Annotated in this window: 45 protein-coding genes and 1 pseudogene (2 of these 46 running past the window's edge); 23 read left to right on the top strand and 23 right to left on the bottom strand. The window is 55.8% G+C overall.

The window, feature by feature from the left end:
• From KKH3_RS12575 to KKH3_RS12585, 3 genes are all read left to right on the top strand, one after another.
• Window positions 1-3,315: the final stretch of a putative Ig domain-containing protein gene (locus KKH3_RS12575; RefSeq protein ID WP_080756541.1), read on the top strand. The gene continues 6,348 nt to the left of window position 1, outside the view; 3,315 of the gene's 9,663 nt are visible here — the last part of the coding sequence; its start codon lies beyond the left edge, outside the window; its stop codon occupies window positions 3,313-3,315.
• A gap of 94 nt (window positions 3,316-3,409) precedes the next feature.
• Window positions 3,410-4,918 carry a TolC family protein gene (locus KKH3_RS12580; RefSeq protein ID WP_039360064.1) on the top strand — a complete coding sequence of 503 codons (1,509 nt, stop codon included), beginning with the start codon at window positions 3,410-3,412 and terminating at the stop codon, window positions 4,916-4,918.
• A 300-nt stretch (window positions 4,919-5,218) separates the two neighbouring features.
• Window positions 5,219-5,701 (top strand): YjjA family protein, encoded by a 483-nt coding sequence (locus KKH3_RS12585; protein ID WP_039360066.1) that lies wholly within the window; start codon window positions 5,219-5,221, stop codon window positions 5,699-5,701.
• Window positions 5,702-5,831: 130 nt separating this feature from the next.
• On the opposite strand, the gene KKH3_RS22305 is transcribed toward KKH3_RS12585, so the two are convergent.
• Window positions 5,832-5,987: a hypothetical protein gene (locus KKH3_RS22305; RefSeq protein WP_159440273.1), complete on the bottom strand. Its 156-nt coding sequence runs from the start codon at window positions 5,985-5,987 to the stop codon at window positions 5,832-5,834.
• A gap of 513 nt (window positions 5,988-6,500) precedes the next feature.
• On the opposite strand from KKH3_RS22305, the gene lepA reads away from it, so the two are divergent.
• The gene (gene lepA, locus KKH3_RS12595) at window positions 6,501-8,300 is read left to right on the top strand and encodes a translation elongation factor 4 (RefSeq protein ID WP_039360070.1); all 1,800 of its coding nucleotides are present in this window, start codon (window positions 6,501-6,503) and stop codon (window positions 8,298-8,300) included.
• Between the two features lie 204 nt (window positions 8,301-8,504).
• Window positions 8,505-10,004 (top strand): SulP family inorganic anion transporter, encoded by a 1,500-nt coding sequence (locus KKH3_RS12600; protein ID WP_039360074.1) that lies wholly within the window; start codon window positions 8,505-8,507, stop codon window positions 10,002-10,004.
• Here KKH3_RS12600 and KKH3_RS12605 read toward each other — a convergent pair.
• Genes KKH3_RS12605 through KKH3_RS12630 form a run of 6 tightly spaced genes read right to left on the bottom strand, consistent with a single transcriptional unit; the run spans window position 9,990 to window position 16,603 of the window.
• A complete protein-coding gene (locus KKH3_RS12605; RefSeq protein WP_039360077.1) occupies window positions 9,990-10,940 on the bottom strand; it encodes an ABC transporter ATP-binding protein in 951 nt (316 codons plus the stop codon). The genes KKH3_RS12600 and KKH3_RS12605 overlap by 15 nt on opposite strands.
• The gene (locus tag KKH3_RS12610; RefSeq protein WP_039360080.1) at window positions 10,937-11,932 is read right to left on the bottom strand and encodes an ABC transporter ATP-binding protein; all 996 of its coding nucleotides are present in this window, start codon (window positions 11,930-11,932) and stop codon (window positions 10,937-10,939) included. Before KKH3_RS12610 ends, KKH3_RS12605 begins: the two co-directional genes overlap by 4 nt.
• Before the next feature lie 2 nt (window positions 11,933-11,934).
• Window positions 11,935-12,798 carry an ABC transporter permease gene (locus tag KKH3_RS12615; RefSeq protein WP_039360082.1) on the bottom strand — a complete coding sequence of 288 codons (864 nt, stop codon included), beginning with the start codon at window positions 12,796-12,798 and terminating at the stop codon, window positions 11,935-11,937.
• A 1-nt stretch (window position 12,799) separates the two neighbouring features.
• Window positions 12,800-13,756: an ABC transporter permease gene (locus tag KKH3_RS12620; protein ID WP_039360084.1), complete on the bottom strand. Its 957-nt coding sequence runs from the start codon at window positions 13,754-13,756 to the stop codon at window positions 12,800-12,802.
• A 12-nt stretch (window positions 13,757-13,768) separates the two neighbouring features.
• Window positions 13,769-15,334: an ABC transporter substrate-binding protein gene (locus tag KKH3_RS12625; RefSeq protein ID WP_039360087.1), complete on the bottom strand. Its 1,566-nt coding sequence runs from the start codon at window positions 15,332-15,334 to the stop codon at window positions 13,769-13,771.
• 51 nt (window positions 15,335-15,385) lie between these two features.
• Window positions 15,386-16,603 (bottom strand): M20 family metallopeptidase, encoded by a 1,218-nt coding sequence (locus KKH3_RS12630; RefSeq protein ID WP_039360091.1) that lies wholly within the window; start codon window positions 16,601-16,603, stop codon window positions 15,386-15,388.
• 502 nt (window positions 16,604-17,105) lie between these two features.
• Between KKH3_RS12630 and KKH3_RS12635 the strand changes: the two genes are divergently transcribed.
• The 4 genes from KKH3_RS12635 (at window position 17,106) to KKH3_RS12650 (ending at window position 21,776) form a co-directional block, all read left to right on the top strand.
• The gene (locus KKH3_RS12635; RefSeq protein ID WP_039360094.1) at window positions 17,106-18,599 is read left to right on the top strand and encodes a Sapep family Mn(2+)-dependent dipeptidase; all 1,494 of its coding nucleotides are present in this window, start codon (window positions 17,106-17,108) and stop codon (window positions 18,597-18,599) included.
• On the top strand, window positions 18,589-19,323 hold the full coding sequence (locus KKH3_RS12640; RefSeq protein ID WP_039360097.1) for an alpha/beta fold hydrolase: 735 nt from the start codon (window positions 18,589-18,591) through the stop codon (window positions 19,321-19,323). Before KKH3_RS12635 ends, KKH3_RS12640 begins: the two co-directional genes overlap by 11 nt.
• Window positions 19,324-19,364: 41 nt before the next feature.
• Window positions 19,365-20,546: a galactonate dehydratase gene (dgoD, locus tag KKH3_RS12645; protein ID WP_039360102.1), complete on the top strand. Its 1,182-nt coding sequence runs from the start codon at window positions 19,365-19,367 to the stop codon at window positions 20,544-20,546.
• A 396-nt stretch (window positions 20,547-20,942) separates the two neighbouring features.
• Complete coding sequence (locus KKH3_RS12650; protein WP_039360106.1) at window positions 20,943-21,776, top strand: transporter substrate-binding domain-containing protein; 834 nt, start codon at window positions 20,943-20,945, stop codon at window positions 21,774-21,776.
• 34 nt (window positions 21,777-21,810) lie between these two features.
• Here KKH3_RS12650 and KKH3_RS12655 read toward each other — a convergent pair whose 3' ends face one another.
• The gene (locus KKH3_RS12655; RefSeq protein WP_039360109.1) at window positions 21,811-23,220 is read right to left on the bottom strand and encodes an MmgE/PrpD family protein; all 1,410 of its coding nucleotides are present in this window, start codon (window positions 23,218-23,220) and stop codon (window positions 21,811-21,813) included.
• Window positions 23,221-23,494: 274 nt separating this feature from the next.
• Between KKH3_RS12655 and KKH3_RS12660 the strand changes: the two genes are divergently transcribed.
• From KKH3_RS12660 to KKH3_RS12680, 5 genes are all read left to right on the top strand, one after another.
• Window positions 23,495-24,172, top strand: coding sequence for an amino acid ABC transporter permease (locus KKH3_RS12660; protein ID WP_039360114.1), 678 nt, complete (start codon window positions 23,495-23,497; stop codon window positions 24,170-24,172).
• 8 nt (window positions 24,173-24,180) lie between these two features.
• The gene (locus tag KKH3_RS12665) at window positions 24,181-24,846 is read left to right on the top strand and encodes an amino acid ABC transporter permease (RefSeq protein WP_039360119.1); all 666 of its coding nucleotides are present in this window, start codon (window positions 24,181-24,183) and stop codon (window positions 24,844-24,846) included.
• 23 nt (window positions 24,847-24,869) lie between these two features.
• Window positions 24,870-25,682: an amino acid ABC transporter ATP-binding protein gene (locus KKH3_RS12670; RefSeq protein ID WP_052201338.1), complete on the top strand. Its 813-nt coding sequence runs from the start codon at window positions 24,870-24,872 to the stop codon at window positions 25,680-25,682.
• 28 nt (window positions 25,683-25,710) lie between these two features.
• The gene (locus KKH3_RS12675; RefSeq protein ID WP_039360122.1) at window positions 25,711-26,628 is read left to right on the top strand and encodes an aminotransferase class IV; all 918 of its coding nucleotides are present in this window, start codon (window positions 25,711-25,713) and stop codon (window positions 26,626-26,628) included.
• 88 nt (window positions 26,629-26,716) lie between these two features.
• Window positions 26,717-27,535, top strand: a complete 819-nt coding sequence (locus KKH3_RS12680; protein ID WP_039360125.1) for an isocitrate lyase/PEP mutase family protein — start codon at window positions 26,717-26,719, stop codon at window positions 27,533-27,535.
• A gap of 11 nt (window positions 27,536-27,546) precedes the next feature.
• On the opposite strand, the gene KKH3_RS21820 is transcribed toward KKH3_RS12680, so the two are convergent.
• Window positions 27,547-27,789: a hypothetical protein gene (locus KKH3_RS21820; RefSeq protein ID WP_234991505.1), complete on the bottom strand. Its 243-nt coding sequence runs from the start codon at window positions 27,787-27,789 to the stop codon at window positions 27,547-27,549.
• A gap of 309 nt (window positions 27,790-28,098) precedes the next feature.
• Between KKH3_RS21820 and KKH3_RS12685 the strand changes: the two genes are divergently transcribed.
• Window positions 28,099-29,466: a pyridoxal-phosphate dependent enzyme gene (locus KKH3_RS12685; protein WP_039360127.1), complete on the top strand. Its 1,368-nt coding sequence runs from the start codon at window positions 28,099-28,101 to the stop codon at window positions 29,464-29,466.
• Window positions 29,467-29,511: 45 nt separating this feature from the next.
• Window positions 29,512-30,672 carry a trans-sulfuration enzyme family protein gene (locus KKH3_RS12690; protein WP_039360130.1) on the top strand — a complete coding sequence of 387 codons (1,161 nt, stop codon included), beginning with the start codon at window positions 29,512-29,514 and terminating at the stop codon, window positions 30,670-30,672.
• A gap of 375 nt (window positions 30,673-31,047) precedes the next feature.
• Here the strand turns inward: KKH3_RS12690 and KKH3_RS12695 are convergent, their stop codons facing one another.
• Window positions 31,048-32,136 carry an NADH:flavin oxidoreductase/NADH oxidase gene (locus tag KKH3_RS12695; RefSeq protein WP_039360133.1) on the bottom strand — a complete coding sequence of 363 codons (1,089 nt, stop codon included), beginning with the start codon at window positions 32,134-32,136 and terminating at the stop codon, window positions 31,048-31,050.
• An 85-nt stretch (window positions 32,137-32,221) separates the two neighbouring features.
• On the opposite strand from KKH3_RS12695, the gene KKH3_RS21825 reads away from it, so the two are divergent.
• The 3 genes from KKH3_RS21825 (at window position 32,222) to KKH3_RS12710 (ending at window position 35,261) form a co-directional block, all read left to right on the top strand.
• The gene (locus KKH3_RS21825; protein ID WP_029368079.1) at window positions 32,222-32,527 is read left to right on the top strand and encodes an ArsR/SmtB family transcription factor; all 306 of its coding nucleotides are present in this window, start codon (window positions 32,222-32,224) and stop codon (window positions 32,525-32,527) included.
• A gap of 161 nt (window positions 32,528-32,688) precedes the next feature.
• Window positions 32,689-34,236: an FGGY-family carbohydrate kinase gene (locus KKH3_RS12705; RefSeq protein WP_039360140.1), complete on the top strand. Its 1,548-nt coding sequence runs from the start codon at window positions 32,689-32,691 to the stop codon at window positions 34,234-34,236.
• Entirely contained in the window at window positions 34,233-35,261 is a 1,029-nt protein-coding gene (locus KKH3_RS12710) for a 2-hydroxyacid dehydrogenase (RefSeq protein WP_039360144.1), read from the top strand. The genes KKH3_RS12705 and KKH3_RS12710 overlap by 4 nt, the downstream gene beginning before the upstream one ends.
• Before the next feature lie 49 nt (window positions 35,262-35,310).
• Here the strand turns inward: KKH3_RS12710 and KKH3_RS12715 are convergent, their stop codons facing one another.
• The 5 genes from KKH3_RS12715 to KKH3_RS12735 are packed head-to-tail and all read right to left on the bottom strand — an operon-like array spanning window position 35,311 to window position 40,812.
• Window positions 35,311-36,252, bottom strand: a complete 942-nt coding sequence (locus KKH3_RS12715; protein ID WP_039360147.1) for a carbohydrate kinase family protein — start codon at window positions 36,250-36,252, stop codon at window positions 35,311-35,313.
• Window positions 36,253-36,295: 43 nt separating this feature from the next.
• Window positions 36,296-37,294, bottom strand: coding sequence for an ABC transporter permease (locus KKH3_RS12720; protein WP_039360150.1), 999 nt, complete (start codon window positions 37,292-37,294; stop codon window positions 36,296-36,298).
• Window positions 37,291-38,283 (bottom strand): ABC transporter permease, encoded by a 993-nt coding sequence (locus KKH3_RS12725; protein WP_039360153.1) that lies wholly within the window; start codon window positions 38,281-38,283, stop codon window positions 37,291-37,293. Before KKH3_RS12725 ends, KKH3_RS12720 begins: the two co-directional genes overlap by 4 nt.
• Window positions 38,280-39,827, bottom strand: a complete 1,548-nt coding sequence (locus KKH3_RS12730) for a sugar ABC transporter ATP-binding protein (RefSeq protein ID WP_039360155.1) — start codon at window positions 39,825-39,827, stop codon at window positions 38,280-38,282. The genes KKH3_RS12725 and KKH3_RS12730 overlap by 4 nt, the downstream gene beginning before the upstream one ends.
• 4 nt (window positions 39,828-39,831) lie before the next feature.
• Complete coding sequence (locus KKH3_RS12735) at window positions 39,832-40,812, bottom strand: sugar ABC transporter substrate-binding protein (RefSeq protein ID WP_039360158.1); 981 nt, start codon at window positions 40,810-40,812, stop codon at window positions 39,832-39,834.
• Window positions 40,813-41,050: 238 nt separating this feature from the next.
• Here KKH3_RS12735 and KKH3_RS12740 point away from each other — a divergent pair, with 238 nt between their 5' ends.
• Window positions 41,051-41,572 (top strand): 1,2-dihydroxy-3-keto-5-methylthiopentene dioxygenase, encoded by a 522-nt coding sequence (locus KKH3_RS12740; protein WP_039360162.1) that lies wholly within the window; start codon window positions 41,051-41,053, stop codon window positions 41,570-41,572.
• A 92-nt stretch (window positions 41,573-41,664) separates the two neighbouring features.
• Window positions 41,665-42,129, top strand: coding sequence for a YehS family protein (locus tag KKH3_RS12745; RefSeq protein ID WP_039360165.1), 465 nt, complete (start codon window positions 41,665-41,667; stop codon window positions 42,127-42,129).
• Window positions 42,130-42,231: 102 nt separating this feature from the next.
• Here the strand turns inward: KKH3_RS12745 and KKH3_RS12750 are convergent, their stop codons facing one another.
• The 8 genes from KKH3_RS12750 to KKH3_RS12785 form a co-directional block, all read right to left on the bottom strand.
• Window positions 42,232-43,224 carry an Rpn family recombination-promoting nuclease/putative transposase gene (locus KKH3_RS12750; RefSeq protein WP_412458866.1) on the bottom strand — a complete coding sequence of 331 codons (993 nt, stop codon included), beginning with the start codon at window positions 43,222-43,224 and terminating at the stop codon, window positions 42,232-42,234.
• A gap of 131 nt (window positions 43,225-43,355) precedes the next feature.
• Complete coding sequence (gene cobA / locus KKH3_RS12755) at window positions 43,356-44,189, bottom strand: uroporphyrinogen-III C-methyltransferase (protein WP_039360171.1); 834 nt, start codon at window positions 44,187-44,189, stop codon at window positions 43,356-43,358.
• A 25-nt stretch (window positions 44,190-44,214) separates the two neighbouring features.
• Entirely contained in the window at window positions 44,215-46,923 is a 2,709-nt protein-coding gene (locus tag KKH3_RS12760) for a nitrate reductase (RefSeq protein ID WP_039360174.1), read from the bottom strand.
• Window positions 46,920-51,107 (bottom strand): nitrite reductase large subunit NirB, encoded by a 4,188-nt coding sequence (nirB, locus tag KKH3_RS12765; protein WP_076995013.1) that lies wholly within the window; start codon window positions 51,105-51,107, stop codon window positions 46,920-46,922. The genes KKH3_RS12760 and nirB overlap by 4 nt, the downstream gene beginning before the upstream one ends.
• A gap of 19 nt (window positions 51,108-51,126) precedes the next feature.
• Entirely contained in the window at window positions 51,127-51,921 is a 795-nt protein-coding gene (locus KKH3_RS12770; protein WP_039360177.1) for an ABC transporter ATP-binding protein, read from the bottom strand.
• Window positions 51,922-51,931: 10 nt separating this feature from the next.
• Window positions 51,932-52,846 carry a nitrate ABC transporter permease gene (gene ntrB, locus KKH3_RS12775; protein WP_039362414.1) on the bottom strand — a complete coding sequence of 305 codons (915 nt, stop codon included), beginning with the start codon at window positions 52,844-52,846 and terminating at the stop codon, window positions 51,932-51,934.
• A 12-nt stretch (window positions 52,847-52,858) separates the two neighbouring features.
• Window positions 52,859-54,118: a CmpA/NrtA family ABC transporter substrate-binding protein gene (locus tag KKH3_RS12780; protein ID WP_039360179.1), complete on the bottom strand. Its 1,260-nt coding sequence runs from the start codon at window positions 54,116-54,118 to the stop codon at window positions 52,859-52,861.
• A 903-nt stretch (window positions 54,119-55,021) separates the two neighbouring features.
• Window positions 55,022-56,311, bottom strand: a complete 1,290-nt coding sequence (locus KKH3_RS12785; protein WP_039360181.1) for a nitrate regulatory protein — start codon at window positions 56,309-56,311, stop codon at window positions 55,022-55,024.
• 84 nt (window positions 56,312-56,395) lie between these two features.
• Between KKH3_RS12785 and KKH3_RS12790 the strand changes: the two are divergent.
• Together KKH3_RS12790 and cydA are read left to right on the top strand one after the other, a co-directional pair.
• Window positions 56,396-56,959 (top strand): annotated as a pseudogene (locus KKH3_RS12790) (methyl-accepting chemotaxis protein); the annotation flags it as partial.
• A gap of 524 nt (window positions 56,960-57,483) precedes the next feature.
• Window positions 57,484-57,671, top strand: partial view of a cytochrome ubiquinol oxidase subunit I gene (gene cydA / locus KKH3_RS12795; RefSeq protein WP_039360184.1) — the beginning only. It continues 1,390 nt past the right edge of the window; 188 of the gene's 1,578 nt are visible here — the first part of the coding sequence; it begins with the start codon at window positions 57,484-57,486; the stop codon falls past the right edge of the window.

Raw genomic sequence — 57,671 nt, forward strand, 5'->3', positions numbered from 1 at the left:
GTCACCAATGTTAACGATGCACCCGTGCTGGCTACGCCCATTCCGCCGCAGAGCGTGGCGCAGGATGGCGGCTTCAGTTTCACGGTACCGGCAGGCACCTTTACCGATCCGGATGGCGATACCCTGACGCTCAGCGCCACGCTGGCTAACGGTTCACCGCTCCCCGCCTGGCTGAGTTTTAACCCTGCTACCGGTACCTTCTCCGGCACGCCGGGCAATGCTGACGTGGGTAGCCTCAGTATCAAGATCACTGCCACCGATCCCAGCAGCGCCGCGATCAGCACCACCTTTGGCCTGACCGTCAGCAACGTTAACGATGCACCGATAGTGGCTACGCCCATCCCGGCACAAAGTGTGGCGCAGGATGGCGGTTTCAGTTTCACCGTACCCGCTGGCACCTTTACCGATCCGGATGGCGATACCCTGACGCTCAATGCCACGCTGGCGGACGGTTCACCGCTCCCCGCCTGGCTGAGCTTTAACCCTGCCACCGGCACCTTCTCCGGCACGCCGGGCAATGACGATGTGGGCAGCCTCAGTATCAAGCTCACTGCCACCGATCCCAGCAGTACCGCGATCAGCACCACCTTTGCCTTGACGGTGACTAACACTAACGACGCACCCGTGGTATCCGGTGCCATTCCGCCGCAGAGCGTGACACAGGATGGCGGTTTCAGTTTCACCGTACCCGCCGGCACCTTTACCGATCCGGATGGCGATACCCTGACGCTCAGCGCCACGCTGGCGGACGGTTCACCGCTCCCCGCCTGGCTGAGCTTTAACCCTGCCACCGGCACCTTCTCCGGCACGCCGGGCAATGGCGATGTGGGCAGCCTGAGTATCAAGCTCACTGCCAACGATGGTGATACGTCAGTCAGCACCACCTTTGCCTTGACGGTGACTAACACTAACGACGCACCCGTGGTGTCCGGTACCCTTCCGCCGCAGAGCGTGACACAGGATGGCGGTTTCAGTTTCACGGTACCGGCAGGCACCTTTACCGATCCGGATGGTGATACCCTGACCCTCAGTGCCACACTGGCGAACGGTTCACCGCTTCCCACCTGGCTGAGTTTTAACCCTGCCACCGGTACCTTCTCCGGTACGCCGGGCAATGCTGACGTGGGCAGCCTGAGTATCAAGCTCACTGCCAACGATGGTGATACGTCAGTCAGCACCACCTTTGCCTTGACGGTGACTAACACTAACGACGCGCCCGTGGTATCCGGTACCCTTCCGCCGCAGAGCGTGGCGCAGGATGGTGGTTTCAGTTTCACCGTTCCCGCTGGCACCTTTAGCGATCCGGATGGCGATACCCTGACGCTCAGCGCCACGCTGGCTAACGGTTCACCGTTGCCTGCCTGGCTGAGTTTTAACCCCGCCACGAGCACCTTCTCCGGCACGCCGGGCAATGCTGACGTGGGTAGCCTGAGTATCAAGGTTACCGCCACGGATACTACCAATGCCTCAGTCAGCACCACCTTTGGCCTGACCGTCACCAATGTTAACGATGCACCCGTGGTGTCCGGTACCCTTCCGCCGCAGAGCGTGACACAGGATGGCGGTTTCAGTTTCACCGTACCGGCAGGCACCTTTACCGATCCGGATGGCGATACCCTGACGCTCAGTGCCACGCAGGCGAACGGCTCACCGTTGCCCGCCTGGCTGAGTTTTAACCCTGCCACCGGTACCTTCTCCGGCATGCCGGGCAATGGCGATGTGGGCAGCCTGAGTATCAAGATCACTGCCACCGATCCTAACAACGCCGCGATCAGCACCACCTTTGGCCTGACCGTCACCAACGTTAACGATGCACCGGTGGTGGCTACGCCCATCCCGGCACAAAGTGTGTCGCAGGACGGAAGCCTGAACTTCACGGTACCGGCAGGCACCTTTACCGATCCGGATGGCGATACCCTGACGCTCAGCGCCACGCTGGCGAACGGTTCACCGCTCCCCGCCTGGCTGAGCTTTAACCCTGCCACCGGCACCTTCTCCGGTACGCCGGGCAATGGCGATGTGGGCAGCCTGAGTATCAAGATCACTGCCACCGATCCCAACAACGCCGCGGTCAGCACCACCTTTGGCCTGACCGTCACCAACGTTAACGATGCACCCGTGGTGTCCGGTACCCTTCCGCCGCAGAGCGTGGCGCAGGATGGCGGTTTCAGTTTCACCGTACCGGCCGGCACCTTTACCGATCCGGATGGCGATACCCTGACGCTCAGTGCCACGCTGGCGGACGGTTCACCGCTCCCCGCCTGGCTGAGCTTTAACCCTGCCACCGGCACCTTCTCCGGCACGCCGGGCAATGCTGACGTGGGCAGCCTGAGTATCAAGATCACTGCCACGGATACTACCAATGCCTCGGTCAGCACCACCTTTGGCCTGACCGTCACCAATGTTAACGATGCACCCGTGGTGTCCGGTACCCTTCCGCCGCAGAGCGTGACACAAGATGGCGGTTTCAGTTTCACCGTACCGGCAGGCACCTTTACCGACCCAGATGGCGATACCCTGACGCTCAGTGCCACGCAGGCGAACGGCTCACCGCTCCCCGCCTGGCTGAGCTTTAATCCCGCCACCGGCACCTTCTCCGGTACGCCGGGCAATGCTGATGTGGGGAGCCTGAGTATCAAGATCACTGCCACCGATCCCAACAACGCCGCGATCAGCACCACCTTTGCCTTAACAGTGACCCGCACAGAGATTGCTGGCGGCGATCCTCAGTTCCGCGTGTCTGACGGAGCCACCTCACAACAGCCTGGCCGCAACGCCAGCACATTCTTCCCGACAGAAGGCGGCCCGCAACAGACGCTGAACTTACTGATCTCCCAAAATTCACTTGGTGGATTTAATGCCGGACGTGCAGCGGGAGAAAGTTCATTAATGTCCGCAATCTTCGCCGCCTCACATCAAGATAGTGCCAAGAGCGCGACACCAGGCAGTCAGCTAGCCACCACATTCGCGCAAAGTCTGGCTCAAGTTACCGGCACTCGGCTTGATAGCTCGCTAGGTTCTTTCCCTAGCTTTAGCAAAGACCCGGTACTGGGCGGCACCACCTCGCTGGCCAGCGTTTTTTCTGGAATTTATCTCCCCTCACTGACCCCAATGGAGGTGTTTGCCGGCGGCAGTTGGAAAGGCGTCGATATTCAATCGGGCTCGGTGCAAAGCGCAGATCGGGTGCTAACACCAGCCAGCGCAGCATTCACCCCATCGCTGCATCGGCAATTACAACAGATCGGAGAGGCTGAAGGACAACGTCTGGCAACGATTGAACAGGCGCTGCACGATCGGGGTCAGCAGCAGGGATAACAATAAGACTACAGCAGAAGGCGCGCATTCTATGACAATAATGTTAATGGCAAACCGGTTATCGGCAATAACAACCGGCAGTAGCAATGGAATAGTGGTAAGGGGTCGCAAACTTTTCAGCCTAAGTGCATTGGTGCTGGCGCTCAGCGGTTGCGCCGTCACCAGTGACCCCATCACCAAGGCTGAAAGTGTGCAACGCAGCCAGCAGGATCGGATAACGATGTTCAGTCAGCAGGAGCCGGTCACCGCGCCTATTGGCCTGTATGATGCGATGGCTCGGGCGCTGAAATATAATCTCGAATCACGCTTAAAGGTGATGGAAAATGCCCTGGCCCAACAACAGTTGGAACTGGCTCGTTATGACATGCTGCCAAAACTCGCAGCATCCGCTGGCTACGTCGGGCGTAATAACATCAGCGCCTCCAGTAGCCGTAGCGTCGAAACAGGACGGACTTCCCTTGAACCATCCACCTCACAAGACCGCGATCGTGATGTGGCTGATTTGACCATGGTGTGGAATGTGCTCGACTTTGGTGTCAGCTATGTCACAGCGAAACAGAAATCAGATCAACGTTGGATTGCCGAAGAGCGCAAACGCAAAGTGGTTCACACCATTCTGCAAGATGTCCGTTCAGCGTACTGGCGTGCAGTAGCTGCCGAACGATTGCTAGGTCAGATCGACGGATTGATCGCACGGGTGAACCAGGCGCGTGACGCCAGCGAGCGTATGACAATGCAGCAGGTCGGCGATCCTATTGAGGCACTGAGCTATCGACGAGCGCTAATCGATGCCACCCGTCAGTTGGAAGAACAACGTCGGGCGCTCTCCCTGGCCAAGACTGAGCTTGCCACCTTAATGAACCTGCCACTGGATACGCCGTACAAATTGGCACTGCCCAGCAGCAGCGAACAGATCGTGCCACAGTTGAACGTGGATGAAAAAACGCTGGAAGAAGCCGCGTTGGTGAGCCGTCCCGAACTGCGTGAGCAGGATTATCAGGTGCGCATTCATGCCGCTGAAACCCGTAAGGCGCTACTGCGTATGTTACCGGGTATTGAATTGAGTGCTGGCGGTCATTACGACAGTAACTCCTTTTTGGTCAACAACAGTTGGGCAGATGTCGGGGTCAAAGCCACCTGGAACCTGTTTAACCTGATATCAGGCCCTGCGGCACGTAAGGCGGCAGAGGCCAACGAACAGGTCGCGGAAGTGCAGCGCCAGGCTATGTCGTTAGCCATTATGGCGCAGCTATATGTGGCTCGCGCCAACTACAACGAGGCGCTACGCCAGTATAAAACCAGCGCAGAGCTGCATGATTTGGATGGACAAATCGCCCAACAGTTGAGAAATCGCTATCAGGCCAACAGCATTGGCGAGTTACAACTGATTCAAGGAGAGCTGAATGCGCTGAACGCCGACCTGCGTCAGGATCTGGCCTATGCGGAACTGCGTAACAGCTATGGACAGATTATTTCTAGCGTTGGGTTGGACTTGTTACCTAAGACCCTGCCATCCGACAAGCTGGTCGATATCAGTCAGGCATTGCGTCAGTCCGAAAGTGACTGGCAGCAAGGTAAGATCAGTACCCTGCAATCGTTCTAACACCGCCGCCCTGATGCCTGCCATCAGGGCTATTTCCCCCTGTAGCTTCACACCTGGATAGCCTGAAATACCATTTTTCTCGGCTCGCCATGCTCTTCCCTTCCCTCTCGTGATTATGACTATCGTGCAGTCCAAAAATAACGCGATGTTATCTCACGGTTCGTAGCGATGCAGTGCGAAATAAACGGTAATAAATTCAAATGAAAGAATATAAAAAATGCAGAGATTTCTGCTTTTTAAGTAATATACTTCGCGATATTTTCCACCATATATAGAAGCGATACAGAGAGTAAGAGTGTCATGAAATCAATCAGAAACGTAGTGAGTGCCGTTGGTTTGTCTGCTTTTATGGTGACTGGCTACGTGCAAGCCTCAAGTTTACAGGATTCCCTTTCCAGCGCGGTGAGCCAATTAGGTCAGAACAATTCTTCATCTGGAGGATTGAGCGGATTGACGGGGTTGCTCAATGGTGGCAATCAGACGCTGAGTGCCGGCAATATGAACAACGCCGCAGGGATTCTGCAATATTGCGTGAAGCAGAAGCTGGTTTCCGCAACCAATACAGAAAATATCAAGAATCAGTTATTGGATAAGCTGGGGCTGACTTCCCAGCAAGAAAAACAGCAGCAGCCTGACTATACCCAAGGATTAGCCGGTCTCCTGAATACCCGCGATGGACAACAGTTGAACCTGAATAATATTGGTAATACCCCATTGGCTGAAAAGGTGAAAACCAAAGCTTGCGATATCGTCTTGAAACAAGGTGTGAAATTTATTTCCTGATATTCTTAGGGGCTAATTAATTAGCCCTTATTGTTTATTTGTATTACTCGCAACCCTATCTGATACCTCCGATTTACCACAACAATTGAAATTACAACCAGCCTGAAATATGCAATCTAATATCAAACCATTAGCGGACGATCCCAGCCAGTGTGGTTTCCCCAACTAAGCGGTGCCAGGCAGCGTCAACGTCGTCAGGAATATCAACATGTCCAATGAATCCTGCGCCTTTCGCACCATAGCCATTGGTATCATTTCTTAGCCGCCTCACTTCTCCCAGAATCATCGAAATATAACGTTCCCGTTCCCAAATGCCACAAAGTTGCTCACCGGTTATGATGGGCCCGTTACCCGATATGACGATTCGAGGTTTGAAAACAGGCCAGTTAATAAAGCGGCAGTTAATTCTTTTTGCTTCCCGCTTTGCACGAAAGATTCAAAGGTTCTGCGCTGCATAAGAGGATCCTGAATCAGGATGGCCGTTTGCACAGATAATGAATGATTCATCAGTAAATCACGAGAAAACGTGGCGTTCTGGCCACAATTACCTAAGTGAGCGGCTCCCTGAATTCAATACCGCTTATCACCCGCCGGGGATGTCGTTCTCGGGAAGCGGGCCATAATGCCCAGTATCATCAGTTGCGGCGCGAAAAGAAAACGCGCTATCATGGCCGCGGCTATTCACTTTTACATCTTTTGATTTTCATCTTCGCTGAATTTTTTCAGCGCGAATTTCTCTGTCTGCTCTCAACGCCGCACGCGATACCGAGCAGACATCATGATGTGAAAGGCCCTTTCTATGTGTACACCTCAGATTCGTAATTTCTGCATTATTGCCCATGTCGATCATGGCAAATCCACCCTCGCCGACCGCTTTATCGAACTGACCGCAACCGTCGCCCAACGAGACATGCGCGAACTGCTGCTGGATTCGATGGAGATAGAACGGGAACGCGGCATCACCATCAAGTTGCAAACCGTGCGCATGCGCTATCAGGATGAGAACGGTCAGCCATATCAGTTCAATCTGGTCGATACGCCGGGGCACGTCGATTTTTCAGCGGAAGTCTCCCGCAGTCTCGCCGCCTGCGACGGCGCTATTCTACTGATTGACGCCACGCAGGGCGTTCAGGCACAGACGATCGCCAATCTCAATCTTGCCCAACAACAGGGGCTGACCATCCTGCCGGTTCTGAATAAAATCGACAGCCCACAGGCTAACGTGGCGCAGGTGATGCAGCAGTTAGCGGGTATTGCCGCTCTGGATATCAGCACCGTGCTGGTTGTTTCTGCTAAAACCGGTGAGGGCGTGGCCGAGGTACTAAACGCGATTGCCCACCATTTCCCCGCCCCCCGAGGGCTCGCCGATGCCCCGGTGCGTGCGCTGGTTTTTGATTCACATTACGATCCCTATCAGGGTGTCATCATGCATGTGCGCGTAGTGGATGGCCGTATCCAAGCAGGTTCAACGTTGCGTTTCATGTCATCAGACACGCACGTTGAGGTCACCGAAACCGGTGCTTTTTTCCCGCATCGGCAACCTTGCGCGGCCTTGGAAAACGGTGAGGTCGGTTACCTTGCTGCTGGCCTGAAAGATGCCGCCGCGATCCGGGTCGGTGATACGCTGACGTTAGCCGCTCGCCCCGCGACAGAACCAGTTGCACGCTATCAGGACATGAAGCCGATGGTGTTTTCTGGCCTCTATCCCGATGCGGATGACGATCTGAAAGGCTTGCGTAACGCCATGAATAAGCTGTCGCTTAACGATGCGGCGCTACACATGATCCCTGATGTTTCCGCCTCGCTGGGCGCAGGTTTTCGCTGTGGTTTTCTTGGGATGTTGCATATGGATATCGTTCGTGAACGGCTCAAGCGTGAATATGGCATCTCCGTGATCGCCACCGCGCCCAGCGTGGAATATCGCGTCACGCTACACAACGGCCAATGCCTGACGATCGATAATCCGGCATATTTCCCCCGCGAGGACGTACTGGACTTCGTCGAAGAACCCTATGTTATCTGCACCATTAACACACCGGATGCCTACGTTGGCGCGTTGATGGAGTACAGCGCCTCGCGTCGTGGGGAATTTATCGACATGCTCTATCTCGATAACGGTAGCGTGACATTACACTGGGATCTGCCGCTCAACGAGATGATCTTCGGCTTTTTTGATGCCCTAAAATCACTCACGCAAGGCTATGCCACACTGGATTATGCGCCATCTCGCTACCGGCGTTCCGATTTAGTGCGCTGCGACATCTATCTCGATAGTCAGCTGATCGATGCCTTTTCCTTCATTATTGCCCGTCATAAGGCATGGGCGCGGGCAACCGAGATCGTGAAAGCGTTGAAATACGTGATTCCGCGCAAGCTGTACCCTGTTCCAGCTCAGGCCAAAGTCGGTAATCGCGTTATCGCGCGCGAAGACATTCCCCCGCTGCGTAAAAGTGCGTTGGCACAGGGTTTTCAGGGCAGCCTGTCGCAAAAGCAGCGTCTGATTCGCAAACAGCGGGAAAATAAAAAGCATAACGTTGGGTTCTCCAAACGAGACATTCCCCGCGAAGCATTTATGGCCATTCTGGCGATTGATGCCTAGATAGTTATTCATGGAGGAAACGGTTCTTCACGGAGAAAATACGGCGGTGGACGGATAGGGCGAAAGCGCTATCCGCCCTTTCGTCCCCCCAGTGAATGTTCCCCTGCGGCCAACAAAGGGCAGTATCTTTTATACTGCCGATAATTTATCCTCTTCGGCCTTTTGTCATTGACCCATAAATAAGAAAAGTAAGAGCCTGCACCTATGATCTCATCACCCGACGCAACGCCGACGCCGGTTCAATCAGCCACGTCAACACTTGCAGCCTTACGCTCGCCCTCGCTGCTGATGCGCGAGATTTTGGCGGGCACCATCACCGCGCTGGCGCTTATCCCAGAAGTGATTTCGTTTTCCATCATCGCGGGCGTAGACCCGAAAGTCAGCCTGATTGCCTCTATTGTCTTGTGCTTCACGATGTCCTTCCTTGGCGGCAGACCCGCGATGGTTACTGCGGCGGCAGGTGCCGTGGCGCTGGTGATCGGCCCGATGGTACATGCGCACGGCGTGGCCTATATTCTGCCTGCGGTCATCATGGCGGGACTTATCCAGATTCTGTTTGGGCTGGCTGGGCTAGCGAGAATGATGCGCTACATTCCCCGTTCGGTGATGATCGGTTTCGTGAATGCGCTGGGCATCCTGATTTTTGCCGCGCAGGTGCCACATGTTTATGGGCAATCCTCGCTCGTCTGGCTGTTGTTCGCGCTGACAATCGCGATTGTGCTGCTGTTACCTTACGTGGTGAAAAGCATTCCCGCGCCGCTGGTTGCCATTGTGACGGTGACCGCGATTGCCATATTTACCGGCATCACGGTGCCTAACGTCGGCGATGCTGGCCCAATGCAGCCCGGATTGCCAGGTTTCACCCAGTGGCTGGTGCCGTTCAATCTTGCAACGTTACACATCATCTGGCCAACCGCGCTGAGTATCGCCTTTGTTGGGCTGATGGAATCACTGTTAACCGCCAAACTGGTAGACGACATCACGGATACTCCATCCAGTAAGCGCCGCGAATGCTGGGGCTTGGGCGTTTCCAATATCTTCGCTGGGTTTTACGGCGGCATTGCCGGGTGTGCGATGATCGGGCAGACCGTGGTCAACGTGGAATTGGGTAAAGCGCGCACGCGCCTCTCCACCCTTGCCGCCGCGCTGGTGCTGTTGCTGCTAGTGACTGGGCTGAGTGAAATCATGGCAAAGATTCCGATGGTGGTGCTGGCGGGCATTATGATGATCGTCGCGCTGAAAACCATGAATTGGCATAGCCTGCACCCGAGCACGCTGAAGCGTATGCCACTGTCGGAAACGCTGGTGGTCATCGTGACGGTTATTGCGACCGTCTCGACGGGGAACCTCGCTATTGGCGTGGCGGGCGGCGTGATCTTTGCCATCCTGCTGTTCGCACGCCGCGTGGCGCACGTCATTCGCGCGGAGCGTCAGGTCAGCGAAGACGGACAGTCGGTGCACTACACGGTACGCGGGCCACTGTTCTTTGGCAGTAGCAACGATCTCTTCGAACACTTCCTCTATGCGCAGGATCCGCAGAACGTCACCATTGATCTGACGCACGCCCAAATCTGGGATGCCTCCAGCGTGGCGGCGCTCGACGCAATCGAAACCCGCTATCATCGCTACGACGCGAAGGTCACTATCATCGGGCTGGATACGCATAGCACCAAAATCCACCAGCGCCTGTCAGGGCATCTCTGATCGGGTACAGGCGACGCGGTGTTCCGCATTGATCCAATATTCTTGTGTTGGATGTATGCGGCATCGTGCCGGCGTGCCAGGTGCCGGTTCGTCAAACTGACACCCACTCTCCTGGCCTTGCTGTGCGTCCACCTGAACCGCTCGCTTTAACCGTGGATGCGCGGGCGGAATTGAAGCCAACAGGAAACGCGTATACGGATGACGCGCCTGTGAAAATAGCGTCGCCGCAGGCGCTTCTTCAACAATGCGCCCGCGATACATCACGCCAATACGGTCAGCAATATGGTGTACCACGCTCAGATCGTGCGCGATAAACAAATACGCCAGCCCCTGCTCCCGCTGTAATGCCAAAAGCAGATTCAGAATTTGCGACTGGATAGAGACATCCAGCGCCGAAACGGGCTCATCGCACACGATCAGTTTCGGTTCCAGCACCAGTGCGCGGGCAATCCCGATACGCTGACGCTGCCCGCCGGAAAACTCGTGTGGAAAGCGTCCGGCATCCGCAGCGGTAAACCCGACGCGGGTCAGCATCTTGATCACCTGCGCCTTGCGCCATTGGCTATCGCGTATGCCGTGGATAATCAGCGGTTCTTCAATGCTGTACCCGACGCTGCGCTTGGGATCGAGCGAGGAGAGCGGGTCCTGAAAGATCATCTGCATGTCGCGCCGCAGTTGTCGTAACTGCTCTGCATTCTGCTTCAGGAGATCGTGACCGGCAAAGTGCAGCTCCCCGGCATTCGCGGGCGTTAGCCCTAAAATACTGCGCCCCGTGGTGCTTTTGCCGCTGCCCGATTCCCCCACCAGCGCATACGTTTCACCGGGGGAGATATGGAAACTGACATCATCGAGCGCTACCAGCGTTTTTTTGCGCCATCCCTGCCCGACCCGAAAGGTTTTACGCAGGTTTTTCACCCGTAATAACGGTTCGATCATACGGCACTCCCGAGACTATCCGCTTTCCAGCAGCGTACGCGATGGCCCGACCCGTCAGCCACGGAAAGCTCGGGGGGAGACTGGTGACAACGTTCATCCGCCAGCGGGCAGCGCGGAGCAAAACCACAGCCGGTGGGCGGATGAGACAACGGTGGAACACTGCCGGTTATCTCCGGCAGCTCGCTTTTACGCGGCGCATCGAGGTTAGGTACCGCCCGCAGCAGCGCCTGCGTGTAAGGATGACGTGCGTTATCAAACAGCGTGAACACATCCGCCTGCTCCACCACTTCCCCCAGATACATCACGATCACGCGCTGACACATCTGCGCCACCACCGACAGATCGTGCGTAATCAGTACGATACCCATGTCGGTTTCGGCTTTTAATTTATCCAACAGCGAAAGAATCTGCGCCTGAATGGTGACGTCGAGCGCCGTTGTCGGTTCATCGGCAATCAGCAATCCCGGTCCGCAGGCGATGGCGATAGCAATCATCACTCGCTGGCGCATCCCGCCAGATAGCCGATGCGGATAGCTCACGGCACAGGCGGCCGGATCGGGCATCCCCACCTGGGTTAGCAGTTCATGTACCCGTGCTTTCCGTGCCTGACGCGATAGCGTGGTGTGCTGCCGCAGGCTTTCATCGATCTGTTCACCCACGGTATAGACGGGATTAAGGCTAGAGAGCGGATCCTGAAAAATCATAGCTAATGCATTACCACGCAGGCGTCGCCGTGCCTCATCCGACAGCGACAGCAGCGGCTGGCCGTTCAGGCTGGCCTCACCGCCAACCCGGCTAGCGCGCGCAGGCAACAACCCCATCAGCGCATCGGCCGTGACGCTTTTGCCACAGCCAGATTCACCAATGATGCCCAGCGTCTCACGCGGGTTCACGTCAAAAGAAACCCCACGGACAGGGTGTAAGAGGCCAGATGGCGCGGCAAACGTGACTCTCAGGTCTTTGACAGACAGTAGCGGCGTTTCACTCATCATATTCACTTTGGTGTCGTGACCGCTTTCAGCAGACGGGAAACCCGGCGTGAGAGCGGCTTAAGCGTAGGGTCGGAGATATCGCGCAGGCCGTCTCCAATCATATTCAGAGACAAGATCAAGAGCACAATGGCCATACCGGGGAAAAAGGTCATCCACCAGGAGGTAAAAATCACTTTTTTCCCCTCCAGCAATAAATTACCAAGGCTGGGCGTCGGTGCAGGGATCCCCGAACCTAAAAAGCTCAGCGCGGCCTCGGTGAGAATCGCGACCGAGAAGATCCACGACACTTGAACGATCAGCGGCGATACCACGTTGGGCAAAATGTGCAGCCAGATGATCCGGCGACTCTTTGCCCCCTGTGCACGCAGCGCCTCGATGTAATTTTTCTCCTTGATCACCAGCGCCGCCGCACGCATCACACGCGCCACCGACGGCACATAGACCAGCGACAGCGCCAGTACGACATTCGCGGGGTTCGGACCAAGAATACCGACGATGGAAATGGCCAGCAGCAGAGAAGGAAAGGCAAACAGCCCGTCACAAATCCGCATGATGACCACGTCCAGCAGGCGATACCAGACACATAGCAGGCCGATTAACGTGCCAATCGCGCCCGAAATCAGCGCGACCGCGCCCCCAACGGACAACGAGATCTGGATCGCAATCGCAACCCGCACAAACACATCGCGGCCAAAATTATCGGTGCCAAACCAGTGTTGCCATGTCGGTGCGGACAGCCGTTCCAGAGGGTTTAAGGCATAGGGATCGTAAGGGCTGAGAAACGCGCCCCCTACCGCGACAACAAGAATAAGCAGCAGGATAGCGATGCCCGTTGTCAGGAGTTGATTGGCAAACAGCGCTTTCATGTCACTCCTTCTCCCCTGACAGGGAGAGACGCGGGTCAACGGCATGCCCCAGAATATCCACAGCCAGATTAATCAGCACATAGCTGACGGTAATCAGCAGCACAGCCCCCTGAATCACCGAGAAATCGCGGCGTTCGATGGAATCCACCACCAGCGACCCGACGCCGGGAATGCCGAACACACTTTCGATCACAATCGTTCCCGTCACCAGCGAACCAAAAGATTCACCACAGATGGTGAGAATAGGCAGGAGCGCATTTTTCAGGCCGTGACGCAATAGAACCCGGTATTCCGCTACGCCTTTGGCACGCGCCGTTTTAATGTAGTTTTCGCTCAACACATCGAGCATGACCGCGCGCGTCATACGGGCAATCAGCGCCGCGATGCGCAGCCCTAATGCCAGCGCTGGCAGCGTCATATACCACAGATTGACCAGCATATCGCCGCGCGTCGAGCTGTATCCCACAACCGGAAACCAGCGCAACTGCACGGCAAAAAAGAAAATCAGAAACAGCCCGAGTAAAAAGCCGGGAATCGACATCCCCACCGCCGCCAGCCCCATAATCAGGCGATCCAGAAACCGTCCCTGTTGCGACGCGCTCAGCACGCCAGCCGCCAGCCCAAACAGCAGCGCCAACCCTTGAGCATAGAGCGCCAGTGCCAGCGTAGGTTGCAGGTGCTGCAAGAAAAGCGACATGACGCTGGCGTTCATGAAGAGCGAATGGCCGAGATCACCACGCAGCACCGCACCAAACCATACGACAAACTGAGTCAGCAGGGGCTTATCCAGCCCCATTTGTTGACGCAGCGCGGCGACATCCCCCGGGCTGGCATCATTGCCCAGAATCACCAACACCGGATCGCCCGGTGCCAGATGTACCAGACAAAACACCACGATGGAAACCACCAGCAGCACAGGTATCAGCGCCAGCAGCCGATGGAAAATAAACCATCCCATTCGCTTCTCCGCTTACGGTTTTGTGATGCTGACGTTCCACAGGACGGGGCCGATTAAATCCCGATAGCCGTGAACAGAGTGCTTGATCGCGACCGCATCAGGCGTGGTACGCCCCAGCACAATCACTGGCAGATAGGTCCAGGTTTGCACGTGAAGTTTATCCACCAGTCCTCTTGCCGCCTGTAGGGACGGAGCCTGCTTGATGTCATCCAGCAGCGCATCAATTTCCGGGCTGTTGCTCAGGCCGGGGAATTTGGCACGGGAATCCAGGAAAGGATACTGATGCAGCACCTGACGCATCGAGAATTCCAGCGCACACAGGTCGAAGTTTTTAGGATCCTGACGCCGCTGTAACACCGTGGCCCAGTCATAGACATCAAGACGAGATTTCACCCCAATCTGTTTGAGCACCTGCTGTGCGACAATCGCCAAATTGTACAATTCGGCGTATTCCTTGGTGGCGATGATCACCACTTCTTCACCGTTATAGCCGGACTCTTTTACCAGCTTTCTGGCCTCGTCCAGCTTGTGCTGATTCCAGTAAGGCTTACCGGCTTCACTGTGCCAGTCCACCTGCTCAGGAAAACCTAACGACGAATCTTCCTTGAAAAAGCGTGGATCGCTGTAGCCCGCCAGCAGCACCTGATGGACATCGAGCGCCAGATTGAATGCCTGACGCAGTTTCACATCAGCAAACGGTCCGCGATTCTTGTTGAACAGGTAGGTGATGAGCGATCCCCCCGCTTCGGGACGATACAGCGTCACATCGCGGGCACTATTCAGCGCGTCGATGTTGTCTTTTGGCAAATCAAAAACGACGTCATATTCACCGGTCAATGCCCCTGCCAGCCGGGTAGACTCATCCGTGATGTAGCGGAACCAGATATCTTTCACCTCGGCCTTTTTCTGACCCGACAGGCCGTTCGCCGGTTCGCTACGCGAAACATAGCCGTCATAGCGCGTCAGATGCAGGTAATCCCCCTGTTTGAATTCCGCCAGCTTGTAAGGACCGGTGCCGATCAGCTCACTCACCGGTTTTTTACTGGTATTGGCTTCGTCGATCAGGTGCTTAGGCATAATCGAAGGCAAATTCTTCAAGTCGGCTAGGACATTCAGGGTAATCAGAGACGGCGTCTGTACCGTCAGCTGTACGGTGCGATCGTCAATCCGGCTAAACTGCGCCCCCGGCAGATTGGCTTTCCCCTGCGTAGAGACGGCCAGCCAGCGATTCATTGATGCCACCACATCGTCTGCCGTCAGCGGCTGACCATCATGAAAGCGGATGCCATCGCGCAGCACAAAGGTGTAAACCTTACGGTCATCACTCAGCGAATAGCGTTCAACCAGTTCCGGTACTGGTTCAAACCGATCGTTAATCGTAAAAAGTTGTTCAAAAATGTGGCGTACCACGTCCGTGGTCGCACTGTTGGTTGTCAGATAAGGATCGAGCGTACCCGGCCGTTTGCCATAAGCGATATTCAGCGTTGCATCGCGATTGACGGTTTCCGCCAGCGCGATTCCCCAGGGTAAACTGGCCGCGAGCAAGAGTGCTGCGGCAGGAAAGTTAAACCATTTCATTGATGAGAAACTCCACTATTTTTATGATATTCAGAGAGTTAATAGACATATTCAGGCGGCGTCGGTAACCGAGCGGTGGCTTGCAAACTCGTCTTTGGCATCCTGCAACGCGCGGGGATCCGTCAACAGTCGCAGACCGGTTCGAGCCAGCACCTGCGCGCCCGTCAGCAGCGCGGCATAACCGAGCGGGGAATTTGCTGCTTCACGGAATGGCACGGTGTGGCCGATCAGATCGTCAGGACCGATTTTAATCGTGGGGTGTGCCGTCGGCACCGCATGGCTGATATCTCCGGCATCCGTCGAACCGATGCCCTCTTTCGCTTTTTGATCGACCACCTCCCCTGCGGCCGTGAATTCCTCTAGCAGGATGGCATTCAGCGAGTGGTTGATCAGGAAATCACGCGGGCCAATCTGATGCTCAATTTTCACCGTGGTGCCCGTTGCCAGCGCGACGCCATCCGCAATCGCGCGAATACGTGGCTCTAACGCCACCACCTCTTCGCGCGTTTTGGCACGAATGTAATAGTGAGCGGAGGCGTATTCTGGAATCACATTCGGCGCCTGCCCGCCGTTGGTGATAATGCCGTGAACCCGAACGCCGTCCGGCAGTTGCTGGCGCAGCACGCTGATCCCGTTGTAAAGCAGCACCAGCGCATCCAGCGCGTTCACGCCTTTATGCGGCGAGCTTCCGGCGTGGGAGGGTTTACCGTAAAAATGAAAATAGAGATGATTGTTTGCCAGTGATGGTCCGGTGAGCCGCGTTTTTCCTGCCGGATGAACCATCAAAGCGACATCAACCCGATCGAGGAAGCCATGTTCAACAAAACGCGCCTTCACGTTGCCATTAATTCCGCCTTTCCCGCGCAGGCCGCCTTCTTCAGCTGGCGTACCCAACACCACCACCTTGCCGCCGGTCTGATCGATAACCTCTGCCAGCGCAATCGCGGCTGCCAGACTGGTTACTCCAATGATGTTGTGACCGCAGGCGTGGCCGATATCGATTAACGCATCATATTCGGCGAGGTAAGCAATGGTCGGCCCCGGTTTACCGCTGTCTTTTTCTGCATAAAAGGCCGTTTCATGTCCGGCAACGTTCAGTGTTACCGTGAAATGATGCTTCTTTAATAAATCCGTTAATAGCCCGCTGGCGTAATATTCATTATTTCCCGTTTCGGGATGCGCATGAATATCCTGGGAAATCGCAATATATTCTTCGCGATGCTGTTCAATACTGCTACTGATACGCTGCTGTAATGCGAGAGTTCCCATCTTGCTCACCTTTTATGTGCTATGAATATATCGCGCGATGACTTTCCCTACCTCACCGCCGCTTACGGAATACATCACCTCGTGTTGCCATTTCATCCCTAAAAACCCGACAACATCAGCGAATCCCTTTATTTAGCGATAAAAAAACCCGCCCGCCGATAACGGCAGGAAATAACAATCAATACTGTGTTTTTTACGATAACGACCCGCAACGCCGGACGATGTTCAAACGACGTTAAAAATAATAAGTGTGCTTCTAATTACTTATTTCACCATCACTATAACGGCAACCTGTCATTTCTTTTATAGAGATTCAGGATAAGGATATCTGATAAACGGTATTGCATGCGTTATGCGTCTTGCAGCGAAAAATGAATCATTCCTATACAGCGGGCAGGAATAACAATCGCTATATATTTTCTGTGGATATGCATGACAGGAATCATGCTAAAGCGTGGCGGGCAGATGTTTTATGTTATTTGCTCACTTAATGGAGGAAAGTATGTCCGCAGCCCTTACCCCACAAGAAAGCGCCCTGTTACCCAAAATCGAGCGGTGGATTGCCGCACACCGTGACTCGCTGATTGATGAGCTGGCGACGTGGATTGCCATTCCCAGCGTTAGCCGCGCCGATCTCGCTCAGCCGGGCGCGCCATTTGGCTCCGAGTGCGCCCGCGTATTGGACACCGCGTTGACATTGGCGGAACAGGCCGGGTTCCGTACCGAGCGCCATGCGGGCTACGCGGGTTCGGTGATTTACGGCGAGCACCGCGAGGATATCGGCCTGATTAGCCACCTTGATGTTGTGCCCGCGGGTGAACACTGGACGTATCCACCGTTTGCGCTGACGCGTCGCGGTGATTTTCTGATCGGACGCGGCGTAGCTGACAACAAAGGCCCTGCGATCCTCGATCTCTATTTGCTTAAGTTGATCCGCGCGCTGGATATTCCCCTGCATCACAATTTGCGCATCGTTTATGGGCTGGCAGAAGAGACCGACATGGCCGATCTGGCCTGGTTTGCCCAACATGGTCCGGTACCGCGTATTTCGCTGGTCACCGACGGGAAGTTTCCGGTGAACTATGCGCAAAAAGGGCAAATCACGTTCCGGCTGCACATTGCCGAAGCAGGCGTGCTGGCGAACCTGACCGCTGGCAACGCGGCCAACAGCATTCCAGCCACCGCACAGATCACGCTCGCCGATGCCCCCCGCGAGCTCAGCGTCGATAGGCTGCGCGGTCTGGGTGCCGGACGCATCACGCTGCTCCCCGCCGAACGGGGAATCACGCTACAGGCGCAGGATATTGCCGGTCATGCGGCCTTCCCTGACGGTACTCTTAGCGCTGCCGTGGTGCTGCTGGACGCATTACGCGAGCTGGATTTGCTGCCAGAACGGGAACGCACGCTAGCCGCACAGTTACAGCAGATTTTCACCTCTCCCTATGGCGAGCATATTGGGTTGGCGCAGGAGGATGCGCCGTCAGGCAGGCTGACGCTGAACGCCGGTCTCTGGCAGTCGACCACTCCAGGTTCACTGACCCTTCTTGCCGATATTCGCTACCCGGTGACGCGGGAAGGAAACACGATCATCGCAGCATTGCGCGACCAACTTGCCACTGTGGCAACCGACATCTCGCTGGTGGACAACTGGCGTGATGTGCCGCCATTTTATCTGCCGGAAGAGGACAGCACGCGGCAGGTCTTGCAGCAGAGCTGGCACGATGTGACAGGCCGTGCAGACCCAGCCTATTCAATGGGGGGCGTAACGCATTCCAAAGTGCTGCCGCGTGCGATTACGTTCGGCCCCGGCTACCTGCGTACGGAGGCCAATAGCCCAGACTTCCTACCCACAGGCCACGGCTTGCCGCACGGCGCAGACGAAGTGATCCATCTGCCCTCGCTGCTGGCGGCACTGCCGGTCTATGTGATTGCGCTGATACGGCTGGATGCAGTGCTGCATACGCAGAATCAGGAGAATCCTTCCCATGTCCGTTGACGCCCACGCCACCACGTTTGTATTGATACACGGTGCCTGGCACGGCGGCTGGTGCTGGTCGCGGGTGACCGAGCGGCTTACCGCCGCAGGCTTTGCTTCTTCGGCATTGACGCTCACCGGGCTGGCAGAACGCCGTGACGAGCTATCGCGCGGTATTAACCTATCGACCCACATTCACGATATTACCGACACGATCCGCCAACAGGGCTGGCGCGATGTGACGTTGGTCGGCCACAGCTACGGCGGCTTTCCCGCTACGGCCGCCGCGTATCAACTCCCTGATGTCGTCAGCCACCTGATTCTGCTGGATGCGTTTTTACCCGCATCGGGCGAAAAGCTGCTGGATCACGCGCCCGATCTCATCGCTGCCTACCAGACACAGGCGGCGCGCGACCCCACGTGGCACATTCCCCCACTTCCGTCGCTGCTGTTTGGCGTGAACGAAGCCGACCGCAAGTGGGTCGATTCCCGCCTGACACCGCAGCCGGTAAATACCTACTTTGAACCCGTCGCGCTGGCACCCACACCTCCCTCGCTGAAAAAGACCTACATCCGCTGCACGCGCGCGGCGGGCAATTATCTCACCACCTCAGTACAACGTGCTCAGACCGATCCAACCTGGCGTTTTCTGACGCTCGACAGCGACCACGATGCGATGATCGACGCGCCGGATACGCTAACCACACTGCTGACGTCAGCGTTGACAACCCGCACGCCTCTGTGATTAGACTCAATGCTAAGCAGGCTAACTTAAGGAAAGGATTGATGAAAATTACCGACGTGCGCGTGATTCTCGCGAATCGCTATATGTTTGTTGAGGTCACCACCGATGAGGGGCTGACGGGCATTGGCGAATCCGGTGCCTGGGGCTTTCTCGATGCCTCCAAAGGTGCCGTCGAGGCATTGCGCACGTATCTGATTGGGCAAGACCCGCTGCGCATTGAGCATCACTGGCAGTATATGTATCGCTGCTGGCATTTCCGCGGTGCCGCCATCATGGGTGCCATCAGCGCCATTGATATTGCCCTGTGGGATATCGCGGGCAAGTATTACGATACACCGGTTTATAACCTGCTGGGCGGCCGCTGCCGCGACAAGGCGCGCGTTTATGCCCACGCGGGAGGACGAACCACGGAAGAGACCATCGCCAATCTGAAAAAAGCCAAGGCTGACGGCTTTACCGCAATTGGCCATCTCACGCCGTTTCTGGATGAGTCGCGCGATACGCCTTATTTCACCACCCACGCCAAAGAGATCGGTGAAGCTATTGAGCGCATCGGCCTTTATCGGGAAGCGGTCGGTAACGATGTCGACCTGTGTATTGAAGTCCATCGCCGCCTGAAACCCGCCGATGCCGTGGTGTTCGCGCGTGGCATTGAACCGTTTTACCCCTACTTTATTGAAGACCCTATCGGCGCGGATAACTTCGATTCGATGGCGGAAGTCGCCGACAAAATCAATATTCCTATCGCCACCGGTGAACGCCTGAATAACCCGCAGGAGTTCGCGATGCTGATTCGCCGCAACGCGGTCGCCTATGTGCGTCCTGACGTTTGCATGTGCGGCGGGATTACCGGTGCGAAGAAAGTGGCCGCATTGGCAGAAGCCAATGATCTGATGGTGGTGCCGCATAACCCGCTTAGCCCGGTGTCTACCGCCGCCTGTTTACAGATCGCCGTCAGCATCCCGAACTTCGCTCTACTGGAGTATCCGGGAGATGACCAACCGGCACTGTCGGAAAAATTTGGTGCGACGGGCGTCGAGAATGGCGTGCGGAAAAAAGATGTGGTGAAGAACACCTTCAAATGCGTGGATGGCTTTATGGAGATACCGACACAGCCCGGCATCGGTATTGAACTGGCGGACGATCTGGAGAACCGCTTTCCCTACCGCCGTCGCGGCCTGAAAACCCGACTGCACATTGACGGTTCCGTCGTCGATCAATAGTGGCAGTCATGCAGAAGACCGCGCTGAACGCAGTAGTAACGGTGCTCTCCATCGTTATTACTGCCACGCGGTGTTCGATACACGGCATGCCGTGAGCAATAGCCAATAATTAAGAAAGCATAGCGAAATTATTGCTATGCCCTGCCGCAGAGGGAAAACACGGTAAATTGTGGCAATACTCATCGGCTACATCGTGAGACAAACACAACAATCCCAGACGCCACGCGCTACAGCGGGGGCAGACCGCGTGCCAACGTGATTTTCCTCTCAATGAATCGTTATATTTATCTGGAATGAGATAAGACGAAAAGAACTAATTTCGCTATAAGTATTTCGCTACTCTGCATGAGCGAAATATATCGCCTCGATTAAAATTCAACCATCAGGGTAATTATAATGAAACGTTCTCTTCACCAGGTATTCATGGCGATAACGCTGATTAGCGCCTCCTTCTTTAGCCAGGCCGCGGAAACGCAAACCTCAACCTGGCAGCACATCAAACAGACCGGTGAGTTACGCATCGGCGTGGCACAGGGTGAGCCGTGGTACTTTAAAAACCCGTCGACTGGAGAATGGGACGGCATCGGCTATAACATCGGCAAAGAGCTGGCAAAGGATCTGGGGGTAAAACTGGTGACGGTGGAAACCACGTGGGGCAATGCCATCGCCGCCTTACAAACTGGCCAGATCGATACCATGCTGGTGCTGGACCCAACGGAAGAGCGGAAAAAAGCGGTCGATTTCCCTGAGCAGCCTTTCTTCTGGTATGCGCAGGGCGTATTGATTCGCGATGGTATCGCGGTGACCAACTGGGACGACCTCAATCGGGAAGATGTTAAGATCGGCGTGACGCTGGGTTCCAGCCCGGATCTGATTCTGACCAAACGCCTGCCCAAGGCACAGCTGGTGCGCTTCCCGAATATGGATGAAGGCGTAGCGGCGTTTTATGCCGGTCGTGTCGATGCCCTGTCTTACTTCCACCCGGCGCTGGCATTGCAACAGGCTAAGGTCGGTAAAGGTAATTTGATTCTGCCGAAGCCGATTATTGAAGTCAGCACCAGCGGAGCCATCCGTAAGGAAAACGATCAGACCTTCCATAACTTCCTGAATGACGAATTTGCCAAACTGTATAAATCCGGCAAGACGCAGCACTACTATGAGCAGGCGCTCAAATTGCGCGGCGTGGACGTCAGCAAAGTGCCATCGGTTATTAAAGAAGACTGGAAATAATTAGCATCGGATAACAGAACGGTCCTGAACGGATTCAGGACACTCCCATTAGCGGGGTCAGCAGCGCGGCGACATCCTGACAGTCCTCAAGTTCGGATAACGCCGCCGTTGCCTCCGCAACATGTGTTGGGGCAAGTCGAGACGATAGATTCTCCGCAAATTTCGCCATGATGCGGCTTTCCGCTAACGGATGTTCCGCGCAGCCCAGCGGAAACGCAATACGCTCCCCCACCACAACCTGACCTTGCGTGATGACATCAACCTGCAACACCGGACGACGTTCCTGCGCCATAAGCTGGTCAAGCTCGGGAGACACCTCAACGTGAACCTTATCGGCCAGCGCCTGAAGCACCGGGTTGGCTAAGGTCTCATCGGCACTCCAGCGATGGCGCGGAATACGGTGGGCAAGACAGGCCAGCGCAAATGGCAGGCTGAACTGTGCATCCGTTTCATTTTGCGGTCGCGTATCCATAAAATCAGCGGCCAGCCTCTGGCTTCCTGTTACGCGAATAACGTCGATGTCCTGCGGTGATAACGTCAGCTCGTCCTGTATGCGCTCGAAGGATTCCAGCGCGGTATGTATCCAGCGACAGGCCGGATACGCCTTGAAACTGGCGTGTTGAAGCGCCCATTGTTCTCCCAGGCCGGTAATCAATGCCGCTTCATCAAAGCGGTCAGATCCCATCATGCGCCAGAATCCCTGATCGCCGGACAGCACATCTCTTGGGCCGATAATCCCGCCACGATGCAGTTCGACGGCACGGACGCCCGACTCTGCGGCAGGGGCGTTGTAATCCTTGAAAGACACCAGCGGCCGCTGCTGCCAGTTGTATTTGTGCAAGCTGGGCAACGGCGTCAACGACGCGGCCAAACCGATGGCGTTCTCTACGCCTTCGGCGTCACACCCCGTTAGTAATCCGTAGGCTACCGCCGCCCCGATGGATTCATGCTGGCACACGCCGTAAACCTGCTGAAAACGCGCCTGAGTCGGCTGCTGAGACTGAATGATCCGACCATTAATTTCATACGCCGCAGCCAGCGCACAAATCAGCGTTTCGCCGTCGATCGGACGCGTTCCTACTGCCGCTAGCGCGGCGGCAACCAGTGTGGCACCGGGGTGCCCCATGCCGCGTCCGGCAACCTCATAGCCATCGTCATAATCCAGCGCATTGATCGCCGCCGCATTCAAAAACGCCGCGCCGATGGCTGCTAGCGGCGCTCCGCCATCCACTATTGGGCTGTTACCCGCCGCATAGTGCAGGCGGGTGACGCGTGCGCAATCCCGTACCACCTGACTGTTTGCGCCTGCAATGCCGCAGCCCAGGCTGTCGATAAAATGCAGCACAATTTTTCTTCTTAATGCCGCAGGAATGTCCTGAATCGTCAACTGATGGGCAAAGGTCGCCAGACGTAGCGTCAGGGGTAATACGGCAGAGTGAGTCATCGAAAAATCGTCATTTGTTATACATAAAAGGAATATTAGCACCACGTTTTATTATTTATTTATCATTTTTTCGACCTGCTAAGATGCATAGGTTCTAACAAAATAAGAAACGTATTTCCTAATTCACCCTAAATAATTCGAGTTTCAGGAAGGCGGCAAGCGAGGGCATCCCGATGAGCTTACTCAGGTAAGTGATTCGGGTGACTAAGTGAAGCCAACGCACATGCAACTTGAAGTATGACGGGTATACGCACTTTTCAGGGGCGCTATATTTATGTCGTATCAGTGGGATTTTTCCGCCATCTGGCCCTATCACCAGCTGCTGCTGGAGGGGCTATGGGGAACGATAAAGATCGGTGCGACCAGCATCCTGATCGGTATGGTCGCTGGCATGGTGCTCGCTGCGATGAAAATGTCACCTCGGCGGCTCTTGCGTCTGCCCGCCGCAATGTTGATTGGTTTTTATCGTAATACGCCCGCGCTGGTGCATTTTTTCTGGATTTACTATGCCCTGCCTGTCATTACGCCGTTAACCTTTTCGCCTTTTACCGCCGCCGTGATCGCGTTGTCCGCACAGTCCGGTGCCTTCTATGCCGAAGTTTACCGTGGCGCGATCTCGTCTATTCACACGGGGCAATGGGAAGGGGCTAAAGCGCTGGGCATGTCGAAATCAACGGCACTGCGTCGGGTTATTCTCCCACAGGCGTTACGCCGGATGATCCCACCCTTTATTGAGCGTTCGTTTGAACTCATCAAATCCACGTCGCTGGCGTCATCACTGGCCTACAGCGAACTGCTTTATCAGGCGATGCAGATCAACAGCCAGACCTACCGACCGCTGGAAGTCTACAGTCTGGTGGCGGTGATGTATTTCACCCTGCTGCTGCTGATTAGCCTGTTCAGTCAACATATTGAGAAACGGCTGTCACTGGCAGACCGTCGACTCGCGTAAGGAACAGCATGCATTATCAATGGGATTTCTCGCTGGTCTGGCACAACCTTCCCGTGCTGCTGAAAGGCCTTGGCGTCACGCTCGAACTGTGGCTACTGGCCGGTGTGCTGGGAACCGCGTTGGGTCTGGTTCTCGGTCTGTTTCGCGTGTTTGGCAAGCGCTGGCTGTCATTGCCCGCCAGATGCTTTGTCGAAATCTTCCGCAATACGCCTGTGCTGATCCAACTGATCTGGTTCTATTACGCCTTTCCGGTTCTGGTTGGTTTGCAGTTCAGTACGTTCGGCGCCGCCGCACTGGCACTGACGCTGTATAGCGCGGCCTACTGTACGGAAATTTTCCGTGCCGGACTGCAATCCATCGACCACGGGCAGTGGGAAGGCGCAAAAGCGCTGGGGATGCGGCACACGGTCATCTTACGGCGTGTGGTTTTGCCACAGGTGCTGCGCAACATGCTGCCCGCATTGACCAACCGGATGATCGAATTGGCTAAGGTCACCTCGCTGGCCTCGATACTGGCCGTCAACGAACTGATGTACCAAGGGCGACTGCTGAGCAGCACCTACTATCGTCCGCTGGAAATCCTGACGGTGGTGGCACTGCTCTATTTCGTTCTGATCTGGCCGGGGAGCTACCTTGCCGCACGACTTGAACGCCGTTTCCGTTCCACCCCCTAGCCTGACAGCGATATAGGATTGCTATGAGTGAAGATAACGTTCTGCGTGAAAATGTAGACTTGAATGAGGATGTCGTTCTGCGCATCCGCGGACTCCAGAAGCGCTTCGGTGCCGTTGAGGTATTGAAAGGTATCGATCTGGATGTGCGACGCGGTGAAAAAATCGCCATCATCGGTGGCAGCGGTTCGGGGAAAAGTACGCTGCTGCGCTGCCTGAATTTCATGGAGATCCCCAGCGCAGGCACTATCGAACTGGATGGTGTAGTTCTGGGGAAAACGGATGCCAAAGGCCAGCGCGACTATCCGGAAAAGCAGCTGTGCGCCGTGCGGGAACGCGTAGGGATGGTGTTTCAGCAATTCAATCTGTTTCCCCATATGACTGTGCTAGAAAATGTGCGTGAAGCGCTGCTATCGGTAAAAAAGATACCGCGCCATGACGCGGATACCATCGCCAAAGCACAGTTGGAAAAAGTCGGATTAGGCAACAAGCAAGAGGCGCGTCCCGCCAGTCTGTCCGGCGGGCAACAGCAGCGCGTGGCGATTGCCCGTGCGCTGGCGATGTCTCCGGAGATCATGCTGTTCGATGAGCCGACCTCATCGCTGGATCCGGAACTGGTGGGGGAAGTGCTGCACACCATTCGGGCGTTAGCGGAGGAAGGCCGCACGCTGCTGCTGGTCACCCATGAACTGGGGTTTGCCTATCACTTCGCCGACCGCGTCATCTTTATCGAGAATGGCGTGATCCATGAAATGGGCAGCGCCGAACAGGTGCTCAAAAACCCGCAGCAGCCTCGCACGCAAGCCTTCCTTGCTCGCTTTGCCGAACGCTCCTTTTAGCTCATCATTCACATTCAGGAACAGCACGATGCAACCCACATTATCCAGCCAAAGCAGTCAGGCGTATTTGCAAGATCCGCGTAACAACGACGTACAGGTGTATGTGAATGGGGAATTCGTTCATCGCGATAATGCGGTGGTGTCGATCTTTGATTCCGGCTACGTGTGCGGCGACGGCGTATGGGAAGGATTACGTCTGGTTAACGGCCGCTTGATCGCGCTGGAGGCCCATCTGGATCGCCTGTTCGACGGTGCTGCCGCAATCCAGTTGAACATCGGCCACAGCCGAGAAGCGCTGACTGATATTCTCTACAAGACATTAGCCGTCAACGGCATGACCGATGGCGCGCATATCCGCCTGATGATTACCCGTGGGAAAAAGCATACGCCGAATCAGGATCCCCGTTTCATCATCGGCGGCGCAACCATCGTGTGCGTGGCGGAGTATAAGGTCGTCGATACCGCGGCGAAAAAGCGCGGGCTGACGCTGTTTACCTCCACTTACCGCACCAGCACGCCAGACGTCTTCGATCTGCGGCTGAACTCACACAGTCGGCTCAATCTTATTCAGGCACTGCTGCAAGCGTTGCAGGCCGGTGCCGATGAGGCACTGATGCTGGATCCGCACGGTTTTGTCGCCAGTTGTAATTCCACCAACTTTTTTATCGTCCGTCGCGGTGAACTGTGGACATCATCGGGTCGTTACTGCTTCAACGGCATTACCCGTCAGACTCTTATCACTCTCGCGCAGGCTAACGGGCTGAAGGTCAGGGCTCAGGATTTTACGCTGGCAGAAGCCCTCACCGCCGATGAAGCCTTTGTGACCGGCACGCTGGCGGGCATCACCCCCGTAAAAGCACTGGATGGCCGCCCGTTTAACCCCGAACACCGCCCGGTGACCGAGCAACTCAGCCAGTGGTATGAGGCGTATTTGCACGCGCAGTAAAATAGAATTTTACTGCCTTATTTATGGTGTACCGTCAATCAGGTAGTTTATAACAATAGAGTGTGAAATTAGCCTTCATGAGAGAGTTATGAGCGACAAAAGTAGAGCGTTTCGCCTTCTTCACGAATCCGGGAATACCTTTGTCATCCCTAATCCATGGGACATTGGCACGGCCAGAATACTTGAAAAAATGGGTTTTATGGCTCTCGCCACAACCAGTGCAGGTCTCGCCTTTTCTCTGGGAGTAACTGAAGGTCAGGTTCCTTGGCAACAGACAATTCACCATTGCCGGAACATCGCCGAAGCGACCACGCTGCCCGTATCAGCCGATCTGGAGAAAGGAATGGGAGACAGTCCAGATAGCGCCGCTGAAACCATCAGGATTGCCGTTGACGCCGGACTTGCAGGCTGTTCTCTTGAGGATCATACCGGCCAACCAGAAGCCCCTATCTTCGATTTACATCTCGCGGTCGAGAGAATTTCAGCAGCGGTTGAATCGCGTGATGCATGTGATCCAAATTTTGTTATTACTGCGCGCGCTGAAAATTTCATGTGGGGTCATCAGGATCTTGATGAAACGATCCTGAGGCTTCAGGCGTTCGAAAAAGCGGGAGCAGATGTTCTCTATGCCCCAGGAATTCATGATCTCTCGATGATTCACACCCTCTGCCAGTCTGTTAAAAAGCCTGTCAATGTTGTAATGGGGTTGCCCGGAAATGTTTACAGTGTTGAAGAACTTTCACAAGCCGGAGCCAAACGTATAAGCGTCGGAGCCTCAATGGCTCGATTCGCCTATGGCGCATTCGTACAGGCAGCACAGGAGGTCAGTCGTGATGGCACTTTTTCTTATTCAAAACATGCCATGGGTTTTTCAGAGCTTGAGGCTTTTTTTCGAATAAGCACGTGATGATCGTACCATTAATTTTCCCAGCCCATTTCACGGTACGTCATACGATCTAGCTCAGCAAAAGGTGTTTTATATTCCCCCCAGTTCATAAATGAGTAATAGCGCGTCATTGCTTCAAAACGGCTTGAGGCCTCTACTTCCCATATAAGTTTTGAATCTGGATGTAAAAATTTTTTAGCTGCCTCTCCGCGTGAACCCGCAAGACAGAAAGTCTGGGATCCATCAGGCTCAACCCATAGTTCATGTCTCAACATTCACCCTCTTTTTGAAAAAATACGCCACTATCATCGGCCAAATATTATTTGGCATAGATTAACAGTAATTTACTCTTCACTAATTGAATCAATGCCATGAGAGTAATCCTTACCTATATAATAAAGCGATTTATTAATCCTTTCGCTGGCAGTCTATACGCCCGCACCGCTACGCCTCTGCACATCCTTACGGCCAATCAGAATATTATATTACTTAAATGCATATTCTTTGGTGATTTACTTCGTTCATTTTCGATTTGCAGCAGATCTACTATGTGGCATCCACCATTTTCGACAGAGTGAAATGCTATGAAAAGTGCCGATGCCGTTTTCAACCTGATCGGTCATACGCCGTTGCTGGAGCTTACCCAGTTTGATACCGGCCCCTGCCGACTGTTCGTCAAACTGGAAAACCAGAACCCCGGCGGCTCGATTAAGGACCGTGTGGCGCTGTCTATGATTGAAAACGCAGAGCGTCAGGGCTGGCTGAAACCGGGTGGCACCATCGTTGAAGCCACCGCTGGCAATACCGGACTTGGTCTGGCACTGGTCGCCGCACTGAAGGGATATCACCTGATTCTGGTGGTGCCGGACAAAATGAGCCGCGAGAAAATCTTTCATCTACGGGCACTCGGTGCCGAAGTGCGGCTTACGCGCTCTGATGTCGCCAAAGGCCACCCTGATTACTATCAGGATTATGCCCGTCGTCTGACAGAGGAAACGCCCGATGCGTACTACATCGATCAGTTTAATAATTCGGCCAATCTGGAGGCGCACTACCGCACGACAGGCCCCGAACTGTGGCAGCAGATGGAAGAACAAATTGACGCTGTCGCCGTCGGCGTGGGTTCCGGTGGCACGCTGGGCGGGTTAACCCGCTACTTTGCCGAGGTGTCGCCGCAGACTGCCTTTGTCCTTGCCGACCCCGCCGGTTCGATTCTGACGGACTATATACAGCGCGGTGAATATGGTGAGGCAGGAAGCTGGCTGGTGGAGGGGATTGGCGAGGATTTCGTGCCGGATCTGGCCGATTTCACTCAGGTTACCCACGCTTACGCGATTGATGACGCCGAGTCTTTTCACACCGCTCGGGAACTGCTGCGTAAGGAAGGCGTGCTGGCTGGCTCCTCCAGCGGCACATTACTGGCCGCCGCCCTGCGCTATTGTCGAGCACAAACCGAACCTAAGCGGGTCGTCACCTTCGTTTGCGACAGCGGCAACAAATACCTGTCCAAGATGTTTAACGATTACTGGATGATTGAGAAAGGACTTATCACGCGCCCGTCACACGGCGACCTGCGCGATCTCATCACCTATCGCCACGATGAAGGTGCCACGATTTCGGTGTCACCTGACGACACGCTCAGCGTGGTACATGCCCGTATGCGGCTCTACGACATCTCCCAACTTCCCGTATTAGACAACGACCGCGTCGTCGGCGTGATTGATGAATGGGATCTGCTAAACAGTCTCAAAAACGATACCCAGCATTTTTCACTGACGGCGCGCGAGGCGATGTCCGATCAGGTCAAGACGCTGCCAAAAGAGGCGTCGCCTGACGATCTGCTGGCAATTTTTGACCGGGGGTTTGTTGCTGTGATTCTCGACGGCGATCGTTTTCTCGGTTTGATCACGCGTACAGATGTCCTGAACCACTGGCGGCAGACGCTTCGCTGATACGTTGCTCACGCTTCTCTTTTCTTATCACTTAGGATGTGAACCATGCCTCAATTCGATACCCAAACCGTTCACGCGGGCTATACCCCGGACAGCACTGGCGCAGTCATGCCCGCGATTTATGCAACCTCCACGTTTGCCCAACCCGCACCCGGTGAGCATACCGGCTACGAATATTCACGCAGCGGCAACCCGACGCGTGCGGTGCTGGAGGCGGCGATTGCCGAACTGGAAGGTGGGACGCGAGGCTTCGCTTTTGCCTCTGGTCTGGCCGCCAGTTCCACATTGCTGGAACTGCTCGATCAGGGTAGCCATATCGTGGCCGTGGACGATCTCTACGGCGGCACCTGGCGTCTGTTAGAAAATGTCCGCAAACGCACCGCCGGATTGCAAGTGACCTACGTTGACCCCGCCGATCTCACCGCGCTGGAACACGCCATTACGCCGCAGACAAAAATGATCTGGGTCGAAACGCCGACCAATCCACTACTAAAACTGGCCGATCTGGCAGCCATCGCTACGTTAGCCAAAAAACATCGGCTCATCAGCGTGGCGGATAACACCTTTGCTTCACCGGCGATTCAGCGTCCGCTGGATGTGGGGTTTGATATCGTGGTGCACTCCGCAACCAAATACCTCAACGGCCATTCAGACGTGATTGCCGGGCTGGCAGTCGTCGGCAAGAACAGTGAACTGGCGTCACAGTTGGCCTATCTGCAAAATGCGATTGGCGGCGTACTCGACCCCTTCAGCAGCTTCCTGACGCTGCGCGGCATCCGCACGCTGGCGCTGCGAATTGAACGCCACAATCAGAGCGCTCTTCAACTCGCACACTGGCTGGAACTCCAGCCGCAGGTGGAGCAGGTTTACTATCCGGGGCTACCGAGCCACCCGCAGCACGGGTTGGCACAGCAGCAGATGCGCGGCTTTGGCGGCATGATCTCTGTGAGGTTGAAGGGTGATGAGGACTATGCGCGTGAGGTTATTAAGCGCACGCGATTATTTACGCTGGCAGAGAGTCTGGGCGGCGTGGAAAGCCTGATTAGCCAGCCCTACTCCATGACCCACGCTTCCGTGCCGCTGGAAAAAAGACGACAAAAAGGGATCACGCCACAGCTGCTGCGTTTATCCGTGGGGATTGAAAATGTGCAGGACTTAATCGACGACCTGTATCAGGCACTGAATGCGAGCAATATAAGTGAATGAAACAGGCGGCATCTGCCACTCATAGCATTAGGAAACGTCAACCAACGCGTATCGTTTATGGCACCGATCTTCACGGCGTAAAAATTATGCTGAGGTGGACATGAACGCCGAGTGAGCGACAGGACGTCGCGAAAGTCAGTGCCGCGTAGGGAACGCGTCACTGACGGCTCGAAAGGCGGGCATGGGCACCGAAGGAACCGCGTTAGCGGCATAATTCCCGCCAAAAAGCCTGGGTTCTTAAGGCGCCGGCGATTGGGCGCCCTAAGTCGGGCGTGGCATCAATGCCACAGAGAAACTCCGCGGCTTATCACGCACGAAACCTACTGTTCCTTGTGTTGGAATGCATCTAACTTTCACAAAGATAGCTATCAGGGGTTAATAGCGCTCCAGCCAGTGGGCGTAAGGCGCGGGTAGCGTCCACGAGGCGCGTTCAATGCCCAGTTCGCGTGCAGCCTGATAGCTCCAGTGCGGGTTCGCCAAATGCGCTTTACCGACCATCACCAGATCCAACTGACCCGATGCCACCGCCTGTTCAGCCAGTTCCGGCGTGCCGAAGCCCCAGGCGGAAGAAACAGGCAGATCGGCCTGTTCGCGAACCTGTTTAGCAATCGGTCCCATAAAGGCAGGTGCCCACGGAATGTTAGCTTTTGGTGTAGAGAAACCGATGCTGACGCTGAGCATATCCAGCCCTGCGGCCTTGAAGCGGCGCGTCAGTTCAATGGATTCCTGCAAGGTTTCTTCATCACGGCCGTCAAATTCAATCACGCCGAAACGGGCGGTCAGCGGCAGGTGTTGTGGCCACACGTCGCGAACGGCAGCCAGCGTTTCCAACAGAAAACGGCTACGGTTGTCAAAACTGCCGCCGTACTGATCGGTGCGTTTGTTGGAATGAGCGGAGAAGAAACTCTGTGCCAGATAGCCGTGAGCAAAATGCAGCTCCAGCCATTCAAACCCAGCGTCCAGCGCGCGGCGAGCCGCAGCGACAAAATCATCACGAACGCGGGCAATATCTTCCAGCGTCATTTCCTGCGGCTGTTTGGACAGATTCGCGCCGAACGCTTCTGCCGACGGGGCAATGGTCTGCCAGCCGCGTGAGTCGCCAGCAGGAATGTGGTCGTCACCTTCCCAGGGAATATTGGCGCTAGCTTTGCGTCCAGCATGCGCAATCTGAATTCCCGGCACGGAGCCTGCATCCTTAATGGATTTAGCGACCTTGGCGAACGCCTGCGCCTGCTCATCGTTCCAGATACCCGTGCAGTGCGGGGTGATGCGGCCTTCGGGTGCAACAGCCGTCGCTTCCACGATAACCAACCCGGCACCACCGCGCGCTAGCGAGGCATAATGCACCTGATGCCATTCGTTGATCAGGCCATCATTTGCGGAATAGGTACACATTGGTGGAACGGCAATGCGGTTGCGTAACGTAATGTCTTTCAGTTTGAAGGGTTGAAACAGTGCGGACATAATTTCCTACCTTGTCTGGTTACTTCGATATTTCGATATTATTCGAATAATAGATTTTAGACAACCCTGACGCTATAATTCGCCCATGAGACCTTTTAAGCACCCTACCCCCGATGAGTTTACCCTTGAGCGCGTCCTGTACGCCTTGAGCGACCCCCTGCGCATGGAAATCGTCCGCTGTCTGGCCGTGCAAGGAGAAGCCACATGCAGCGAGCTTGACGGGGGGCGCCCGAAATCCAGCGTGTCGCACCATTTTCGCGTCTTGCGTGACTCGGGTCTGCTGCATACCACCAACATCGGTACTACGCACATCAACCGACTGCGCCGCAGCGACATGCAACAGCGCTTTCCCGGCCTGCTCGACGCCATTTTGTCTCAACCCGCCGAGTAACCTTTCGCACCAATGGCGGCCTTTCCGCCATTGCACCGCCTCCGTGATTCCAACCTCTCCGCTATTTCAACATTGATGCTTTGCTTTGCATTTCTATGAATATAGCGACCGCCATTTTTCCATTACTCTGATGCTGATACGGGTTTTATGAGGCGGCGTGGATGGACTACTACATTGGCATTGATATCGGGACCTCAAAGGTCAAATCGGTGCTATTCGATGCCGATTTCAATGAACGGCTGATTGCGTCAGCCAACACCGTCACCTACTCTCCGCTGCCCGGCTACGCTGAGCAAGATATGTCTCATGTGTGGGACGGTGTGCTCTCTACCCTGAAAACGCTGGCCGCTTCACCACTGCTACAACAGGGTCGCGTACACGCCATCGGGCTGGCCGGACAAGGTGAAGGCGTCTGGCTGAGCGATCGTCACGGTCACCCCATCCGGCAGGCCATCCTCTGGAGCGATACCCGCACAGCGGAACAGGTTCATCAGCTTAAACAGCGCCCGAATCTGGAAGCAACGCTCTTTCCCGAAACCGGTTCTCCCCTGCTCCCTTGTAACAGCGCGCAGCAGCTACGCTGGCTGGCACAGCATCAGCCGGATGCGCTGAACGAGGCCGATTACTTCTTTTTTGCCAAAGACTGGGTTCGTTTTCGACTGACGGGACAGGCGAATCTGGAACTGACGGACACCGGTACGTCGCTGCTGGATCTGCATAGCGAGACGCTGTCAAAAACCGTGCTGGATAAGCTCGACTTACAGGCGATTAGGCCGCTTTTTCCGCCGTTGCTTTATCCCGATGACATCGCTGGAACGCTGAGCGATGCCGTCGCCGCACAGACGGGGTTGCCTGCTGGTATCCCCGTTTGTGCAGGCGCACTGGATGTGTCTGCCGCCGCGCTGGGCATTGGAGCCATTCACGACGGCGACATTTTCACTATTCTCGGCACCACCTGCTGCACCGGCATTGTGTGCCGCGGTTTAACGCAGGTGAGCCTGCAAACCCGGTTTGTCGCACACGCCTGGCCGGGTCACTATCTCAATCTGTTCGCCATGCAGTCCGGCACGCCAAATATCGACTGGGCGTTGAGCACATTAGCTGACGAGGCCGATTTTCAGACGATTAACGCCCGTATTTCTCGCGTGCCACCCGGCAGCGGCGGCGTCTTCTATCAGCCTTACCTTAATGGTGAACGCGCACCGTTTTACAGCACATCGGCACGGGCGGGATTTTTTGGTATCGAACAATCCACGACTAACGCGCATTTACTGCGCGCGGTCTTTGAGGGGCTCGCCTACGCGATTACCGATTCGCTCAGCGGCTATCCTGCCCACGGCGATCTCTACATCGCCGGTGGCGGTGCGGCCTCAGCGACTTGGCTGCAAATCATCGCGGACTGCACTGGACGGCGGGTGATCGCCAGTTCGGTCAAAGAGCTCAGCGCTTGCGGTGCCGCTCGCCTTGCCGCCCTGTCCATCGGAGAAAGCGCCAACGTGGTTCCCGCAGCCAACGCGCAGGCGTCGACGTTTCTCCCCGATGCCGACGCCCATCGGCAGTATCAGACACTGTTTCCGGTTTTTCGCCAACTGCGCGACCAGCTACAGCCGCTCTGGCAGGCACGGGCTCAGGCGCTTAGTGCGTTAGACCATCAGAGCGCAGCACACTTGCACACGGTACCTACCTCACAGGAAAGTATTGCTTCATGAAAATCGTATTTACCGCCGAATATGGTGGCAGCCTTGATGCCTTTCAGGCGCTGGGGGAGTTGGTGGTAGACGGTTGGGCTATCGGTCAGCCCAAACTGAGCGAAGCGGCGCTGATTTATCTGGCGGAGAACGCCGACGTTATCGTCACCAGCTATGACGATATTACCGCCCGCGTCATTGAGGCTTGCCCTCACCTGCGGCTCATCGCCTGTACCCGCGCCAACCCGGTCAACATCGATATCGAGGCCGCGCGCCGTCGGGGAATCCCGGTCCTTTACACGCCCGGGCGCAATGCCGATGCCGCAGCAGAATTAACGCTGGCGCTGATGCTGAATGCCACACGCCACATCCCTCAGGCCCATAGCGCGCTCAAACGCGGTGAGTTCACGCGCGAAACCCACAGCGCCACACAGACGCAGGCCGGATTACGTCAGGATGTGGTGTGGGACGTAGACCAGCACAGCCCGTATGAAGTGTTCAAAGGCGGCGAACTGCGTAATAAGACGCTCGGCATTATCGGCTATGGCAGTATCGGTCATCGGGTCGGGAAGCTTGCGCGCGCCTTCGGTATGCAACTGCTGATTGCGGATCCGTACGTCGCCGCCGAAGAGATCGACGAACCGGGCATTCGCAAAACCACGCTGGACGAGCTGTTTTCGCAGTCCGATTTCGTCAGCCTGCACCTGAACAGCACACCGCAGACCAAAGGGTTGGTCAACCTCGACAGGCTCAGAACCATGCGCCCCAACGCCTATCTGATCAACACCTCGCGTGCCGCCGTCGTTGTCGAAGCCGATCTGATCGCGGCGCTACGCGAAAAGTGGCTGGCAGGTGCCGCACTTGACGTTTATGACAGCGAGCCGCTCTGGCGTCATCACCCGTTTATTACCGAATTTGATAACGTGGTACTCACACCGCACATTGCCGGCGCGACGCGGGAGACGCTGGTGAAACACACCGCGATGATCGCCGCCGATCTACAGCGGTTCATTCGCGGCGAACCGCTGCTTTACGAATGGAAATAAACGCGGCACCGATCGAGTAGGTCAACGTCTCCTAGTAGGTCAGCACCTCCTAATAGGTAGGCGCTTCAGCCATAAACCGCTGCGTATGTTCCCAGTCAATCACGCCCGCATCGGAGCCCAGTCCGGTAGCCACCAGCCCTGACACCGCCGAACCGAGCTGGCAGGCCTGTTCCAGATCCCAGCCTTTCGCCAGACCAGCAATAAAACCGCCACAGTAGCTGTCGCCGCAGCCCGTGGTATCCGATACCGCCACGCGGTAGGCTGGGATGTGCAACGTGATATCCTCGCTGAACACGTAGGACCCTGCCGCGCCGGCTTTGAAAATACAGGTGCTAACGCCGCGATCGAGAAAGAAAGCCGCAATGTCTGTCGGCTGAGTCAGGCCGGAGATAAACGCGGCCTCCTCCAGCGACGGCATAAAGTAGTCCACATCCGGCAGCAGCGGTGTCAGCAGAGACAGCGTCTCCGCATTCGGTGCAATCAGGTCAAAACTGGTCGTCAACCCTTTGGCTTTGGCGTGGCGAAGCAGACGCGCGCTCTGCCCCTGATCCATTTTCGCCAGCAGCCCTGTACCGCCGTGGTGCAAGAAACGCGCGTTACACACGGCGTCAAAATCCCGCTCGTCGATGAACAGGTGATCTGACGCCCCGCGATAGTGTAGCGCCGGACGCTCACCGTCTGGGCGAATAGTCAGAATGGTCGCCGAGGTCGACGCCGCCGTCGTTCTCTGAACCAGAGAGCAGTCGATACCCAGTTTGCGATAGGTCGCCAAAATAAAATCGGCTTTTTCATCCTCACCGAGGCAGGCCGCCGTCGCCGTGCGGATACCCAATTTAGCCGCGTTCATCGCCGCACCGCTGGCCGTCCCGGCAGGGTTAAGGCGAATCTCATCAATAAAGTGGACGCCGCCGCCTTCAGGCAAACCGCTCACCGGCCTCCCAGCAACATCCAGAATAGTTAACCCAACAAAAACTGCATCAAACTGACTCACGCTTGCTCCTTCAGATTCTGTTTTTTATTCGTGTTCGATTCATTTACTGCCGCTGGCGCAGCCGCCCTTGCAGGAAAGAGAGCGCCAGCGCCAGTACCAAAATCACACCGCTCAGCGCATCTTTTACGATAAAGTTCAGCCCCATCAGATTCAAACCGTTGGCGATCATGCCGAGAAACAGTACGCCGATTAGCGTCCCAGACACATTCGGTCGCCCCTGCGCATGAAACGCGGTACCGATGAAAACGGCGGCAATCGCGTCCATCAGGTAAGCCTGTCCGGCCAGCGGCGTAAACTGCCGCAGATTGGCGGATAACACGACGCCGCCGATGGCGCACGTCACCGACGTGACAATCAGCAACCAGAACATCGTGCGCCGCACGTTAACGCCGGCAATCAGCGCCGCTGGCGCATTCACCCCCATCGCATGGATACGTTTACCCGCAACCGTCCGTTCAAATAACAGGTAATAGGCAAACCACAGCACCGCGACAATCACGATCGGCACCGGAATGCCCCACAGGTCACCCACAGCCAGCTCGTGGTACTGCGGTGCCATCCGGCGGTAAGCGATCGGCCCGCCGCCCTCGGTGTAAATGCGTTCAATACTGCTGCCGATAAACCAGGTTCCCAGCGTTGCCAGGAATGGCTTAATTCGACAATGAATAATCAGTACCGCATTAACCAACCCGACCAGCGCACCACCCGCCAACGCGGCCAATACCGCAGCCTGCCACGGCAGACCATAGACTTTGAGTGCCACCAACGCGAAGGCGGCGCCAAAGTCCAGCGCAACGCCCACCGACAGATCGATCCCACCGGCCGTCACCACTAGCGTCATGGCCAGCGCCACAATCAACAGCACGGCGCTACCTTGCAGCAGATTTCCCCAGTTGCCTAACGTCAAAAATATTGGGTTTTGCAGCGAGAAAAACACCAGAAAAGCCAGCAGAATGACCAGAAAACCATAGCGGATAAAGAACGACAGTCCCAGTCTGCCGCCCGGCAACGCGGGCTGCGCCGCCAAAGAAGAACTTTTCACGCGTGACTCCTTTGCCTGCGTAGCGAAGCGGCGGCGAGCACCACCAGAATCAGTACGCCCTTAATCGCGCCGACCCAGAAGATATCAACTCGCAGCAGCGCCAGACCGTTCGACAGGGCGTTCACCAGCAGCGTGCCCAGCAATGCCCCCCAGATGGTGACCACCCGACGGCGAGAGAACGCCGCGCCAAGAAACGTCGCCAGTACCATCTCTAACAACAGCGGTTCTGCCGTGCCGGGCGAACTGCCGGATCCTTGCGCTACCAGCGTCAGCGAGGCCAGTGCCGCCGCCAATGCACCTAACAGATACGAACCAATAACCAGCGGCGTGTGGGAAATGCCCGACAGCTGCGCCGCTTCGCGGTTTCCACCAGCGGCCTGCAAATGCTGACCCCAGCGGCTATGGTGAACGATAAACTGAAATAAGAGGAAGACCAGCAGCATGAACCAGACCGCCAGCGGCAAACCCAGCAGAGTGCTATCACGAAACGCCACAATCACCGGATCGCTCACGCTGATGCGCCGCTGCTGGGTCAGCAAATTGGTGAGCCCGATAACGGCTACGGAACAGGCTAATGTCGCCAACAGCGGCGGTAGCCGAATCGCCACCACCAGCGCCGCATTCACCGCGCCTGCTAATAACGCCGCCCCTGCCACGTACACAATCAACCACGAATAGCTGATATCCGCGTTCGTCAAACCGTCGCTGATTATCGCTACGGCAAGTACCGCAATCGCGGGCAGCGAGAGATCGATACCGCCAGAGACAACATCATCACCGCCGCCCGTAATGACGCAGACTAGCCCGAAGCACAGGATCGCCAGCGGCGCGCTTTGCCGCAAAATAATGGTGATGTTTTGCCAACTGAGAAAATAAGGCGCACTCAGGCAGAGGAATAGCAGCAGCGCCGCAAACAGTAGTAAGGGAATATGATTGAAAAGTCGGGCTACACGCGGCGTCGAGCGGAGGGATTGTAGGGCGCGAGTCATACCGCCTCCTGCGTTCGGCCGCTGCTGGTCAACGCCAGCAGACTATCCAGCGAGAGGAGTTCCGTCGGCACATCGGCGATGAGCTCACCACGCCACATCACCAGAATGCGATCGCAAAGCCCCAGGAGTTCGCCGTCATCACTGGAAGAGACAATAACAGCTCGCCCTTCTGCCGCGAGCTGTCGGGTAAGCTGATAAATTTCCGCTTTCGCGCCAATATCGACGCCCAGCGTCGGTTCATCAAGAATAAATAGCCGGGTATCGGTCTTTAGCCAGCGCGCCAGTATCACCTTCTGCTGGTTGCCGCCGCTTAAATTACGCACAGGAACGCTGACATCGCGCGGCCGGATATCCAGCGTCTGCGCCAGATGAGTCGCCTGCGCTACCGCTTGCTTACGCCGCAGCCAACCGCGCCAGGCTACCGCAGGTAAAGAAGCCAGATTGATATTGTCCGCCACCGATAGCGGTAAAATCAGCCCGTCATGACGACGATCGCGCGGCACCAGCGCCATTTTCTGTGCGATGGCCTGTACCGGAGAATGTGGTCGCAGCGTCTGACCATTGATCGCAATATGTCCCTCACGGGCGGGCGAAATACCATAGAGTGCATCAATCAGCGCCTCACGCCCCGAGCCTAACAGCCCTGCTATGCCAACGATTTCTCCCGCCGCGACCTGAAAACTAATCGGCTGGAAATGTTGTCGATCCGTCAGTTGTTCAACCTGTAGCAAAGGCGTCTCACTTCTCTCTGTCTTTCGTTTCCCGTCAAACAGGCTAGCAATCTCCCGTCCCACCATCAGGCGAATCATTCCATCGATATCCTTCGTCTCAGGATTTTCCAGCGTCGTCACGCCCTTACCATTGCGTAACACGGTGACGCGATCGCAGATATCCGCAATTTCATTGAGATAGTGGGAAACATAGATAATGGCGATGCCGCGCTGTTTCAGCGTCTGGAGCATATGCAGTAGTTGCGTGGCTTCACGCGCCTCCAGCGGCGCGGTCGGTTCATCAAACACCACCAGCCGCGCCTTACCATCAATCAGTGCCCGCGCAATCTGTACCAGTTTACGTTGCGCCAAACTTAAATCCCGAATCAGCAGGTTGGCATCTATCGATAAATTGAACGTGTGTTGAAAAAACTGTTCCGTTTCACGCCGCATCGCCCGACGATCGACACCTCGCCAACGGCTCACCATTTCCTGCCCGAGAAACACCGATTCCGCCACGGTAAAATGGGGAATCAGATGCAGTTCCTGATGGATAAAACGAATGCCGTGCGCGTGAATAACCGCTGGCGTCACGGCGGTCAGCCGCTGTCCATCGATAGCAATCTCACCGCTGTCTGCGGCATAGACCCCAGCCAGCACCTTGATTAAGGTCGATTTCCCCGCGCCGTTTTCCCCAATCAGGCCAAGAATTTCTCCCGGCCGAACCGTTAGTGATACGTTGTCCAGCGCGGAAATCCCCGAGAACTGCTTGCTGATATGCGTCATTGCCAAACCGCCGCCGGACGGCGACGGGGCTGAGTGATATCCCGACATAGCCTTACTTCAGTTCGCCATAGCCAAGCTGTTTATAGACCGCTTTGGCTTCTGCCTCCCCTTTGACGGGCAACACTGGCACAAACGTCTGCGGTAGAAGCGTAGCACCCGCGAAATAGCGAGCGACGTTTTTCGCCGATGTGGTGCCAATCAGACGCGGCTGCTGCGCAACGTTGGCAACAAACGGGCTGCCTTTCTCCGCCATAATTTCCAGCGTTTCTGGCCCGGCATCAATTGCCGTGACCTTCACATCCTTGTCACGCCCGGTTTCTTCCAATGCCTGCACCACGCCGATGGCCGGTTGATCCCAGCAGGCAACGTGGATTGCATCCAGCGTACCTTTTGGATGCTGGCTCAGCAGCTCAAGGGTTTTCTTGCGCGCATCTTCCGGCGAGTTGGAATATTGCTCAGCCAGCTCAGGCTGAATGATTTTGATCCCCGGATAATCTTGCAGGACGTATTTCCACAAATCATAGCGGATACCACAGATTCGCAGCGCGTTGGAGAACGCGTTAAACACCGCAATATTGCCTTTTCCACCCAGCGCATCCGCCGTGTAGCGCCCAATCGTCGAACCGAGCGCGTAGTTATCTGAGGTTGTGTTATTAATGGAGTAAGACGAAACGTGATCGACGGTGAAAACCGGAATTTTCGCGTCACGCAGCGCTTTAAACTTTGGTTCTACCGCACTATCACCGAGAATACTGATCACCGCATCCACCTTACGTGCCAGCAGGATATCGTGGTTATTGGCATGAACCTGATTATCACGCCCACCATCCACGCCCACGACCTGCCCACCGAGTTTCTCAATTTCTTCGGTCGCCCCTTTGTAGGCCTCACGATCCCAAAAATGCTGTGTCCCTACGACGGCAACGCCAATGGTTTTTCCCTTCAACGACAGTGTCTCATCAGCCGCCTGAACAGAGGTCATCACCCCCGCAGCCAGCACGCATGCAGCAAGACGAGAAAAGCGAGTCTTCATCATTTTTATCCCGGTTTTTATAAAATTATTAGCAGTGAAAGAGATTAGCAACGGGAAAAGTTAAATCGAAATAACAAAAATGATAATGGCTAGTGATTAAATAGAAATAGCATTGATACACAGATGTGATGATTGTTACCTATTGAATTTGCAGTAATAAGTTATAAAAAAAGCATCTTGTTTTTTGTCCCCATAAAGTGAATGGTTAAGATTCTTCTATACCTAAGGGAAAGCCGACATGACAACGCTATCGATTTACCACCGTCCGCAGATCACACAGCCCGTCCAGCAGATCACCACGTTTAATGACATCGCTTCCCTGCTCGCCAGCGCCGGGATCCAGTTAGAACATTGGCAGACCGACGCACCTCCGCTCGACGCCAGCAGCGAAACTATTTTGACGCAGTACCATGCCGATATTGAACGTCTAAAACAGCAGGAAGGCTACACCTCTGCCGACGTGATCAGTCTGACGCCAGATCATGCCGATAGACTGGCGCTGCGGGAAAAGTTTCTTCAGGAACACACCCATAGTGAAGATGAAGTTCGCTTCTTCGTACGCGGCAGCGGAAGCTTCTTTGTGCCAATTGGCGAGCAGGTTTTCCAGCTTACCTGTGAGGCTGGCGATCTCTTACGCGTTCCCGCCAACACGCCGCACTGGTTTGACTGCGGTGAATTTCCTGATTTTGTCGCGATCCGTATTTTTACCAATCCAGAAGGCTGGGTTGGGCACTTTACCGGACGGGAGACGTTTCACTAATTCCACAATTCCACGATCGTTTCTGCATTTCTCCGCCGTTCCCTTTATACTGTGCGTTTTGTACGAAGACGAACGGCGAGACCCCCTCCGTAATGATGAACAACGATGTCCTGCGCAGCGTGCGCTATATGCTGAATTTCAATAATGACCACCTGCTGAAGATCCTGGCGCTGGTGGAGATGACCGTCCCTCCCCAGCAGTTGGCGAGCTACGTCAAAAAAGAGGGAGAGGAAGGCTATCAGCCTTGCCCGGACATCGTGATGAGTTATTTCCTGAATGGGCTGATTCTGCAAAAACGCGGTCAAGATGAAAACCAGCCTGCGCCGCAGTTTGAGCGCAAGATGACCAACAATATTATTCTGAAAAAGCTGCGTGTCGCGTTTTCACTCAAAACCGATGATATTCAGGCGATCCTGCTGGCACAGAATTTTCGCATTTCAGTGCCGGAAGTCACCGCGATGATGCGCGCGCCTGACCATAAAAACTATCGTACCTGCGGCGATCAGGTGATCCGCTACTTCCTGAAAGGGCTGACGGCGCGAGTCCGTAAAGGCTAAAAGCAACGCGTTAGCGAAAGGACGTGAGCGTTGCCTGACTGACCTTTCTCGTAAAGGCATCAGCAACGCTCGGTTTTTAGTGCGGTATTGTTTAGTACAGTATCAATGCTGTGTGTCATGCAGGATAGCCGTAACCAGTTGCTCCAGCTCTGCTTCCTCAAGCTGAGTGACCTGCTGCACACTATGCTTATCCATCCCTGTGAGTAATAAATTACGGGCAATTTGTCTGGCACTGCTTTTCATTCCTTGTTCAATGCCCTGCTCCAACCCTTGTTCTAGCCCTTGCGCCAATCCTTGTTGAATGCCGTGTTGGATTCCTTCTTCGAATCCCATTTTTTTCAGTTGTTCTGCAATCGTCATAATGTCCTCCTGACCGGTTGATAGCGGTGCAGCCAGTGCGTTAATGAAATCTGCGGGTTTGGATGTGTTTCCCGCTTGTGCAATATAAAATAACAGCGCCCGACGCTGCGTCAGTGGCACCGACCAGCGTTCAAATAGTAACCCAATCTCCCGCGCCAACTCCAGCATATCACGGGTACGAATATGCTTCTGTACCAGTTCCAGTAACGCCATACGTCGGTGCGTACGGATTTCATCGTCTGGCATAACAGTTAAATCCACCAGCGGGAAAGGCTGTTCATACAGTGCTTGTGCCAGTACGGGATCGGCGAAGTTGTCCAGCCAGCGAAGGCTGTAGGGATAAGGACGCGCTCTGCCATGATAAAACAGCAGTGGCACCACCAGCGGTAAGCGATCGTGCCCCTGATCCAGATGTTGCTGCATGGCAGCCAGACAATAGCGCAGTAGCCGGAAAGCCATCTGCTTTTCCGGGCGGCTTTGGTGTTCAATCACACAGTAAATATATCCTTTACCTGCGGTGGTACGCAGCGAGTACAGCACGTCCGATACCCGCGCGCGCAGCTTTTCATCAATAAACGACGCGGATTCCAGTTGCAGCGTGCTGAAATCACAGCGTTTGCGGATTTCATCCGGCAGATGAATCGTCAGAAAATCCCGTGCGACCGCGATATCGCTGAGAAACTGTTTGAAGATCGCATCATGCGATGGCATCTCGTCTCCTTCCCTGTAGACCATGACTGAAAATTCAATAGAGAGGGTAACGGGGATGCGATAACAAAGCAGAAAACAGCGGAGAAAGTGGAAAGCGCCTCGAAGAAAAATCGGTTTATTTCGAGGCGCTGGCCGTAGGCAGGGAGCCGTTGCCGTCAGGCGGCTGCATGCTTTTCCATCGTCAACCGCGCAGGGGCAGCGTCGACCTTCAACGCCGGATGACGACAGAAGCGGACGACGTCACCGACCACCAGCAGGCTCGGCGACTGTGGCTGATAGCGAGCCAGCAATGCCGGTAAGGTTGCCAGCGTCGCCGTTAACAGTCGCTGATCCGGCTGCGTACCGCGTTCAATAATCGCGACGGGCGTCTGCGCGGACAGCCCGTGTTCGATCAGGCGCTGGCACAGTCGACTGCTGTGGCTCAGCCCCATGTAGAACACCAGCGTTTGCTGGCTGTCCGCCAGCGTCGGCCAGTCCAGTTGCGGTTCGCCATCGCGCGAATGGCCGGTCACGAAGCGCACTGACTGCGCACAGGCACGGTGCGTCAGCGGTAGCCCCACGGCCGCCGCACAGCCTGTCGCGGCAGTAATACCGGGCACGACATGGCAGATAATCCCCGCCTGCTGGGCATAGTCCATCTCCTCGCCGCCACGACCAAAAATAAAGGGATCGCCGCCTTTCAGACGGATCACCCGCTGCCCGGCCTGCGCCAGCTCGACCAACAGCTGATTGATTTTTTCCTGTGACAGACGGTGGCAGCCGCGTGTTTTTCCGACATCGATACACAGCGCCTGCTCCGGCACCAGATCCATAATCTCCGCCGACACCAGCCGATCATAGACCACTACATCCGCCTGCTGGATTGCGCGCAACGCCTTCAGCGTCAGTAGTTCCGCATCACCCGGCCCGGCTCCTACCAGCCAGATTTCACCGCCGAGTATGGGCTGACGCCGTTGGCCTGCGGCCAATATTGATTGTGTTGTCATCATGTCACACCTCATTACGCCGTGGCGCTCAACCTGCTTTTTTCAATTCATTGACCGTTATCGGCACATGCTGGCTCAATAAGGCCTTCAGTTCGGGGATACAGGAACCGCAGTTGGTACCACATTTCAGCGTGCCGCCTAACGCTGCCACGCTGTGACACCCCTTACGAATCGCGCCGACGATGATTTCTTCACCAACGCTATAGCAACTGCAAATCGTGGCTCCCTGCTTCACCTGTCCTTGTGGAGCCTGACCCGCCAGCAGCGCATGGCGCTCATGCGGTAGCTGCGGTGACGTGGCAAACGCCTGACGCACCGCATCGCTATCAATACGCAGCACCTGCGCACTGACATAGCAAGCCAACACCACGCGCCCAGCGCGCCAGCCAATCAGGTGAAATACGCCATTGCCCTGCGCAACCTGACACTGCATATTTTCCAACCCATAGTGTTCAGTCAGCCATGCCTGCCAATCGTCTACTGGCTCGCGGTCAGCAAACAGATACTGCGTCACGCCTTCATGAGGGATCTTGCTCCAGTAGGTGGCGGGGGGCGGTAGAACGTCATGCTCGGCAGGCAACGTTAATGGCGCTGAAACGGGTTCGTCAGTAAAAAACAGCGTTGCCTGCCAGGCGGTATGCCAGGGCTGGACACGCACCCGGCTGTGCTTGCTTTCCGGCTGGCCGGAATGGGGATCGGTAATCGGTGCGACTAAACTGTCAGCCCGCGCCTGTGCGCTGAACTGCTGATTCCAGTGCATCGGTACAAACACGCTGCCGCGCGCCTGCCCGGCATCAAGCCGCGCTCGCGCCAGCATCCAGCCGTGCACCGACGACAGACGCACCAAATCACCCGCCTGAATATCATGCGTCTGCGCATCCTGTGGGTGCAGTTCGCAGTAGGGTTCACTGATATGACGCATCAGCCGAGCCGCTTTGCCAGTGCGCGTCATGGTGTGCCACTGATCGCGAATACGTCCGGTGTTCAGAATCAGCGGATACGCCGTGCTCCACGGACTTTGCGGCAGCGACGGCGTGACGGCGACCAGACGCGCTTTGCCATCGGCATGCCAGAATCGGCCATCGTCACCCAGTCGGGCGCGTCCGTTCGGGAATGCCGCATTCACCGGCCACTGTATCGGTTCCAACTGCTGCCACTGTTGATTGCTGAGCGTCGCCAGCCCGCTGATATCAAACGCACGGCTACCGTCATTCTCAAACCCGGACAGCGCCGCATGTTCACGAAAAATCTCCGCCGGATGCTGATAAGCAAATGCCTCGGAAAACCCCATGCGCTGCGCCACCTGACTCAGCATCCACCAGTCGGCTTTGGCTTCCCCCGGCGCGGGCAGAAAGGCACGCTGGCGAGATAGGCGACGTTCGGAGTTGGTCACCGTGCCGTCTTTTTCTCCCCAGCCCAACGCAGGTAGTAAAATATCGGCGGTTTCTGCGGTATCGGTATGACGCATCACCTCTGAGACGATCACCAGCGGGCAGCGCTCCAGCGCCTGTTTCACCCGGTCAGCGTCCGGCATCGATACCACCGGATTGGTGCCCATCACCCATACCGCTTTAACATCACCACGTTCTACTGCGCGAAATAGGTCTACCGCATTCAGGCCAGGCTGTGTCGCCACGTTATCGCTCTGCCAGAAGCGCCCAACCCTCTCAATATCTTGTGGCGTAAAACCCATATGGCTGGCGAGCTGATTGGCCAGGCCGCCCACTTCCCGCCCGCCCATCGCATTGGGCTGTCCGGTTATCGAAAAAGGACCACTGCCGGGTAAACCGATTTTGCCGCTCAGGAGATGGGCATTGATGATGGCATTGCATTTGTCACTGCCCGAAGACGATTGGTTAACACCCTGCGAATAGAGCGTGACCACTTTTTCATGAGTGGTGAACAGATGGTAGAAGCGCTCGATATCGGCTTCATCAAGCTGGCAGAAATCTGCCACCTGCGCCACCGACCATGCTTGCGCTGACTGTAGCGCATCCTCTACGCCGGAAAAACGCTCAGCCAATGCAGTGCGATCGAGGCATGAATCCTGCGCAAGCCAATGCAGCAGGCCGTTGAACAGCCCCGCATCGCTGCCGGGCTGCAACGATAAATGCAGATCGGCAATGTCACAGGTTGCGGTACGCCGTGGATCGACCACCACCACCTGCATCTGTGGCCGCTGCTGCTTCGCCTGCACCAGCCGCTGATAGACCACCGGATGCGCCCAGGCGGTATTGGAACCGACAAGCACCACCACATCCGCCAGTTCGATGTCTTCATAACTACACGGAACGGCGTCCGCTCCCAGCCCACGCTTATAGCCAATCACCGCAGACGCCATGCACAGGCGCGAATTGGTATCCATGTTAGCGACGCCGATGAAGCCCTTCATCAGCTTGTTGGCGACGTAATAATCTTCGGTCAACAATTGGCCTGAACCATAAAACGCCACCGACTGCGGGCCGTGCTGCTGCATGGTCGCCAGCAGTCGTTCGGCCACCGTATCGAGCGCCTGTTCCCAGCTCACGCGACGCCCTTCCACCAGCGGCCACAAGAGCCGGCCTTTCAAATCCAGCGTTTCACCCAGCGCAGAACCTTTGACGCACAGCCGACCCAAATTCGCGGGGTGTACGGGATCCCCGCTGATCTTTACCGCACCTTGCCCATCGTGTTCTGCCAGCACGCCACAGCCGACGCCACAATAGGGGCAGGTTGTCCGACAGACGTGCGCGTTCATGATGCTTTCGCCATAGCCGTGTCTGCCAGAGCAACGCCTTCTGGCACGGCCAGCGGTTGACGGCATACCCAGATTTCGTCGGCTTCCACGCGCACCGGCCAGGCACGCACATACAGCGCGCTGTCATCCGGGCAGACGCCATCCCGCAGCTTGAAGCGTTTTTTGTACAGCGGAGAAATGACCACCGGCTCGCCTGCCACATCGCCGATCAGTCCACGCGACAGTACATTCGCCCCGCTGCCCGGTTCGTGGTTTTCTAACGCGTAGACCTGCTGCTCGCTACCCGGCAGATGGAACAACGCAATCTGCTGCTGTCCGAGACGCGCCGCCATACCAGCATGACGCGGAATATCCCCCAGCGTCGCCACTTGTACCCACTCCGCTTCATGCGCGGCGGGTTTCAGGGCAACCGGCTCTGTTGATGCCGTTTTTTCATGCTCCTGTGCCGGACGGATCTGCCCACGTTCAGGCACCATCACCACCGCTTCATCCGGGCTATCGCTGTTCAGGAAGCCACGGAACAGCGCCAGACGTTCCGGGCTTTCCAACGTGGTTTGCCATTCACACTGGTAGGCATCCACCACGCGCTGCATCTCTTTATCTAGCTCTTCACCGATATTCAGGCTGTCCTCCAGAATCACCTGACGCAGATAGTCGATACCCCCCTCCAGATTATCCATCCAGGTGCTGGTGCGCTGGAGGCGATCGCCGGTGCGAATATAGAACATCAGCACCCGATCGATGGTGCGCAGCAGCGTTTCCGTATCCAGATCGCTGGCGAAGAGATCCGCATGACGCGGTTTCATGCCGCCATTGCCGCACACGTACAGGTTCCAGCCTTTGTCCGTGGCAATCACGCCGATGTCTTTGCTTTGCGCTTCTGCACATTCACGGGTACAGCCGGAAACGGCCATTTTGACTTTATGCGGCGAACGCAGCCCCTTATAACGGTGCTCCAGTTGGATCGCCAGTCCAGTGGAGTCCTGCACGCCGTAGCGGCACCAGGTCGAGCCCACGCAGGATTTCACGGTACGCAGCGATTTACCGTAGGCATGGCCGGTTTCAAATCCGGCATCGATCAGCTCACGCCAGATCGCTGGAAGCTGCTCTAAGCGAGCACCGAATAAATCCACCCGCTGGCCGCCGGTGATCTTGGTGTACAGGTTATAGCGCTGCGCAACCTGACCGATGGCGATCAGGCCTTCTGGCGTTATTTCCCCCGCCGGCACGCGCGGCACGACGGAATAGGTGCCGTCTTTCTGAATATTGGCGAAGAAACGATCGTTGGTATCCTGCAACGGCAGGTGCTGTGGTTGCAGCAGGTAGTCATTCCAGCAGGACGCCAGCATCGACCCCACCAGCGGCTTACACACTTCGCAACCCAAACCGTGGCCGTAACGCTCAAGAAGGCTGTCGAAAGAACGGATTTCATGCACGCGGATCAGGTGATACAGCTCCTGACGCGAATAGGCGAAGTGCTCACAAATATCCTTTTTCACTTCAACGCCCAACTGCGTCAGTTCGTACTCCATCACCTGCTTGAGCAACGGCACGCAGCCGCCGCAGCCCGTCCCCGCTTTGGTGCAGGTTTTCAGCGCCCCCAGTTCGCCGCAGCCGCCCGCCACCGCTGCCGAGATATCGCCTTTGCTGACGTTATGACAGGAACAAATCTGTGCGCTAGCCGGTAAGGCTGCCACGCCCAGCCCTTTCGGTGCCTCACCGGAACGCGCGGGCAAAATCAGCCCTTCCGGCTGTGTAGGCAACGGCATGTCGTTGAGCATCATTTGCAACAGCGTGCTGTAATCGCTGCTGTCGCCGATCAATACCGCCCCCAGTAAACGCTTGCCGTCGGCAGACACGACAATTTTCTTGTAAACCTCGTTCGGGCCGTCCGTCCACTGGTAGCTTTGGCTTCCCGCCGTACGCCCATGCGCATCGCCAATCGAAGCCACTTCCACACCCAACAGTTTCAGCTTGGTGCTCATGTCGGCACCAGTAAACGGCGTGTCACGCTGCGCCAGCGTATCCGCCACGCTGCGTGCCATCTGGTAGCCCGGTGCCACCAGCCCGAAAATTTGCCCTTTCCACAGTGCACACTCGCCGATGGCGAAAATCGCGTCATCGGAGGTCTGACAGCGGTCATCAATCACGATGCCGCCGCGTGGCCCTTTCTCTAAATCGCAGCTATCCGCCAGTTTGTCGCGTGGGCGAATTCCGGCGGAAAACAGCACCAGATCGGTTTCCAATACGCTGCCGTCGGCAAAGCAGAGACGATGTAGCGCCTGCTCGCCGTCGGTGATTTCACGCGTTTCTTTGCTGAGATGAATCTGTACGCCCAGCGCTTCAATCTTGCGGCGCAGCATGCTGGCACCGCCGTCATCCAACTGTACCGCCATCAGACGCGGAGCAAACTCCACCACATGCGTATCCAGCCCCAGTTGACGCAAAGCGTTTGCGGCCTCCAGCCCCAGCAAGCCGCCACCGATCACCACACCAGACTTGCCCTTTTTCGCCTGTGCTGCAATCGCATCCAGATCGTCTAGCGTGCGATACACCAGACAGCCGGGGCGCGTGTTGCCAGGAATCGGCGGAACAAAGGCATAAGACCCCGTCGCCAGCACCAGTTTGTCGTAGGCGGTTTCTCTGCCCTGCGCATCACACACGCACTGACGTTCACGATCGATAGCCACGATCTCGCTGGCACTGCGTAGCTCAATGCCGTTCTCGGCAAAAAAACCGTCTTTTACCAGCGACAGCGAAGCGGCACTGCGGCCGGAAAAATACTCGGAGAGGTGAACACGATCATAGGCTTCATGGCGTTCTTCGCCGAATACGACGATGTGGTAATGCTGATGCAGGTCGCGCTCAACCAGCTGTTCAAGAAAATAGTGGCCGACCATACCGTGGCCGACGACCACTAAAATAGGTTTGCTCATGACAGGAATCCTTACAGCTTCAGGCTGTGAGTCAGAATCAGGGGAAGAAAAGCCGAAAAGCAGCGAGGCAGGCGGAATCATCTCGCCTTCTGTCGCGCTATCCATCGCGGCCAGCAAACGCTGGCTGTCGTCAGTGTCGCCATACAGCAGGACACCGCTCAGCCGACCGTCGCGAACCAGCAGACGGCGGTAGCGCTGCGTCTGCGGATCAAAAAGGGTGTACACCTCATCATCCGGTGTAACGTTAATATCGCCGCCGCTGACCACGCCAATACCGGTGACCTTCAGGCGCGTCGCCGCCTGTTCACGCTGATAGTCTTTCGGTGCATGTCCAGCAAGGCGCTGTGCCACCAGCGTGGCATGGGCGAAACACGGGGCAACCAGCCCAAATGTTTCGCCATTGAGTTCGCAACATTCGCCAATCGCGCTGATATACGGATCGGCGGTTTGCAGTTGTCCATCCACCAGCACCCCACGATTGCAAGGCAAGCCGCATTCGCGCGCCAGTTGGCTGGCAGGGATCACGCCCGCCGTCACCACCACCAGACCCGCCGGAATCGTACGGCCATCTGCCAGCGCGACCGCCGTCACCCCGCGTTCATCGCCATGCAGCGCCACAACCTGCACATCCGTCTCGCAGGCAATACCGCGTTCGCGCAGGCTGTCGCACAGCAGGCCACTCGCCGTGCCGTCCAGTTGACGTTCCATAAGAACCGGGACGCGATGCAGCAACGTGACGTCGGCACCACGCAGTTTCAGCGCCGCCGCCGCTTCAATGCCGAGCAGGCCACCGCCAATCACCACCGCCGGGACGGACTGGCGAATCGTCGTCAACATCAGCTCAACATCATCCAGCGTGCGGAAGCCGCATACGCCCGGCAGATCGATACCGGGCATCGGCGGCATAAACGGCGTGGAGCCTGTCGCCAACACCAGATGATCGTAATGCAGCTGTCGTTGCGTCGTTGTCACCTCACGCCGCTGGCGATCGATATGGGTTACCCGCTCACCCAGCAGAAAGTTCACCGGCAACGCCGCATCGTCGTCGAGAGTCGCTGGCGTCAGCAGCGTATCCGTAAACGCTTTTTCGCCGCTCAATACCGGCGACAGCAGGATACGGTTATAGCTGGTGCGCGGCTCATCACCAATCACGGTGATTCGATAGCGCGTTGCAGCCAGTTGGCGCAGCATATCGACGAAGCGCGCACTCGCCATCCCGTTACCAATCACAATCAGATGCGGTTTCATCATCGTTCCGGCCTCGCTGTCAGGCTGCTTTAGGCTGTTTTTCATATAAGAAATGCAGCACCTGCTGACGATAGTGGTGGTAGCGTGGATCGTCGGCCAGCACGACGCGTGAACGCGGACGTTCCAGATCGACCGTCATGATTTCCCCCACTGTCGCCGCCGGGCCGTTGGTCATCATCAGTACGCGATCCGATAACAGCACCGCTTCGTCGACATCGTGCGTAATCAGCACAATCGTGGTTTGCAACCGCTGCTGAATCTCCATCACCGCATCCTGAAGATGTGCGCGGGTCAGCGCATCCAGCGCGCCGAAGGGTTCATCCATCAGCAGCACTTTCGGCTTCATTGCCAGCGCACGGGCAATCCCCACACGCTGTTTCATCCCGCCAGAGATCTCATTCGGCCGCTTGTTCAGCGCGTGCTCCATATGCACCAGTTCGAGATTGTGGGTAATCCATTCGTGCATTTCGCGTTTGTTCATCTGACCGCGAAACACCTGACGTACCGCCAGCGCCACGTTTTCATAGGTGGTCAACCACGGCAGCAGCGAATGGTTCTGAAAGACCACGCCGCGCTCCGGCCCCGGGCCATCGATTTCACGGTTGTCACACAGCAGGCCGCCGCTGCTCGGTAGCGTCAGGCCAGCAATCAGATTCAATAACGTCGATTTGCCGCAGCCGGAATGGCCGATCAGGCTGATCGTCTCACCGGTGTGAATATCAAAACTCACCTGATCCAGCGCCAGAAACTCACCGCTGGCGGTATTGAAACGCTGGCTCACCTGCTGCACTTGAATAATGGGTGTTGTACGCATCGTCGGCTCCTTAGCGATTTTCATAGCTGAAACGGTTAGCAATCCACACCAGCCCCTGCTCAAGCAGCAGACCGATAACGCCAATCACCACGATGGCGATAATGATATTTTCCACATTCAGGTTGTTCCACTCATTCCAAATCCAGAAGCCGATACCGACGCCGCCAGTCAGCATTTCTGCGGCGACAATCACTAGCCAGGCGACGCCAATCGACAAACGCACACCAGTCAAGACGTTAGGCAGCACCGCAGGCAGCAGAATCTTGCGCATGATGGTGAATTCGGAGAGCTTCAACACCCGCGCTACATTCAGGTAATCCTGTGGGATGCGACGCACGCCCTCGGCGGTGTTGAGGATCATCGGCCAGATGGAGCAGATAAAAATAGTCCAACTGGATGCCGGTTCGGCACGCTGGAACAGCAGCAGACCGATAGGCAGCCAGGCCAGCGGACTGACCGGGCGTAGCAGCGAAATGATCGGGTTGAGCATATTGGCCAGAAAGGTAAAACGACCAATCAGGAAGCCAGTAGGAATGCCGACCAGTGCCGCCAGTCCGAAGCCAATGCCAACGCGTTGCAGCGAGGCCAATACGTTCCAGCCGATACCCTGATCGTTCGGCCCTGCGATGTAAAACGGATCGGCAAAGAGGCTGAGCGCCGCAAGCCAGGTCGTCCACGGCGTCGGGAAGTTTTCACTGTTGAGCGCGGCAATCTGCCAGACCGCAACCAGCAGCCCTAGCCCCAATACCGCAGGGAACAGTTGCTGAAACAGCTTGCGCAGCAGCGGGCGGTAGGCGAAAGCTGGTGCCGCCGGTGCTTTTGCAGGCATTGCGGGTTTAGTTGGCAGCGGCGTAATGTCGGCGCTGTGTACGGTTTCCGGGGTGCTATCCGCGGTAATGGGAATGACCTGAGCCTGGTTTTTCATCATCAACCTCACTTATTTCTTCACGCTAAAACTGTTGGCATAACCCGCCGGATCGCTACCATCCCAGCGACGGCCATCGATGAGCACGCTGCTGCGCATATCGCTACCGGGCAACGGCACATTCCCTACCGCATCGGCCGCCTGCTTATAGATATCAATACGGTTAACCTGCTTCGCCACAGCCAGATAATCCGGCTCTTCGGTGAGTAAACCCCAGCGTTTATGCTGAGTGAGGAACCACATACCATCGGACAGGTACGGGTAGTTCACGGAACCGTCGTGGTAGAAACGCATCGCGTGTTCGTCTTTCCAGCTTTTCCCCAGCCCGTTCTCGTACTGGCCCAGCATGCGCCCGACGATGGTGTCTTCTTTGGCATTGATGTACGCACGTCCGGCAACGACACCTGCCGTTTCACGACGGTTGTCGTCCGAAGCATCAATCCAGCGCGACGCCTCAAGGATCGCGGCGGTCAGCGCACGGGCGCTATTCGGGTTGGCATTCACCCAGTCAGCGCGGGTGCCCAGTACTTTTTCCGGGTGATCCGGCCAAATGTCTTGCGAGGTAGCGGCGGTAAAGCCGATCTTTTCGCTGATAGCGCGCTGGTTCCATGGCTCACCGACGCAATAGCCAACCATGTTGCCAATCTTCATGTTCATCACCATCTGCGGTGGCGGCACTACCACAGTGCGCACGTCGTTCAGCGGGTGAATCCCGGCGGAGGCCAGCCAGTAATAGAGCCACATGGCGTGGGTGCCAGTAGGAAAGGTTTGCGCGAAGGTGTAAGTACCCGCCGGGCTGGCCGCGATATATTTTTGCAACCCAGCGAGATCTGTTACGTTGGCTTCGCGCAGTTGGTTTGCCAGCGTAATCCCTTGTCCGTTCTGGTTAAGCGTCATCAATGCCGCCATGTTGCTCTGCGATCCAGACAGCCCCATTTGCAGACCGTATAGCTGACCATACAGAATGTGTGCGGCATCCAGTTCGCCCGATACCAGCTTGTCGCGTACCGCTGCCCAACTGGCTTCTTTGCTGGGAACAATGGTGATGCCATATTTCTTATCGAAGCCTTTCACTGCCGCCATCACGACCGAGGCGCAGTCCGTCAACGGGATAAACCCAACCCGAATTTCCTTTTTCTCCGGCGCATCGGAACCGGCAGCCCAGGCGCTATTCATCAACCCCGGCAGCATCAGGCTGCCTCCTAGTGCAGCACTCCCCAATAGAAACTGGCGGCGAGAGACGGTCATGCTTTTGGTTTTGGAATCACTCATCAACGACACCCTTACGCAAAAACGCCTTTTCAGGCGGTAAAAACAAAAACGGCGTCCACAAGCCCATGCAGAATCTGCACGCTTATGGACGCCGTTGTCCGATTAACACCTTCCGCACCGCCGTTGGCCCGAAACGCATTATGAATGTTTGGTTGTTGCTAATGAGTTAAAGCAAGGTTTGTGCCAGCTATCACAGTTTTGAGCGTTCCACTTCGCAGGGGCCGTCTCTTAGTCACATTTCTATACAGACTCAGAGATCGTTTCGTGCGCCATGCCGTCACCATTATATGCAATACCGTACACGCGCCCGACGCAGGGCGCTCAAGCGCCGCAGCCCTGCGAACCCTGGCTTTCCGGCTAAATTATGCCGCTACGCGGTGCCATCAGTGTTTATGACCGCGAGTCGAGCCGCCAGTGACGCGTTCCCGACGCGGCACTGACTTTCGCGGCATCCATGCCGCTCACTCGGCGGTCATCCCCACCGATGCATAATTTTCACGCCAGGTTAAGTTAACCTATTAATAAATATATAAATTTTAAAGAATGAAGTCTCAAGATAAGGGGCTATTTAGCGTGGTTTGTCTTTTCTTCCGCGTAAATCGCGCTGAGGACAAATCAGTCTCCAGGATGAGCAGCAGGGACGCTGCGAAAGTGGCTGCCGCGTCGGGAACGCGTCAGCCACGGTCCGTCAGGTGACTGATTTTCCGAAGGAACCGCGCAGCGGCGTAATTTCCCGCGAAAAAGCCCCGTGTCGTGCGGGTGCTATGGCATAGCATAGGAATGACGATATTTTTACGCACGAAACCACCTCATACTTCTGGTATTCCGTTATTTTACCTCTCACGAGGGCACTCCTTGCACCGCCAACTGGCAGAACACGCACAGTTCATGTGCATATACCTCTTAAGGGGTATCACCAAATACATCGGCTACCGCGAGCATCGCCGTCGCGATGTCAATCAGCTTTTTATTCTGGCTCATCGCCATGCGGCGCAGGGTTTTATATGCCTCTTCTTCACTTAATCCACGGTGCTGCATCAGCAGGCCCTTCGCACGATCGATCTGTTTTCTTTCATTTAACGTGGCTCGTAGCGTAGCCAATTCATGATCCTGCGCCTGTAAGCGACGCGACTGTTGTTGCACCAGCGACAGCAGCGAACGTCCCAGCTGTGGGCTAACGCCATCGCTATGTAGCCAGCCGGGCTGCGCACTTTGCCCTTCTACATCATGGCCGGCGATAAATATCGAATAGCCGGGATCGTCATGCTCCTGCTGCGCCATCAACTCTTCGAGATCCGCACGCTGATCGCTACATGCCTTCTCCGCTGACGCAATGCGGGTACGGCAGCGCTGCATCAGTGTCTGCTCCAGTTCATCTTCCATCTGTTTCATTTCATCAATGCGCCGCGTGGCAATCGAAAACCAGTGCAGGCTATCGGCCTCCGGCAGCTTTTCTATCGGGCTGCGGGTGCACACAATACGGCGCAGGCGCTCAAACTCGCTGTCTACCGCGATAGCACGCCAGCGCTGCTGGTTTTCTTCATCGCTAAAACCCAGAAAGGTATCGAAACAGCGCTCCTGGCGTTCAATCAAATCCAGCAGCTTTTGCCGAGTTTCCTCATCGACGCAGCCCGCCGCATAGGCCGCCGCGCCAATAGCACGCTCCTGCCCCGCCAGCTCTTTCCCCTGCATAAAGCTAAACATGGCAATCAGCGCGCGGGAAATCCCCGGGTCGGCCGCCGTGTCCGAAACCTCAAAAACCAGCGCCAGCAGATTGCGGACAATGTCGTTAAAAAACGTCATCGCCTGCGGCTGAGGCAGCAAACGCTGGCAAATCTGCTGGCGCAGCGAGGGCAACAAGCTCAGCGCATAAACCACGCTGGCAACACGGCTGAATAAACGGCTCGCCTGCGGCAACTCCGCCGTCATTTTTTCCAATCCAGCCAGATGCGTCATCAAGTGCGTCTGCGCTACCTGCACGTCTTTCTCACGTAGCGCCAGTTCGTCGGCGAACAGTCGACCATCGGAGCAGAGAAATAGATTGGCCGTTCCCCGCTCACGCTGTAATAGATGGACGAGTTGGCTGATCTTGCCCACCAGCTCACCGCTTTGCAGCAAGTAACGCAGGCTGTTCAGCTCACACTGGCGCGAGGCAAGCAAAAATCGAATTGTCGTTGAAGGCTCCGCCACCATTGCACTCTCTCCTGAAAAAACCATTTTCAGAAATATGCAATTAACGCGCCAGCCAGATTCAAAAAAAGAATGCGACAATAATGAGTCATGGCAAATAAAGGGGGGAATATCGTTAATCATGTGGTGACGACCATGCATGACATCACCACCAGTTCACAAAAAATTGCCGATATTACCAGCGTCATTAACAGCCTCGCCCAGCGCAGTGCGCAAGCGGCAAAAGAGATTGAAGGATTAATCGCAGAATCCGTCGCCCGTATTAATACGGGCTCTGAACAGGTTGCTCAGGCGGGGGATACCATGAACCACATTGTTCGCTCTGTCACCCGCGTCACTGACCTGATGGGTGAAATTGCCTCGGCGTCAGAAGAACAGAGTCGTGGTATCAGTCAGGTTAGCGTCGCGGTGACCGAAATGGACGGCGTTACGCAGCAAAACGCCTCGCTGGTGCAAGAATCGGCCGCTGCTGCTGCCTCACTGGAAGAGCAGGCTCACCAGCTAACGGAAGCCGTGGCGGTATTTCAACTACCGGGACACGCTTCCCGCTCCTCTCTGAATGTCAGGCCGCTTTCCCATACAAAGGCATTACCTACGCCAAAGACTTCAGGAAAGACGAAAGCACACGAAAATAATTGGGAAACCTTTTAAGTGTCAGCAATGAAATAAGTACGCGAGCGAACCGCCCGTTAAAGAGCAATAATCGGTGGCAGGAAAGCAGTTTATTGATTTTTTTACCTGCCACCTTTTTACGGCGAGAATAAAAACTAATACAAAAAGTAACTGTTATATTTATCGTTATTCCATCTGTACCAACAATGCGATTAAAGTCATAAATATCAAACCGCAATTACAGAATCAAACACCGCAAAATAACATCAAATTAAACCATAAAACCAAAATGATAATAATTATTGGATTTGTATTCTAAAATTGATACAAATTCAGTTTCGATTGTTGCTGGGAAACTGTACTATTTATCCTTCAGTTTTTGCACGCTATAATCCCCGCACGTTTTATTCACTATTCATTCTTATCTCACTTCAATGAGTGACGTTAATTTCTGACGGATGCAAATATCGTCGGCGGTAATTTATTCGCATTTTATTCATCACGATTTATTCCGGCAAGCATCGGAATAACAGCATTTTCCTGCCTGAAGCTAGGAGCCTAACATGTTTGATGTCGTTGAGCTGTCGCGGCTGCAATTTGCCCTGACTGCCATGTATCACTTTCTTTTCGTCCCGCTGACGCTGGGGTTGTCTTTCCTGCTGGCCATTATGAACACCACTTATGTGTTGACCGGCAAGCAAATCTATAAGGACATGACCAAATTCTGGGGCAAATTGTTCGCCATCAACTT

It is taken from the genome of Pectobacterium actinidiae, from assembly GCF_000803315.1.
Taxonomy (GTDB): domain Bacteria; phylum Pseudomonadota; class Gammaproteobacteria; order Enterobacterales; family Enterobacteriaceae; genus Pectobacterium; species Pectobacterium actinidiae.

Coding starts and splice junctions, on each gene's coding strand:
- KKH3_RS12585 (WP_039360066.1), top strand. CDS start 5,219: ATGAAATCAATCAGAAACGTAGTGAGTGCCGTTGGTTTGTCTGCTTTT.
- KKH3_RS22305 (WP_159440273.1), bottom strand. CDS start 5,987: ATGATTCTGGGAGAAGTGAGGCGGCTAAGAAATGATACCAATGGCTAT.
- lepA (WP_039360070.1), top strand. CDS start 6,501: ATGTGTACACCTCAGATTCGTAATTTCTGCATTATTGCCCATGTCGAT.
- KKH3_RS12600 (WP_039360074.1), top strand. CDS start 8,505: ATGATCTCATCACCCGACGCAACGCCGACGCCGGTTCAATCAGCCACG.
- KKH3_RS12605 (WP_039360077.1), bottom strand. CDS start 10,940: ATGATCGAACCGTTATTACGGGTGAAAAACCTGCGTAAAACCTTTCGG.
- KKH3_RS12610 (WP_039360080.1), bottom strand. CDS start 11,932: ATGATGAGTGAAACGCCGCTACTGTCTGTCAAAGACCTGAGAGTCACG.
- KKH3_RS12615 (WP_039360082.1), bottom strand. CDS start 12,798: ATGAAAGCGCTGTTTGCCAATCAACTCCTGACAACGGGCATCGCTATC.
- KKH3_RS12620 (WP_039360084.1), bottom strand. CDS start 13,756: ATGGGATGGTTTATTTTCCATCGGCTGCTGGCGCTGATACCTGTGCTG.
- KKH3_RS12625 (WP_039360087.1), bottom strand. CDS start 15,334: ATGAAATGGTTTAACTTTCCTGCCGCAGCACTCTTGCTCGCGGCCAGT.
- KKH3_RS12630 (WP_039360091.1), bottom strand. CDS start 16,603: ATGGGAACTCTCGCATTACAGCAGCGTATCAGTAGCAGTATTGAACAG.
- KKH3_RS12635 (WP_039360094.1), top strand. CDS start 17,106: ATGTCCGCAGCCCTTACCCCACAAGAAAGCGCCCTGTTACCCAAAATC.
- KKH3_RS12640 (WP_039360097.1), top strand. CDS start 18,589: ATGTCCGTTGACGCCCACGCCACCACGTTTGTATTGATACACGGTGCC.
- dgoD (WP_039360102.1), top strand. CDS start 19,365: ATGAAAATTACCGACGTGCGCGTGATTCTCGCGAATCGCTATATGTTT.
- KKH3_RS12650 (WP_039360106.1), top strand. CDS start 20,943: ATGAAACGTTCTCTTCACCAGGTATTCATGGCGATAACGCTGATTAGC.
- KKH3_RS12655 (WP_039360109.1), bottom strand. CDS start 23,220: ATGACTCACTCTGCCGTATTACCCCTGACGCTACGTCTGGCGACCTTT.
- KKH3_RS12660 (WP_039360114.1), top strand. CDS start 23,495: ATGTCGTATCAGTGGGATTTTTCCGCCATCTGGCCCTATCACCAGCTG.
- KKH3_RS12665 (WP_039360119.1), top strand. CDS start 24,181: ATGCATTATCAATGGGATTTCTCGCTGGTCTGGCACAACCTTCCCGTG.
- KKH3_RS12670 (WP_052201338.1), top strand. CDS start 24,870: ATGAGTGAAGATAACGTTCTGCGTGAAAATGTAGACTTGAATGAGGAT.
- KKH3_RS12675 (WP_039360122.1), top strand. CDS start 25,711: ATGCAACCCACATTATCCAGCCAAAGCAGTCAGGCGTATTTGCAAGAT.
- KKH3_RS12680 (WP_039360125.1), top strand. CDS start 26,717: ATGAGCGACAAAAGTAGAGCGTTTCGCCTTCTTCACGAATCCGGGAAT.
- KKH3_RS21820 (WP_234991505.1), bottom strand. CDS start 27,789: ATGTTGAGACATGAACTATGGGTTGAGCCTGATGGATCCCAGACTTTC.
- KKH3_RS12685 (WP_039360127.1), top strand. CDS start 28,099: ATGAAAAGTGCCGATGCCGTTTTCAACCTGATCGGTCATACGCCGTTG.
- KKH3_RS12690 (WP_039360130.1), top strand. CDS start 29,512: ATGCCTCAATTCGATACCCAAACCGTTCACGCGGGCTATACCCCGGAC.
- KKH3_RS12695 (WP_039360133.1), bottom strand. CDS start 32,136: ATGTCCGCACTGTTTCAACCCTTCAAACTGAAAGACATTACGTTACGC.
- KKH3_RS21825 (WP_029368079.1), top strand. CDS start 32,222: ATGAGACCTTTTAAGCACCCTACCCCCGATGAGTTTACCCTTGAGCGC.
- KKH3_RS12705 (WP_039360140.1), top strand. CDS start 32,689: ATGGACTACTACATTGGCATTGATATCGGGACCTCAAAGGTCAAATCG.
- KKH3_RS12710 (WP_039360144.1), top strand. CDS start 34,233: ATGAAAATCGTATTTACCGCCGAATATGGTGGCAGCCTTGATGCCTTT.
- KKH3_RS12725 (WP_039360153.1), bottom strand. CDS start 38,283: ATGACTCGCGCCCTACAATCCCTCCGCTCGACGCCGCGTGTAGCCCGA.
- KKH3_RS12730 (WP_039360155.1), bottom strand. CDS start 39,827: ATGTCGGGATATCACTCAGCCCCGTCGCCGTCCGGCGGCGGTTTGGCA.
- KKH3_RS12735 (WP_039360158.1), bottom strand. CDS start 40,812: ATGAAGACTCGCTTTTCTCGTCTTGCTGCATGCGTGCTGGCTGCGGGG.
- KKH3_RS12740 (WP_039360162.1), top strand. CDS start 41,051: ATGACAACGCTATCGATTTACCACCGTCCGCAGATCACACAGCCCGTC.
- KKH3_RS12745 (WP_039360165.1), top strand. CDS start 41,665: ATGATGAACAACGATGTCCTGCGCAGCGTGCGCTATATGCTGAATTTC.
- KKH3_RS12750 (WP_412458866.1), bottom strand. CDS start 43,224: ATGGTCTACAGGGAAGGAGACGAGATGCCATCGCATGATGCGATCTTC.
- cobA (WP_039360171.1), bottom strand. CDS start 44,189: ATGATGACAACACAATCAATATTGGCCGCAGGCCAACGGCGTCAGCCC.
- KKH3_RS12760 (WP_039360174.1), bottom strand. CDS start 46,923: ATGAACGCGCACGTCTGTCGGACAACCTGCCCCTATTGTGGCGTCGGC.
- nirB (WP_076995013.1), bottom strand. CDS start 51,107: ATGAAACCGCATCTGATTGTGATTGGTAACGGGATGGCGAGTGCGCGC.
- KKH3_RS12770 (WP_039360177.1), bottom strand. CDS start 51,921: ATGCGTACAACACCCATTATTCAAGTGCAGCAGGTGAGCCAGCGTTTC.
- ntrB (WP_039362414.1), bottom strand. CDS start 52,846: ATGAAAAACCAGGCTCAGGTCATTCCCATTACCGCGGATAGCACCCCG.
- KKH3_RS12780 (WP_039360179.1), bottom strand. CDS start 54,118: ATGAGTGATTCCAAAACCAAAAGCATGACCGTCTCTCGCCGCCAGTTT.
- KKH3_RS12785 (WP_039360181.1), bottom strand. CDS start 56,311: ATGGTGGCGGAGCCTTCAACGACAATTCGATTTTTGCTTGCCTCGCGC.